50 protein-coding genes, 1 tRNA gene and 1 pseudogene (1 of these 52 only partly in view) are annotated in these 57,453 nt (G+C 70.3%); 32 read left to right on the top strand and 20 right to left on the bottom strand.

Annotation, left to right across the window (positions count from 1 at the left end; genetic code table 11):
- Together PV364_RS24100 and PV364_RS24095 are read right to left on the bottom strand one after the other, a co-directional pair.
- Positions 1–489 carry the 5' portion of an MFS transporter gene (locus tag PV364_RS24100; RefSeq protein WP_319662483.1) on the bottom strand. Its footprint begins 1,170 nt before the window's first position, so the window shows 489 of its 1,659 coding nt (coding positions 1–489); it begins with the start codon at positions 487–489; its stop codon lies beyond the left edge, outside the window.
- A 131-nt stretch (positions 490–620) separates the two neighbouring features.
- Positions 621–1,061: a MarR family winged helix-turn-helix transcriptional regulator gene (locus PV364_RS24095; protein WP_319662329.1), complete on the bottom strand. Its 441-nt coding sequence runs from the start codon at positions 1,059–1,061 to the stop codon at positions 621–623.
- Positions 1,062–1,206: 145 nt separating this feature from the next.
- Here PV364_RS24095 and PV364_RS24090 point away from each other — a divergent pair, with 145 nt between their 5' ends.
- From PV364_RS24090 to PV364_RS24060, 7 genes are all read left to right on the top strand, one after another.
- Entirely contained in the window at positions 1,207–2,715 is a 1,509-nt protein-coding gene (locus PV364_RS24090; RefSeq protein WP_319662328.1) for an FGGY-family carbohydrate kinase, read from the top strand.
- 428 nt (positions 2,716–3,143) lie between these two features.
- A complete protein-coding gene (locus PV364_RS24085; RefSeq protein ID WP_319662327.1) occupies positions 3,144–4,874 on the top strand; it encodes a diacylglycerol kinase family protein in 1,731 nt (576 codons plus the stop codon).
- A 58-nt stretch (positions 4,875–4,932) separates the two neighbouring features.
- A complete protein-coding gene (locus PV364_RS24080) occupies positions 4,933–5,886 on the top strand; it encodes a YihY/virulence factor BrkB family protein (RefSeq protein ID WP_319662326.1) in 954 nt (317 codons plus the stop codon).
- Between the two features lie 34 nt (positions 5,887–5,920).
- Positions 5,921–6,694 carry a phosphatase PAP2 family protein gene (locus PV364_RS24075; protein ID WP_319662325.1) on the top strand — a complete coding sequence of 258 codons (774 nt, stop codon included), beginning with the start codon at positions 5,921–5,923 and terminating at the stop codon, positions 6,692–6,694.
- A 160-nt stretch (positions 6,695–6,854) separates the two neighbouring features.
- Positions 6,855–7,730 carry an SDR family oxidoreductase gene (locus PV364_RS24070; protein WP_319662324.1) on the top strand — a complete coding sequence of 292 codons (876 nt, stop codon included), beginning with the start codon at positions 6,855–6,857 and terminating at the stop codon, positions 7,728–7,730.
- Between the two features lie 85 nt (positions 7,731–7,815).
- Positions 7,816–9,309 (top strand): MFS transporter, encoded by a 1,494-nt coding sequence (locus tag PV364_RS24065; protein WP_319662323.1) that lies wholly within the window; start codon positions 7,816–7,818, stop codon positions 9,307–9,309.
- Positions 9,306–9,911 carry a TetR family transcriptional regulator gene (locus tag PV364_RS24060; RefSeq protein ID WP_319662322.1) on the top strand — a complete coding sequence of 202 codons (606 nt, stop codon included), beginning with the start codon at positions 9,306–9,308 and terminating at the stop codon, positions 9,909–9,911. Before PV364_RS24065 ends, PV364_RS24060 begins: the two co-directional genes overlap by 4 nt.
- Before the next feature lie 72 nt (positions 9,912–9,983).
- Here the strand turns inward: PV364_RS24060 and PV364_RS24055 are convergent, their stop codons facing one another.
- The gene (locus PV364_RS24055; RefSeq protein WP_319662321.1) at positions 9,984–10,550 is read right to left on the bottom strand and encodes a patatin-like phospholipase family protein; all 567 of its coding nucleotides are present in this window, start codon (positions 10,548–10,550) and stop codon (positions 9,984–9,986) included.
- Here PV364_RS24055 and PV364_RS24050 point away from each other — a divergent pair.
- Together PV364_RS24050 and PV364_RS24045 are read left to right on the top strand one after the other, a co-directional pair.
- The gene (locus tag PV364_RS24050) at positions 10,495–10,698 is read left to right on the top strand and encodes a hypothetical protein (protein ID WP_319662497.1); all 204 of its coding nucleotides are present in this window, start codon (positions 10,495–10,497) and stop codon (positions 10,696–10,698) included. The two genes, PV364_RS24055 and PV364_RS24050, sit on opposite strands and share 56 nt — an antisense overlap.
- Before the next feature lie 125 nt (positions 10,699–10,823).
- Positions 10,824–11,723 (top strand): NAD(P)-dependent oxidoreductase, encoded by a 900-nt coding sequence (locus tag PV364_RS24045; protein WP_319662320.1) that lies wholly within the window; start codon positions 10,824–10,826, stop codon positions 11,721–11,723.
- 24 nt (positions 11,724–11,747) lie between these two features.
- Here the strand turns inward: PV364_RS24045 and PV364_RS24040 are convergent, their stop codons facing one another.
- The 3 genes from PV364_RS24040 to PV364_RS24030 all read right to left on the bottom strand — a co-directional run bounded on the left by PV364_RS24040 (position 11,748) and on the right by PV364_RS24030 (position 14,087).
- Positions 11,748–12,407 carry a GntR family transcriptional regulator gene (locus tag PV364_RS24040; RefSeq protein ID WP_319662319.1) on the bottom strand — a complete coding sequence of 220 codons (660 nt, stop codon included), beginning with the start codon at positions 12,405–12,407 and terminating at the stop codon, positions 11,748–11,750.
- A gap of 127 nt (positions 12,408–12,534) precedes the next feature.
- On the bottom strand, positions 12,535–12,855 hold the full coding sequence (locus PV364_RS41310) for a DUF309 domain-containing protein (protein WP_415924599.1): 321 nt from the start codon (positions 12,853–12,855) through the stop codon (positions 12,535–12,537).
- 350 nt (positions 12,856–13,205) lie between these two features.
- Positions 13,206–14,087, bottom strand: a complete 882-nt coding sequence (locus PV364_RS24030) for a TIGR03620 family F420-dependent LLM class oxidoreductase (protein WP_319662317.1) — start codon at positions 14,085–14,087, stop codon at positions 13,206–13,208.
- Between the two features lie 271 nt (positions 14,088–14,358).
- Here PV364_RS24030 and PV364_RS24025 point away from each other — a divergent pair, with 271 nt between their 5' ends.
- From PV364_RS24025 to PV364_RS24015, 3 genes are all read left to right on the top strand, one after another.
- Positions 14,359–14,607 carry a hypothetical protein gene (locus PV364_RS24025; RefSeq protein WP_415924596.1) on the top strand — a complete coding sequence of 83 codons (249 nt, stop codon included), beginning with the start codon at positions 14,359–14,361 and terminating at the stop codon, positions 14,605–14,607.
- Positions 14,608–14,704: 97 nt separating this feature from the next.
- The gene (locus tag PV364_RS24020) at positions 14,705–15,610 is read left to right on the top strand and encodes an NAD-dependent protein deacetylase (protein WP_319662316.1); all 906 of its coding nucleotides are present in this window, start codon (positions 14,705–14,707) and stop codon (positions 15,608–15,610) included.
- A 188-nt stretch (positions 15,611–15,798) separates the two neighbouring features.
- Positions 15,799–16,281, top strand: coding sequence for a hypothetical protein (locus tag PV364_RS24015; protein WP_319662315.1), 483 nt, complete (start codon positions 15,799–15,801; stop codon positions 16,279–16,281).
- Positions 16,282–16,295: 14 nt separating this feature from the next.
- Here PV364_RS24015 and PV364_RS24010 read toward each other — a convergent pair whose 3' ends face one another.
- A complete protein-coding gene (locus tag PV364_RS24010; protein ID WP_319662314.1) occupies positions 16,296–17,285 on the bottom strand; it encodes a winged helix-turn-helix domain-containing protein in 990 nt (329 codons plus the stop codon).
- Positions 17,286–17,344: 59 nt separating this feature from the next.
- Between PV364_RS24010 and PV364_RS24005 the strand changes: the two genes are divergently transcribed.
- Complete coding sequence (locus PV364_RS24005) at positions 17,345–18,616, top strand: MFS transporter (protein ID WP_319662313.1); 1,272 nt, start codon at positions 17,345–17,347, stop codon at positions 18,614–18,616.
- A gap of 499 nt (positions 18,617–19,115) precedes the next feature.
- Complete coding sequence (locus PV364_RS24000) at positions 19,116–19,985, top strand: D-alanyl-D-alanine carboxypeptidase family protein (RefSeq protein WP_319662482.1); 870 nt, start codon at positions 19,116–19,118, stop codon at positions 19,983–19,985.
- Between the two features lie 196 nt (positions 19,986–20,181).
- Here PV364_RS24000 and PV364_RS23995 read toward each other — a convergent pair whose 3' ends face one another.
- From PV364_RS23995 to PV364_RS23965, 7 genes are all read right to left on the bottom strand, one after another.
- Positions 20,182–21,930 carry a beta-galactosidase family protein gene (locus PV364_RS23995; RefSeq protein ID WP_319662312.1) on the bottom strand — a complete coding sequence of 583 codons (1,749 nt, stop codon included), beginning with the start codon at positions 21,928–21,930 and terminating at the stop codon, positions 20,182–20,184.
- Between the two features lie 190 nt (positions 21,931–22,120).
- Positions 22,121–23,113, bottom strand: a complete 993-nt coding sequence (locus tag PV364_RS23990) for a LacI family DNA-binding transcriptional regulator (protein ID WP_319662481.1) — start codon at positions 23,111–23,113, stop codon at positions 22,121–22,123.
- A 217-nt stretch (positions 23,114–23,330) separates the two neighbouring features.
- Entirely contained in the window at positions 23,331–24,674 is a 1,344-nt protein-coding gene (locus PV364_RS23985; protein ID WP_319662311.1) for a sugar ABC transporter substrate-binding protein, read from the bottom strand.
- Between the two features lie 113 nt (positions 24,675–24,787).
- Positions 24,788–25,726 (bottom strand): carbohydrate ABC transporter permease, encoded by a 939-nt coding sequence (locus PV364_RS23980; protein ID WP_319662310.1) that lies wholly within the window; start codon positions 25,724–25,726, stop codon positions 24,788–24,790.
- A gap of 2 nt (positions 25,727–25,728) precedes the next feature.
- Positions 25,729–26,646, bottom strand: a complete 918-nt coding sequence (locus tag PV364_RS23975) for a sugar ABC transporter permease (RefSeq protein WP_319662309.1) — start codon at positions 26,644–26,646, stop codon at positions 25,729–25,731.
- Between the two features lie 657 nt (positions 26,647–27,303).
- Positions 27,304–28,536 (bottom strand): SGNH/GDSL hydrolase family protein, encoded by a 1,233-nt coding sequence (locus PV364_RS23970; RefSeq protein ID WP_319662308.1) that lies wholly within the window; start codon positions 28,534–28,536, stop codon positions 27,304–27,306.
- A gap of 31 nt (positions 28,537–28,567) precedes the next feature.
- Positions 28,568–31,180 carry a hypothetical protein gene (locus PV364_RS23965; protein WP_319662307.1) on the bottom strand — a complete coding sequence of 871 codons (2,613 nt, stop codon included), beginning with the start codon at positions 31,178–31,180 and terminating at the stop codon, positions 28,568–28,570.
- A 388-nt stretch (positions 31,181–31,568) separates the two neighbouring features.
- On the opposite strand from PV364_RS23965, the gene PV364_RS23960 reads away from it, so the two are divergent.
- Both PV364_RS23960 and PV364_RS23955 read left to right on the top strand, forming a co-directional pair.
- Positions 31,569–34,040 (top strand): phospholipase D-like domain-containing protein, encoded by a 2,472-nt coding sequence (locus PV364_RS23960; RefSeq protein WP_319662306.1) that lies wholly within the window; start codon positions 31,569–31,571, stop codon positions 34,038–34,040.
- Between the two features lie 172 nt (positions 34,041–34,212).
- Positions 34,213–34,881: a DUF2238 domain-containing protein gene (locus tag PV364_RS23955; protein WP_319662305.1), complete on the top strand. Its 669-nt coding sequence runs from the start codon at positions 34,213–34,215 to the stop codon at positions 34,879–34,881.
- Positions 34,882–35,176: 295 nt separating this feature from the next.
- Here PV364_RS23955 and PV364_RS23950 read toward each other — a convergent pair whose 3' ends face one another.
- Positions 35,177–36,292 (bottom strand): hypothetical protein, encoded by a 1,116-nt coding sequence (locus PV364_RS23950; protein ID WP_319662304.1) that lies wholly within the window; start codon positions 36,290–36,292, stop codon positions 35,177–35,179.
- A 302-nt stretch (positions 36,293–36,594) separates the two neighbouring features.
- Between PV364_RS23950 and PV364_RS23945 the strand changes: the two genes are divergently transcribed.
- From PV364_RS23945 to PV364_RS23915, 7 genes are all read left to right on the top strand, one after another.
- Complete coding sequence (locus tag PV364_RS23945; protein WP_319662303.1) at positions 36,595–37,461, top strand: oxidoreductase; 867 nt, start codon at positions 36,595–36,597, stop codon at positions 37,459–37,461.
- 491 nt (positions 37,462–37,952) lie between these two features.
- The gene (locus tag PV364_RS23940) at positions 37,953–38,621 is read left to right on the top strand and encodes a hemerythrin domain-containing protein (protein WP_319662302.1); all 669 of its coding nucleotides are present in this window, start codon (positions 37,953–37,955) and stop codon (positions 38,619–38,621) included.
- Positions 38,622–38,752: 131 nt separating this feature from the next.
- A complete protein-coding gene (locus PV364_RS23935; protein WP_319662301.1) occupies positions 38,753–39,538 on the top strand; it encodes a GNAT family N-acetyltransferase in 786 nt (261 codons plus the stop codon).
- Between the two features lie 116 nt (positions 39,539–39,654).
- Positions 39,655–40,365, top strand: a complete 711-nt coding sequence (locus PV364_RS23930) for a class I SAM-dependent methyltransferase (protein ID WP_319662300.1) — start codon at positions 39,655–39,657, stop codon at positions 40,363–40,365.
- Positions 40,366–40,507: 142 nt separating this feature from the next.
- Positions 40,508–40,954, top strand: a complete 447-nt coding sequence (locus tag PV364_RS23925) for a hypothetical protein (RefSeq protein WP_319662299.1) — start codon at positions 40,508–40,510, stop codon at positions 40,952–40,954.
- A gap of 34 nt (positions 40,955–40,988) precedes the next feature.
- On the top strand, positions 40,989–41,552 hold the full coding sequence (locus tag PV364_RS23920) for a hypothetical protein (RefSeq protein ID WP_319662298.1): 564 nt from the start codon (positions 40,989–40,991) through the stop codon (positions 41,550–41,552).
- A gap of 187 nt (positions 41,553–41,739) precedes the next feature.
- Positions 41,740–42,195, top strand: coding sequence for a peptidoglycan-binding domain-containing protein (locus tag PV364_RS23915; protein ID WP_319662297.1), 456 nt, complete (start codon positions 41,740–41,742; stop codon positions 42,193–42,195).
- A gap of 402 nt (positions 42,196–42,597) precedes the next feature.
- Here the strand turns inward: PV364_RS23915 and PV364_RS23910 are convergent, their stop codons facing one another.
- Positions 42,598–43,203 (bottom strand): PadR family transcriptional regulator, encoded by a 606-nt coding sequence (locus PV364_RS23910; RefSeq protein WP_319662296.1) that lies wholly within the window; start codon positions 43,201–43,203, stop codon positions 42,598–42,600.
- A gap of 64 nt (positions 43,204–43,267) precedes the next feature.
- On the opposite strand from PV364_RS23910, the gene PV364_RS23905 reads away from it, so the two are divergent.
- Together PV364_RS23905 and PV364_RS23900 are read left to right on the top strand one after the other, a co-directional pair.
- Positions 43,268–43,786 (top strand): NAD(P)/FAD-dependent oxidoreductase, encoded by a 519-nt coding sequence (locus PV364_RS23905; protein ID WP_319662295.1) that lies wholly within the window; start codon positions 43,268–43,270, stop codon positions 43,784–43,786.
- On the top strand, positions 43,783–44,481 hold the full coding sequence (locus tag PV364_RS23900) for an FAD-dependent oxidoreductase (RefSeq protein ID WP_319662294.1): 699 nt from the start codon (positions 43,783–43,785) through the stop codon (positions 44,479–44,481). Before PV364_RS23905 ends, PV364_RS23900 begins: the two co-directional genes overlap by 4 nt.
- Positions 44,482–45,103: 622 nt before the next feature.
- Here PV364_RS23900 and PV364_RS23895 read toward each other — a convergent pair.
- Positions 45,104–45,181: transfer RNA gene (locus PV364_RS23895), tRNA-Met, on the bottom strand.
- A 192-nt stretch (positions 45,182–45,373) separates the two neighbouring features.
- Positions 45,374–46,264 carry a hypothetical protein gene (locus PV364_RS23890; RefSeq protein WP_319662293.1) on the bottom strand — a complete coding sequence of 297 codons (891 nt, stop codon included), beginning with the start codon at positions 46,262–46,264 and terminating at the stop codon, positions 45,374–45,376.
- Positions 46,265–47,011: 747 nt separating this feature from the next.
- Between PV364_RS23890 and PV364_RS23885 the strand changes: the two genes are divergently transcribed.
- On the top strand, positions 47,012–48,118 hold the full coding sequence (locus tag PV364_RS23885) for a hypothetical protein (RefSeq protein WP_319662292.1): 1,107 nt from the start codon (positions 47,012–47,014) through the stop codon (positions 48,116–48,118).
- 380 nt (positions 48,119–48,498) lie between these two features.
- The gene (locus tag PV364_RS23880; protein WP_319662291.1) at positions 48,499–48,753 is read left to right on the top strand and encodes a hypothetical protein; all 255 of its coding nucleotides are present in this window, start codon (positions 48,499–48,501) and stop codon (positions 48,751–48,753) included.
- 262 nt (positions 48,754–49,015) lie between these two features.
- Here the strand turns inward: PV364_RS23880 and PV364_RS23875 are convergent.
- Positions 49,016–49,861 (bottom strand): annotated as a pseudogene (locus PV364_RS23875) (IS5/IS1182 family transposase).
- A gap of 216 nt (positions 49,862–50,077) precedes the next feature.
- Between PV364_RS23875 and PV364_RS23870 the strand changes: the two are divergent.
- Both PV364_RS23870 and PV364_RS23865 read left to right on the top strand, forming a co-directional pair.
- On the top strand, positions 50,078–51,100 hold the full coding sequence (locus PV364_RS23870) for a helix-turn-helix domain-containing protein (protein WP_319662290.1): 1,023 nt from the start codon (positions 50,078–50,080) through the stop codon (positions 51,098–51,100).
- Positions 51,101–51,369: 269 nt separating this feature from the next.
- Positions 51,370–51,723 (top strand): hypothetical protein, encoded by a 354-nt coding sequence (locus PV364_RS23865; protein WP_319662289.1) that lies wholly within the window; start codon positions 51,370–51,372, stop codon positions 51,721–51,723.
- Positions 51,724–52,343: 620 nt separating this feature from the next.
- On the opposite strand, the gene PV364_RS23860 is transcribed toward PV364_RS23865, so the two are convergent.
- On the bottom strand, positions 52,344–53,411 hold the full coding sequence (locus tag PV364_RS23860) for a LacI family DNA-binding transcriptional regulator (RefSeq protein WP_319662288.1): 1,068 nt from the start codon (positions 53,409–53,411) through the stop codon (positions 52,344–52,346).
- Positions 53,412–53,877: 466 nt separating this feature from the next.
- Between PV364_RS23860 and PV364_RS23855 the strand changes: the two genes are divergently transcribed.
- The 3 genes from PV364_RS23855 (at position 53,878) to PV364_RS23845 (ending at position 57,339) form a co-directional block, all read left to right on the top strand.
- Positions 53,878–55,206 carry an ABC transporter substrate-binding protein gene (locus PV364_RS23855; protein ID WP_319662287.1) on the top strand — a complete coding sequence of 443 codons (1,329 nt, stop codon included), beginning with the start codon at positions 53,878–53,880 and terminating at the stop codon, positions 55,204–55,206.
- A gap of 198 nt (positions 55,207–55,404) precedes the next feature.
- Entirely contained in the window at positions 55,405–56,409 is a 1,005-nt protein-coding gene (locus PV364_RS23850) for a sugar ABC transporter permease (protein WP_319662286.1), read from the top strand.
- A gap of 15 nt (positions 56,410–56,424) precedes the next feature.
- A complete protein-coding gene (locus tag PV364_RS23845; protein ID WP_319662285.1) occupies positions 56,425–57,339 on the top strand; it encodes a carbohydrate ABC transporter permease in 915 nt (304 codons plus the stop codon).
- The last annotated feature ends 114 nt before the right edge of the window (positions 57,340–57,453 follow it).

Genomic DNA, 57,453 nt, shown 5'->3' with positions numbered 1-57,453 from the left:
GACGGGCACGTTCACCCAGAACACCGCCCGCCAGTCCCAGGCCGACAGCAGTCCTCCGGCGACCAGGCCGATGAACATCCCGGCCAGGCCCGCGACCTGGTTGATCCCCAGGGCGAAGCCGCGCTGCTCCTTGGGGAAGGCGTCGGTCAGGATCGCGACGGAGTTCGCCGTCAGCATCGAGCCGCCGACGGCCTGCACCACGCGCCAGGCGATCAGCCACATCGCTCCGTGGCCCCCGTCGAAGGGGTCGAAGGACAGCAGGATCGAGGCGAAGGAGAAGACCGCGAATCCGCAGTTGTAGATCCGGACCCGGCCGTACATGTCTCCCAGACGGCCCACCGTGACCACCAGCACGGCCTGGACCAGCCGGTAGCCCATGATCATCCACAACAGGTAGGCGATGTTGCCCGGAGCCAGCGGGTCCAGGTGCACGCCGCGGAAGACGGCCGGCAGCGCGATCAGCACGATCGAGCCGTCCAGCGCGGACATGAAGACGGCTGCCGTCGTGTTCGCCAGCGCCGTCCACTTGTACCGGTCGCCGGCCGCCCGGCGGGCGGTGTGCGCTTCGGGAGGGTCGGGTATCAACGGGCTTTCCTCCGGGTTCGGTTCTCCGTCCGGCATCAGATGTTCCGGGCCAGCCGCTCCAGCAGCGGGGCCGCCGCGGCGAGCTGCTCCAGTTCCGCCGCGGTGAACGCGCCGCCGGTCAGGGCGCGGGCGAGGAGTTCGGTCCGCGCGTTGCGCTTGTCCTTCAGCGCCTGAAGGCCGGCGCCGGTCACCGTCAGCACCACGCGCCTGCCGTCTTCTGGATCCGGGCGGCGCTCGACCAGGCCGCGGACCCGCAGGGCGCTGAGCGTCGCTCCCATGGCCTGTGCGGTGATCTGGACTTCCCGGGCCAGTGCGGAGGAGGTGGTGGGGCCCGAGCGTTCGAGATGCGACAGCGCGGTCCGCTCCGGCATCGTGAGCCCGCCTTCGACGGGCACTTGACGCACCCGTCGCAAGAGCACGCTGAGGCTCGCCAGCAGGGCCGAGGCGACCGTGGCGGGGTCCAGATCATCGTTCATATGCTAAGGCTACTTTATCAACCTGCCTTAGGGAATTCGCCCCACCGTCCGCACGGTGATGCGGTGGCGGCGCTCGCCGGCACCGAGGCCAGTCCCGGCAGACACGGGGAGTCGGCACCCGGGCCCGGTCGCCCTACCGTGGGGTGTGACCTTTCTCGGTGTCGACATCGGCACATCCAGCAGCAAGGGCGTCCTGGTCGACGCCTCCGGCGAGGTGATCGCGACCGCGGTGCGCACGCACACCGTCTCCCGCCCGCGACCGGGACACGTCGAGATGGATCCCGAGGTGTGGTGGCGGGAATTCCGCGGCATCACGCGTGAACTCCTGCCCGCCGGTGGGCGGGTGGAGGCGGTCGGAGTCAGCGGCATGGGCCCGTGCGTCTGCCTGGCCGATTCCTCGAACCGGCCGCTGCGGCCGGCCATCCTCTACGGTGTGGACACGCGGGCCGTGGCCCAGATCGCCCGGCTCGACGAAGAGCTCGGCCGCGCGGCCGTCCTCGACCGGTGCGGAAGCGTGCTGTCCACCCAGGCGGTGGGGCCGAAGGTGGCCTGGGTGGCCGAACACGAGCCGGAGGTCTTCACCGCCGCCCGGCGGTTGTTCATGCCGGCCTCCCTTCTCGCCCACCGGCTCACCGGTGCCTATGTGCTCGACCACCACTCGGCCAGCCAGTCCGTCCCGTTCTACGACGCCCGGGCGCAGGACTGGTACCGCCCGTGGGTGCGCGCGGTGTGGCCGCACGCGGAACTGCCCGAGCTGTGCTGGCCCGGTGACCAGGCCGGAACGGTGACGGCCGAGGCGGCCGCGGCGACCGGGCTCGCGCAGGGCACGCCGGTGCTCGCCGGGACCGTCGATGCCTGGACCGAGGCCGTCAGCGTCGACGCGACCCGGCCGGGCGACCTGATGCTCATGTACGGCACGACGATGTTCCTGATCGCCACCGTCGCCGGACACCTGCGCGTACCCGAGTTGTGGAGCACGGCCGGCGCCTTCCCCGGCACCCGCTCACTGGCCGGCGGCATGGCCACCTCCGGAGCGGTGACCGAGTGGATGCGGGGCCTGTTCGGCTCGCCCGGCCGCGACGTGCTGCTGGCGGAGGCCGCAGAGAGCGGCGTCGGTGCCCGCGGCCTCGCGATGCTCCCGTACTTCGCCGGCGAGCGCACCCCGATCGCCGACCCGGACGCCCGCGGGGTGATCGCGGGTCTCACCGTCGAGCACACCCGCGGCGACCTCTACCGGGCCGCGCTGGAGGCCACAGCGCACGGTGTGCGCCACAACATCGAGGCCATGCGGCAGGCGGGTGCAGGCGTCGAGAGGGTCGTCGCCGTCGGCGGGGGCACGCGGGGCGGGTTGTGGACGCAGATCGTCTCCGACGTCACCGGACTGCCCCAGGACATCCCCACCGTCACGGTCGGCGCGAGCTACGGGGCTGCCCGGCTCGCCGCCCGGCTGACCGATGACGCGGCAACCGCGACGTGGAACCCCGTACGTGAGCGATGTGTACCGGACGCGGCCGCGGGAGCGGCGTACGACAGGCTGCACCGCCTGTACCGGGACCTGTATCCGGCGACACACGACACGGTCCACGCCCTGGCGCGGCTCCAGCGCGAGGGCTGGGGACACTCGGCTCCGAACGGGCCCGGGACCGGGGGGTGATGGCCGTCCGGGGCAGCCGGCCGGACTGCCGCGGGCGAGTGGACGGGCGGTGACCGGGGCACCTGCGCTTGTTCACGGTTTGTGCGCCGCGCCGTGCGCCTACGAGCCCACACCGCTCGACAAGGGCACCTGGACGCAACCTTCGGCACCGAGGAGAAGTCGTTCCGACCTGGAGCGCCCGCGGGTCCGGGCGTTCAGGTCGCGCTGACGATGCACGGCTGCGCCCGCACCGAGCACGGTTCCGGCGTGCCGTCGACGGGGGAGCCCTGCCTCCGCACACCGAGCCGGGCTGACGGCGCGCTGCCTCACCACCTTCGCCTGCGGCATCGCCGGCGCCGCCCTGCGCAACTCGGGCGCCGGCGGCAGTGGCCTCGCAGCCCGGGGGCAGGGACCGCCATTACCTGACGAGTGCGGGTAAGACGCCCTCCATGAGGACTGATAGCGGTACGGCCATGATCCGGCCGCGGTGGTTCCTGCTGCTGCCCCTGCAGTGGGCGCTGCTCGTGGGCCTGGGCGCGCTGGTCACCGGACCGTGGGCGGCCGGTCGGCCGCTGTCGGTGGAGGACGGGGTGAACCGGGCTCTGGCCGCACACCGCACCGAGGTGGGCGACGCCGCCTCGCAGGCAGTGTCGACGATCGCCGGTACGCAGGGCGTGATCGCGGTGGCCTGCGTCTGTGTGGTGGCGCTGCTCGTGCTCCCGCGGCGCCCGTGGTGGAGCGAGGCGCTCTTCCTCGGGGGAGCGGTGGCCGCGCAGTCGGCGGTCTTCGTCCTGGTCACCGTGTGTGTGAACCGGTCCCGTCCGGATGTTGTGCATCTGGAGCACGCCCCGCCGACCTCGAGTTTTCCCTCCGGGCACGTGGGCGCCGCGCTCGCTCTCTACGGGGGGCTCGCATTGCTCGCGGCGACCGTTCTGCGCGGTCCGTGGAGGCTGCCGTCGGCCGCGGCGCTGCTGATCGTCCCGGCCACTGCCGCGGTCTCCCGGCTGTACGCGGGGATGCACCACCCCAGTGACGTCATCGGCGGTCTCCTCAACGGAGCCTGCACCCTGTTCGTCATGACCCGGGCCGTGCCGCCTGCCCGCGGGTTCACCCTCCGGCCGCCCGACTCCCGTCTCCGCGCCGCCGCGGCCGCCGACGCGGGCCCGGGCGGCCGCCGGGTCGTCGTCGTACGGCATCCGTACGCCTGCCCTGACGAGCTGGCCGCGAAGGTCCGCTCCGTCCTGAGCCGCCACGGCTACACCGACCAGCACTGGACGTCAACCACCGCGGAGCGCCCCGACGGTGGGCTGGAGGCTCTGGCCGCGGTGCCCGGGACCGCGCTGGTCGTGGTCTGCGGAGGCGACGGCACCGTACGTGCCTGCGCGGGCCCTTTGGTCGGCACCGGCACCGCGATGGCGGTCGTGCCCTGCGGCACCGGTAACCTGCTGGCCCGCAACCTCCGCCTGCCCACCGATGCGGCCGCCGCGCTCGAGCAGGCGCTGGCCGGGGAGCCCGCCGGCATCGACGTCGGTCGGGTGGACGGCGACGGTCTGCCCGCCACCTGCTTCACCGTCATGGCGGGTGCTGGCCTCGACGCCGCCATGGTGCGCGACGCGTCCGACCGCCTCAAGGCGCGCCTGGGCTGGAGCGCCTATGTCCTCTCGGGGATGGGTCACCTGGCCGACCCGCGGATGCGCCTGACGCTCCGTCTGGACGGCGGCCCGGTGCTGCGTCGCCGGGCGCGGATGGTCCTCATCGGCAATGTGGGCACCCTCCAGGGCGGGCTGCCGCTGCTGCCCCGGGCGCGCCCCGACAGCGGATTCCTGGACCTGGTGCTGCTCAACCCCCGTGGCCCGGTCGGATGGGTGGCTGCCGCGGGATATCTCGGAGCGCGCATGCTGCCCCACCGCCGTGCCGAGCGCCGCGGTACCGGCACCACGACCCGACCGCTGGTGGCCCACGGGGCACTGGAGTACTACCGGGCCCGGCGGATCGACATCGCCTTCGCCACTCCCCAGGCACGCGAACTCGACGGCGACGTCGTCGCCGACGGCACCCGGCTGACCATCCAGGTGCAACCGGCGGCACTGCGCGTCCATCTCCCCGCCACCCGTCCCGCCGCCCCCGTGCCTGCCGACGCCCGCACACCCGGCGATCGCGCCCTCACCTCCGGCAGTTGAACTGCTCCCACCGCCACCGCCACCGCCACCGCCACCGCCACCGCCACCAAGGAGAACGATGGGTACAGCCACCCGCGTCCCGCAACGAGCCGACGTGCGGGGCGACGAACTGTCCGGCGACGAGGCATGGGCCGCACTGCGCCGTTACGGCGGCTGGCCCCTGATGCGCGACTCCTTCGTGCGGTTCCGCTACGCCGACGGATTCAGCCACTCCCGGGCGCTGGCCCTGCAGACGGTCCTGTCGATCGTCCCCCTGGCCATCGCCATGATCGGCCTGTCCGGTGTCCTGCACACCGACGACATCGGCCGAGTCGCCGAAATCACCATCCGCCGGATCGCCGGCGGCCCCAGCCAGGACGTGATCGACGACGCCCTGCGGCAAAGCCACCAGCACACCGACAGCGGCGGCCAGGCGGCTCTGTGGCTCGGGCTGTTGTTCTCCGTCGTCAACGTCACCACCGGGCTGTGCCAGGTCGAACGCGGGGCCAACCGCATCTACGGCGTGGAACGCGACCGCCCCTTCCTCCGCAAGTACAGCCGCGGGCTGGTGATGGCCGTGCTGGCCGGGGCGCCGCTGGGCCTCAGCTTCGTCCTCACCGTGCTGGGCGCCGACCTGACCCGTGCTCTCGCCGAGGTCTACCACCTGGGCACCGCCACCACCCACGCCTGGGACGTGCTGCGCTGGCCGCTGGGCATCGTCCTCGCGATGCTCGCCACCAGCGCGATCTTCCGCCGCTCACCGCGCCGTGCCCAACCCGGCTACACCTGGCTCGCGTTCGGGGCGACGGTCTACCTGCTGCTGTGGAGCGCGTCGACCTGGGCCCTGAGCCTGTACGTCGGCGCGAGCGGATCCTTCACCAGCATGTACGGGCCGCTGAGTGCCTTCGTGGCCCTGTTGTTGTGGTCCTATCTCACGTCGGTCGCGCTCTTCCTCGGGCTGGCGTTCGCCGCGCAACTGGAGGCGATGCGAGCCGGCGTGGCGCCACCAGCCGGCGACGACCCCGGTGTGTGACGGCCCACCCGAGACAGCGAAGGAGTCCGCGCCCATGACGACACCGCACTTCACCCGCCACTTCGGACCCGACGCCCGATTCGGCGCCCGGCTGGCGGCCGCCACGGCCGTCACCGCCATCACGGCGGTGCCCTTCGCTCTCGCCGTGCTGCTCGTGGAATCCCGATGGCCGCCACTGCGCCGCCTGGACCAGGGCACCGCCGGCCACCTGCACCGTACGGCCTTGGACCATCCCGGCCTGGTACAGGCCCTGCGGTTCCTCACCGACGTCGTCTGGAACCCGGTGACCCTGCGCACGCTCGTCGCCGCGCTGGCGGTGTGGCTGCTGACCCGCCGGGCCTGGCGGCTCGCGGTCTGGGCCGCGGTCACCGCCGTCGCCGGCGGACTGACCGGGCTGCTCGCCAAGAACACCGTGGAACGCACCCGCCCCCACCTGCCGGACCCGGTCGCCCACGCTCCCGGCTTCTCCTTCCCCTCGGGCCACGCCATGACGGCCACCACCTCCTGCGCCGTGCTGCTGCTGGCTCTGCTTCCCGTGGTGCCAAGGGCCTGGCGCCCGCTGCCGTGGACCCTGGCCGGAATCACGGTCGTCGGCGTCGGCTGGACCCGGGTCGCCCTGGGCGTGCACTGGGTCAGCGACGTGGTGGGCGGCTGGCTGCTGGGCCTGGTCGTCGTCACCGCGACCACACTCACCTTCCAGGCCTGGCGCGCCGATGTCGGACGCCCCTTCACCACGCCCGCGCAGGGGCTGGAGCCGGAACTCACCCGGTCCCGCCCCGAACCGCCGTCCGACACCTGGCGGCCTTGAACGTCCGGGCCCGGCGGCATGGGCGACGCGCGCCCGCGCCCCCGGCGCGCCCCCGCTCCTGCCTCTGTGCGCTCCTGTGGCCGGAGCGGACCGCCTGCCACGATCGACGCGGGCGGCCGGGCTCCCGGCCGTATCGGTGACCGTGGGCGACGGGGGACGCATGACGCGACGATGGCTGGTGACGGGGTGTTCCTCGGGATTGGGGCGGGCGCTGGCGGGTGCTGTCGCCGCGGCCGGTGACCTGGTGGTGGTGACGGCCCGCGATCCCTCGTCCGTGCAGGACCTGGCGGCCCGGTTCCCGGACCGGGTGACGACGGCGGCCCTGGACGTGTGCGATCCAGGGCAGTGCCAGGCGGCGGTGGCCCATGCCGTCGCACGCTTCGGCGGACTCGACGTGTTGGTGAACAACGCCGGGGCGGGCCTGTTCGGTGCCGTGGAGGAGGTGGCCGACGACGAACTGCGCGCGCAGTTGGAGGTCCTGGCCGTGGCGCCGTGGCGCCTGGTCCGGTTGGCGCTCCCGCTGATGCGGGGCCAGGGCTCCGGTCACATCGTCAACGTGTCCTCGCTGGCCGGCCGCATGGGCTTTCCCGGCCTGTCCGCGTACGTGGCGGGCAAGTACGCGCTGGAGGGGATGAGTCAGGCGCTCGCGGCGGAGGTCGCCCCGTTCGGGATCCGGGTGAGCGTGGTGCAGCCCGGCCAGTTCGCGACGGGCTACGGAACCGCCCTGGCCGAGACCGCCACCCGTATCCCCGCCTACGCGCAGGGCACGGGGGAGGTGCGCGCGGGTCTGCGGGGCATGGAGGACAACCCCGCCCTCAGCCGCCCCGAGCTGTTCGCCGCCCATGTCCTGCGCCTGGTCGCGGCGGACGCGGCACCGGTGCGGGTGCCGATCGGGGCGGACGCCTACGCGATCGCGGGTGCGATCGAGGAGTCGGCGCGCGACGAACTCGCGGCCGCCCGTGCCTTCGTCGAGGGCGCCGGGGCGCCGGATTCGACGGCGCCGGCAGCAGCCGCGGTGCCCGCGCCGGTCACGTAGCAGGGCACGGCCGTGTTGGTGAATCAGAATTCACCCGCTACGGTGAATTCTGATTCACCGACTGTACGGCTCGTCTGGAGACGTGATGGCCCAGCCCGCCCCGATACCCGACACGACCAGTACCGGGCGCGTCCCGGACGGTCTGCGCAAGCGTATGACCGTGCCGGTGCTGGCCTTCGGCGGCATCCTCATGGCCGTCATGCAGACCGTGGTCGTCCCCCTGCTGCCGGACCTGCCCCGGCTCACCGGCTCCTCGGCGGGTGCCGTCTCCTGGATGGTGACGGCCACCCTCCTGTCCGGCGCCGTGCTCACCCCGGTGCTCGGCCGCGCCGGTGACCTGTACGGCAAGCGCCGGGTTCTGGCGGGGGCCCTGGCCCTGATGACCCTCGGCTCGGTGATGTGCGCCCTGTCGTCGCAGATCGGGATCCTGATCGCGGCCCGGGCACTGCAGGGTGCCGCGGCCGCCGTGGTGCCGCTGTCGATCAGCGTGCTGCGTGACGAACTGCCGCCCGAGCGGCGGGGTTCGGCGGTCGCGATGATGAGCTCCACGGTCGGCATCGGCGCCGCCCTCGGCCTGCCGCTCGCCGCGCTGGTCGTGCAGTACGCGGACTGGCACACCATGTTCTGGCTGACCAGCGCCCTCGGCGCGCTGGGTGTGGCCGGCGTCTGGTGGGCGATCGCCGATTCGCCGGACCGAGGGAGCGGCCGGTTCGACGTCGTCGGGGCACTGGGGCTGGCGGCGGGGCTGATCTGCCTGCTGCTCGGCGTGTCCCAGGGCGGGCAGTGGGGGTGGGTCAGCGGCCGCATCGTCGGACTGTTCGTCGCTGCGGTGATCGTCCTCGCGCTGTGGTGGCTCCAGCAGCTGCGCAGCGCGCATCCGCTGGTCGACCTGCGCCTGGCGTCCCGCCCCCGGGTCGGGCTCTCACACGTGGCGGCGATGCTCACCGGCTTCGCCTTCTACGCCAACTCCCTCGTCACCGCGCAACTGGTCCAGGCACCCGAGGCGACCGGGTACGGCCTCGGCCTGACCGTCTTCGAGACCGGCCTGTGCCTGCTGCCCGCGGGCCTGACCATGCTGCTGCTGTCACCGGTCTCGGCCCGGATCTCCGCCGCCCGCGGTCCGCGGATCACGCTGGCCCTCGGCGCTGCCGTCATCGCCCTCGGCTACGTGATCCGCGTCGTGGACAGCCGCGACCTGTGGGTGATCCTGGTCGGGGCGACGGTGATCTCCAGCGGCACCACGCTGGCCTACTCGGCGCTGCCCACCCTGATCCTGCGAGCCGTGCCGGCCGAGCAGAGCGCCTCCGCCAACGGCGTCAACGTGCTGATGCGCACCATCGGTCAGGCCGCGTCGAGCGCGGCGGTGGCCGCCGTACTCGTCCACCACACCAGCCCGGTCGCGGGCATACCCGTGCCGACCCTCCCCGGCTACCAGCTCGCTTTCACCCTGGCAGGCGTCGTCGCGGTCGCCGCCATCGGCGCCGCGCTGTCCATCCCCGGCGACCGTGCGGAGCGCCGAGCCGGGCGGGGCTCCGGGCAGGTGGCGCCGACCCGGACCCAGACCATGGAGGACGCGTGAGCGCCGGCGCTTCCGACGGCGCTGCCTCCCACGGCGCCGGCCCTGGCGGGCGCCGGGACGCGGAGGCGACCAAGGCCGCGATCCTGCGGGCCGTGCGCCACTTCCTCGCCCGGCAGGCGCACGCCGACATCACCTTGAAGGCGGTGGCCGAACGGGCGGGCGTCAGCCCCCCGCTGGTCCTGAAGTACTTCGGCAGCAAGGAGGCGCTGTTCGCCCGGGTGCTGTCCTTCGAGAGCGACGCGGAAGCACTGCTGGACGCGCCGCTCGACCGGCTGGGCCACCACATGGTCCGCCATGTACTGGAGACCCAGCGCCACCACGGCACCGACCCCGTCCTGCGGATCGTCTTCGCGTCCCTGCAGAGCGACTCCGGGGACGTCCTGCGCGCCAACTTCCACGCCCAGGTGACCGAGCGGCTCACCCGCCGGCTGCCCGGCCCCGATGCCGGGCTGCGCGCGGAGCTCGCCCTGGGCGCGCTGCTCGGGTTCGGCGTCATGTACGGCATCGCGCGGGGTCCGGTCATGCGGGAGTCCGGCACCGACGACCTCGTCGCGCGGTACGGGCCCCTGGTGCAGGCTCAGCTGACACCCGGCGCCGGGTGACCACCGGGCGGCAGGCGGGGTGGCTCCAGGTGCGGGCCGGTGACCGGCCCGCCACCCTCGCGAAGCGTCGACTCAGCCCACTGCCGGCGGCTTGTCGCAGCAGCCCGCCAGTGCGTCCAGCGCCGCCTGCCGGCCGGTGTCGACCGCCATGCGCAGCGGATCCGGGCGGCGCTCCGTCTGGCCGATCGCCGTGCTGCCGAGGGGCGGGCGGATCTGCAGGGTCGTGGGATGCGAGGCCAGGATCCGTTCCTCCTCCCCTCTGACCGCCTCACGCTGCAGCCACGGCGTGAGGGCTCCTGGTGCGCGCCGGGCGAACCAGCGCGACATCACGAGGCGTTGGACGGCGGACGGAGCGGACGCGGTCTCGTCCGCACGCCGCGTACGGAGTGCCACGCTGTGGGTGGCCCGCTGCGCCACGGCGGTCCGTACGGGCACCGCCTCGCTCACACCGGCGTCGACGAAGGATCGGCCGTTGATCTCGATGGGTTCGCCTGCGAGGAGCGGCATGGCGGCCGACGCAAGGAGCGCGGCCTGCAAGCCGGCCTGGTCGTGGATCTGCCCGTGCAGATCGGTGGGCCGGCCCGTGAGGGTGTCAGATGAGGCGGACCGGATCGTTCTCCGCGGCCGACTGCACCTCACCGTGGACGGAGCGGCCTTTCTGGACGCGGGTGCCGCATCGATCCTGTTCGACCTTTCTGACCCGCCACCGCCCCAGGGCGCCGATGCCACATGGGTGGGGGTCCGCGTCGCGCGGCACAGCGTCAGCCTGTACCCGTACCACCTGTGACGCCACTGTTCGCAGGCCCGGACGAGGCCGTCGTGCCTGGGCCCGGCGCCGGGTGGTCGGGACGGCGTTGGAGGCGGGACCGACCTCGTGGGAGTGGTGGCGTTCGACCGATATAGCATCCGCCTGTGTCGACAGTCTGCCTTCTCGGTGTGGGGCGCATGGGTGAACCCATGTGCGGCAATCTCGTCCGCGCGGGACACGAGGTGCGGGCCTTCGACGTCCGGCCCGAACGCCGGGAGGCGGTCGTGTCCCGCGGGGCCCGGTGGCCCGGTTCAGCCCTGGCCGCGGCGACCGGGGCGGAGGTGCTGCTCACCGTGCTGCCAGGGCCGGCCGAGGTGGCCGAGGCGATCGAGGACAGTGTGCTGGAGGCGCTGGCGCCAGGGGCCGTCTGGATCGACATGAGCAGCAACACGCCGACAGCGGCGGCTCCTTGCCGGGACCGGGCCACCGCCCGCGGAGTCGGCGTCCTCGAGGCCCCCATCGGTGGCTCTCCCGCGGATGCCGCCGCGGGACGGCTGCGGTTGTTCGCCGGAGGTGACGCCGTTCTCCTGGAGCGTCATCGCCCGCTCCTGTCCGCGGTCGCCGACCGCATCACCCACCTCGGGGGATTCGGCGCCGGCTACACCGCCAAACTGCTGGTGAACCTCCTGTGGTTCGGCCAGGCGGCAGCCACAGCCGAGGCGCTGCTGCTGGGTGATCGCGCGGGTATCGATCTGGGCGTGCTCACCGCGGTCCTGGCCGAGAGCCCGGCCTCGACCGCGTTCATCCGGCGGGATCTGCCCGCCCTTCTCGGCGGCGACTACCTCGCCAGTTTCGGCCTGGACCACATCCGTGACCAACTCGCCGCGGTGACGGCCCTGGCGGCGCACTTCGGTACGCCGTACGCCATAGCCGACACCGTTCGCCGCCTCCATGAGGAGGCACTCGAACACTACGGTCCCGCCGACGGTGAACTGCTCGCGGTGGCCCTGCTCGAGGAGAAGGCCGGGAGGCTGCTCCGCCACCCGGCACAGCCCCCGGCGTGACCTCCCACCGCCGGGGCGACAGTCCTACGACCTCGGGGGGAAGCGCGTTCTGGCGTCCTGGGTGTGGGCGCGCATGACCTGCTCGGCACGTGTGTCATCGCGTGCGGCGATAGCCGCGACCAGTTCGCGGTGCTCCACCCACGCCTGGCGGACGATGGGCGTGTAGGAGCGGCGGACCCTGTGCTCGACGCGGGACGCCAACTCCGCGAGCACGGCGTTCCCCGCCAGTTCCATGACGCAGGCGTGGAACGTGGCGTTCGCCGCCACCACCGCGTCCACGTCGTCGGCGGCGACCGCGGCCTCGCCCGTCGCGCACAGCTCGTCGAGCCGCTGCAGTCCCTGGGCCGACGGGCCGACCGCGGCCAGCCGCGCTCCTTCGGTCTCCAACAGCGTGCGGACGACGAAGAGCTGGTCGGTCTCCTCCCCGGTCGGCTCGTGGACGAAGGCACCCTGCGCGGGACGGAGGTCCACCCATCCCTCGGCGTCGAGCCGTTGCAACGCCTCGTGCACGGGCTGCCGGGAGACCCCGAGACGGGTCGCGAGCTCACTCTCCACCAGGTGCGTGCCGGGCGGCAGTGACCGTGAGCCGATCAGGTGCAGCAACGTCTCGTACACCCGCTCGCGCAACGGTCCCGGGCGCTCCAGCCTGGGCAGGGACCCCTGCGGCAGCCCTTTGAACAGCATCTCGGCCTCCACTGGCCTCTCCGACGGCCTCAGCGCGTGGACCCTCATCCGGCGCTGGGCAGAGTATCGACCCACGGACGACGGGTGAGAAGTGGATCCGGATCGCTTTCCGAGCCCGGCGCTCGTCTCATCGCCGGTGCAACGGAGGTGGCGGCAGTATGCCGTCCCGCCCGCCGGTCCGTGCTCGCGCCCAGGTCACCAGCGCGGCGGCGTCGACACCGTACGGGGAGGCGCCGGCGTACGGGTCGAGGCCGTCGGCCGCTCGGGACAGCAGAGCCGAGGCGCCCTTGGCGTTGCCCCGCGCGGCGTGCGTCAGGCCGACCGCGAGCTGGGCGAGTGCGCGCCACAAGGCCCGCTCGTCGTCCGGCGAGGCCTTCCACCTGTCCTCCAGTACCTCGTGGGCATGGAACGGCATTCCGGCGTCGAGCAGCCGTTGCGCTTCCCGCAGGGTTTCCTCCGGGGAGCGGATGACTCCCTCGGGCTGCCTGGTGACCCCTTCGGCGCCGTAGGGCAGGGGCCTGCCCAGGCCGTCCCTCGGCCGGGCGTTGCGCGCCCGGCCGGCGCTGTCACGGTCCCGCGCGCGTCCGCCTGTTTCGTCGCCGAGTGCCACTGTCTCCTCGGCGAGTCGCACCCCGCAGTGCTCGCAGACAGCGCTGCCCGGCCGCTCCCGGACGCGGCCGCACGCCGGACACACCAGATGCAGCATGCAGGCCGGCTCGCCACCCTGGTGCCAAGGCTCATCGCTCATGACCTCATTGTCGCCCCGCGCGCTCGGGGAACGCCGTCCCCGTGCTCAGGTCAGCGGGTGAGCCCGGAGGTGAGGGCGGCGAGGCGGCGCCACTGGGGGAGCGGCGGCTCGGAGTCGCCGCTTGCGGTGATGACCTGGAGGGCCAGGTGGTCGGCGCCTGCGGCGAGGAACTGACGCAGGCGGTGGTGGATGGTGTCGTCGGTGCCCCGGACGACGAGGGCGTCGACGAGGCGGTCGCTTCCGTCGTCGGCGAGGTCGTCGTCGGTGTAGCCCAGTCGCTTGAGGTTGGCGGCGTAGTTGGGGAGTGCGAGGTAGTAGCCGAGGAAGCCGCGAGCGGTCGCGCGGGCCGTTGCCGGATCGTCGTCCAGGACGACGGTGACCTCGGGCGCCAGGAGGGGCTCGGGTCCCAGGATGCCGCGGGCCTGTTCGAGGTACTCGGGCGTGACGAGGTAGGGGTGGGCGCCGGCGGCCCGGTCGCGGGAGAGTCCCAGCATCTTCGGGCCGAGCGCCGCCAGGACGCGGCGGTCGGCCGGGACGGGCGGGGCGGCCGCGTCGAGGGCGTCGAGGTACTCCACCATCGTGGAGTAGGGGCGCCGGTAGTCGCGGGCCAGTGCGGCGTGGCTCGCGCCCAGACCGAGGAGGAACCGGCCGGGGTGGCTCCGTTCGAGGTCGGCGCGTTGCGCCGCGACGCTGTGGGCGTCCTCGAACCAGATGTTGAGGATTCCGGTGGCCAGCACGACGTGGTCCGTCGATGCGGCCAGGTGGGCGGCGTGGCGCACGCTGCTACTGCCGCCGAGCCAGATGGCGCCGAATCCCAGGTTCTCGACGTCGGCGGCCGCCCGGCGGATCCGGTCCTGCTGCGCCGGGTCCTCGGAGCGCAGTTCGTGGCTGAAGATCCCGAAGGGCCCGAGAGCGGCCTTGAGTCCGTCCACGGGCGGGCCGCCGGCGGGGCGGGACCCTCCCGGGGCATCGGTAGGACGTGCGGTTTCCTGGCCCATGGCCGGTACTTCCTCGTCGCATAGGGGGTGATGGAACGGAGGAGCTTGCGGGGCATGCCCGGAGGGCCGATCGGGTCGGGCGTGCGACCTGTACAACAAGTCTCACACGATCGACTCGGGTCTCTGAAAGAGGTTGGGGGGATCTTGGTTTCCTGGTTCATGACCAGCGTCGACTCCTCCAGCGCATGGACAGGGCGGCAGCCCGGTGGGGGACAAGACCTCGGGCACCAAGGGCTTCCATCACCCGGTCGTGGGGGACCTCACCCTCTTCTACGAGACGCTGCGGGTGGCCGACGACCCCGCACAGGCCCTCGTGGTCCACACCGCCGAGCCCGGCAGCGCCTCCGCGGAATCGCTGCGACTCCTCCTGGACCGGACGGCCGACGAGCCGGCCGAGGACACGGCCTCCGGGAACCGGGCCGGCCACGTGGCCCCTCCCCGGCCGCGGGGCTGACCCGTACGGTCGTGGTTACCCCCCGGGGCAGCCACAGGGGGGCCCGCGCCCGGCAGGGGGAAACGTGCACCGGCGGTGCGTTCCGTACCCTGGCGGCATGCGCATGCGCCCTACTTTGAGCTGGACCCCGACCGAGGACCTACCGCCCGGCACCACGGACCTGGAACCGGTCGCCGAGGCGCTGAGCACCGGGGGCGTGCTGGTCCTCAGCGGGGCGGGTATTTCCACGGAGTCGGGCATCCCCGACTACCGGGGCGAGGGCGGCAGCCTGAGCCGGCACACCCCGATGACCTACCAGGACTTCACCGCCGACGCCCAGGCCCGGCGCCGGTACTGGGCGCGCAGTCACCTGGGCTGGCGGACCTTCGGCCGGGCCCTGCCCAACGCCGGGCACCGCGCCGTGGCCGCGTTCGGACGGCACGGCCTGCTCGCCGGCGCGATCACGCAGAATGTCGACGGCCTCCACCAGGCCGCCGGCAGCGAAGCGGTCGTGGAACTCCACGGGAGCCTGGCCAGGGTCGTCTGTCTCTCCTGCGGCGCCCTCAGCCCGCGCCGCGAGCTCGCGCGGCGGCTGGAGGAGGCCAATCCGGGCTTCGAACCGGTGGCCGCGGGCATCAACCCGGACGGCGACGCCGACCTCACCGACCACCAGGTACGGGACTTTCACGTGGTGCCGTGCACGGTCTGCGGCGGCGTGCTCAAACCCGACGTGGTGTTCTTCGGCGAGGCCGTTCCGCCGGGGCGGGTCGAGCACTGCCGTGCGCTGGTGACCGAGGCGGCCTCGCTCCTGGTCCTGGGCTCCTCGCTGACGGTGATGTCCGGGCTCCGGTTCGTCCGGCAGGCGGCCGAGGCCGGAAAGCCGGTGCTGATCGTCAACCGGGACGCGACCCGCGGCGACCGGTACGCCCGCACCCGCGTCGCGCTCCCGCTGGGCACAGCGCTCACCACGGTGGCCGGCCGCCTGGACATCCCCGTCGACGGGCAGCCCGCTCAGGCGGGCTGACCGGTGGAGACGCCCGGGCGCCGGCCACGCCCCGCTGATGGTGCCGGCCCTCTCAGGCGCGCATGCCGAACCGCCGCGGCGATCGCACGGGTGTTCCCCATCGCTGCCGGGATGACCGGGGACCACCGAGCGCGGAAGGCCAGGGCATTCCGGCCGCACGGGAGTTGTGGCGGAGCTACGATGCGCGGATGGCTGAGCAGCTGTACGACCGCTCGAGCCGCGGGTGCGCGGTCGGGCATCTGGATTCCGGGCTGCGGACCGCGATCCTTGCCGAGGCCGAGGGCGAACTGCTCGGTGACGTCACGGCAACCGCCGTCTGCTGCGTGGAGACCCGCAGCGTGCCCCGGCGCCGAACCGGCGTCGGGCGACTGCTCGGGGGAAGGCCCCTGCCCGAGACACTGACGGCGGCCGTGGTGCTGCCCCGGCATCTGCTGGTCGCGGTTGCCGTCGGGCACACCGGCAGTGTCACGGCACACTCCGCACGCCTGGACGGGATCACGGTCACCGACGTCGATCCGCGCTGGGCGCACGACACCGGAGTGTCGGTGTTCGCCCGCTGGTCGCACCAGTCCGAGGCCGGGTCGCTGCACCTCGCCCTCGGCGGCGACCCCGATGGGGAGTCGTTCAGGGAGAGCCTGCGGCGCGCCGTCGAGGCGGCGAAGAGCGGCTGAGTCACGGACCGACGTCATGGGTCCTGGTGCCGGCCGGCGAGCAGGTCGCCGGTCGTGGTGCGGTGGTAGACGACGCGTCTGCCGATCCTCGTCCCGGTGACGAGGTCCGCGTCGCGCAGCACGGTCAGGTGGCCTCCCACGGTGCCGAGCGACAGGCCGAGTTGGGCGGCGAGTTCGCTGGTGGTGGCGGGGCGTCTCAGTTCGTGGAGGATGGCGGCGCGTCCGGTACCGATCAGGCGCGCCAGCGCCTGGCCGGGTTCGGGGCGCGGGTCGGTGGCGGCGCTGCCGCGGGCCGGGTAGACCAGGGCGTAGGAGGCCGGTGGCGCCTCGCACAGCCACGTGCCCGCGGAGATGGCAGCGATCGGTATGAACTGCATGCCGTCCTCGCCGACGAAGCGGTCCGGGGAGGGCCGGTCGCTGAAGCGGATGGCGTCGGTGCCGACCCAGGCACTGCGGCGGCTCATCTGCTCCAGGGCGCGGGGCCAGCCGTAGGCGGCGAGCAGCCCGGCCCGGTAGGTGACGTCCCGTTCCAGCAGTGCCCGGCGGCGGGGCCAGTCGGGCGCGACATGAGCGGTCCAGGTGGAGCGGAACAGGTCCGCGGTCCTGGCGGCCCAGTTGCGTCCGCTCAGCCACTGGTCCAACGCGTGCTGCTCCCAGCTGTGCGCCACCGACTCCTCCAGCTCGGCCCGCACTTGGGCGTCGGGCATGGTCGCCACATGGGCGAGCTCGTCGTCCAGGACGGTGCGCATGCCGCCGGTGGGCGGGAGCACGACGTGGGCGGGCATCCACTTGGTCGAGCCCAGCAGCCTGACCAGCCCCTTGGCGAAGGGGTCGGCGTCGAGAGCGGCAAGGAACGCGCCGCGATGACGGGCGTGCCAGGGGGCCAGCCAGGGGTCGGCGTACGGGGCGGCCAGCACCATCATGGACGCGAGCGTCTCGGCGAGCGGCGACAGCGCGAACCGGGACCGCGACAGGGCCAGGGAACTCATCCGTAGCAGGGTCATCTTTCGCCTCCTGCCGAAACGATAGTGCCCGGGCCGGCTCCTTCCGCAGACTGCGGTGCGTGCTCTCACCCCTCCTGCTGAACAAGGGCTTCCGCTGGTTCTTCACCGCGCAGTCGGTGTCCCTGCTCGGAAGCGCGATGGCCCCGGTCGCGCTGGCCTTCGCCGTCCTGGACGCCTCGGGAAGCCCCGGCGACCTGGGCGTGGTCCTCACCGTCTACATGGTGCCGCTGCTCGTGTTCCTGGTGGTGGGCGGAGCCACGGCCGACCGCCTTCCGCGCCGTACCCTGCTGGTGGCCGCGAACCTGGGCTCGGCCCTCACCCAGGGCGGTGTGGCCGCCCTGCTGCTGACCGGCCGCTACGCCCTGGTCCCGGTGGCCGCGCTGGGATTCGCGAACGGCGTCCTCGCCGCCTTCACCACGCCGGCCCTGCGCGGCATCCTGCCCCAACTCGTCCCGGGCGACGGGCTCCGTCAGGCGAACGCGCTGCTGGGATCAGTACGCAACGCCACCAAGATCCTCGGGCCGAGCCTGTCGGGCGTGCTGGTGGCGGCCACGGGCGGAGGCCCGGCCATCGCCTTCGACGCGCTGACCTACCTGCTCGCCGCCGCCTGCCTCACCCGCCTGGCTCCCCTCGACGGTCCGTCCGGCAGCCGCCGTTCCGCGAGTCTGCTCACCGACATCCGCGAGGGCTGGGACGCCTACCGCCGGATCCGCTGGGTCTGGACGGTGTCGCTCGCCTTCTGCGTGGTCAACCTGGTGCAGGTCGGCACCTGGCAGATCCTGGGTCCCGAGCTCACCCGACAGGCCGACGGCGAAGCGGCCTGGGGCTTCGTGCTCAGCGCCCGCGGCGCGGGCCTGCTCGTGATGAGCGCCCTGATGTACCGGCTGACCGTCCGGCACCTGCTCCGGCTGGGCCAGCTCGTGAGCGTACTGGGTGCACTGCCCCTCCTGGCACTGGGTGCGCATCTGCACGCGCCCTGGTTGATCGCCGCCGCCTTCACCGCCGGCCTGGGCTCCTCCGTCGCGTCCGTCGGATGGGACACCTCGCTGCAGGAGCACGTCCCGCCGCACGCGTTGTCGCGCGTGTCGTCCTTCGACGACCTGCTGTCCTACATCGCCATCCCGCTCGGGCAGTTGAGCGTGGCGCCGCTCGCCGACCGCTTCGGAGGGTTCCAGGTGGCCGCGGTCGCGGGCGTGGTCTACGCCGCGGCGGTCCTGGCTCCCCTGGCCTCCGCCGCGGTACGCAGCCTGCCCCACGGCCTCGGAGCCCAGGCAACCGTGGCCGCCGATGCCGCCGCCCCGACGACGCCTCCCGAGCCCGTCGGCCGGTAGCCGGCTGCTCCGGCGGCGCGAAGGAGGTGTGTCCCCACCGCCGGGCGGCACCGTCGGCGGGAAGGTCCCGGGTGAGTGGCGGAGCGTCAGCGGTTCAGCTCGTCAGCGGCGTGGTCCGATCGGACCGCTGGCGCATGAAACTGCTTCCGTCCTCCCGGCGGAAAGGCTTTATGGCTGCCGCATGTGTGACACGCCCCGAAGGCGCCGTGCGAGGTGGACGCTCCGTCGTCTGCCGGGAGGCAACTGCCCACCGGATGTGAGGTGTCGGGTGGCGACGGGGGGTTCGGCAGTGGGCCGGGGAGTCCATCGGCCGCAAATCCCCTGTAACGGGATGATTCGGTATTTCCACCTGCGCACATCATGAAAGAACTGAGAAATTTCTCACGATGAGATGGGCATCCTTTTACCCGCCTCAGGAGTCTCTAGGGGGATGGCCTCGTCATGCCATCAACCCATAGGAGCATTTGAGGTATACGCTTTGAAAAACGGCATAAAGAACATGTCCCGCGTCTCCGCGGTGACGATCACTGCGGGAGCAGTGATGTCGGCCGGAGCGCTCGTCGCCCCGGCTCACGCCGCGACGATCGCGACGCCCACGATCACCGCCAAGGGCGGCTTCGTGATGAACAACGGGACCGGCAAGACCCTCTACTCGAAGGCCGCCGACACCCGTCGTTCCACCGGTTCCACCACCAAGATCATGACGGCTCGTGTCGTGCTCGCCCAGCCGCATCTGAACCTTGACACCAAGGTGACGATCCAGAAGGCGTACAGCGACTACATCGTCTCCAAGGGCGCTTCGTCGGCCCACCTGATCGTCGGTGACAAGGTGACCGTCCGTCAGCTGCTGTACGCGTTGATGCTCCCGTCCGGCTGCGACGCGGCGTACGCCCTCGCCGACAAGTACGGCACGGGCACCTCGCGGGCCGCACGGGTCAAGTCGTTCATCGGCAAGATGAACTCGACGGCCAAGAGCCTGGGTCTGAAGAACACCCACTTCGACTCGTTCGACGGCATCGGGAACGGGGCGAACTACTCCACCCCCCGCGACCTGACCAAGCTCGCCAGCAACGCGATGAAGTACGCGACCTTCCGCACCGTCGTGAAGACCAAGTCGACGAAGCAGAAGGTCACCACGAAGACCGGCGGCTACCGCTACATGTCGTGGGCGAACACCAACACGCTGCTGGGCAGCTACTCCGGAACCATCGGGATCAAGACCGGTTCCGGTTCGGTCGCCAAGTACTGCCTGGTCTTTGCGGCCACCCGCAACGGCAAGACGGTCATCGGCACCGTTCTCGCGGCCCCCTCGGCGACCAGCCGTGCGTCGGACGCGACGAAGCTGATGAACTACGGCTTCAAGAAGTAGTCACATCGGCATGACGAAGGGTCTGCCCGCGATGCCGTCGTGATCGATCGTGGTCGCGACCGGCGGCGGCGGGGACGTCCCACAGCTGAGGGGCACGACCGGGACATCCCGGTCGTGCCCCTCGGTCATGTGCTGCCCGCGTCCACAGGGGACGGATGCCCGTCCCCGGGAGCAACCGGACTCTCCGGTGTCCCCGCTACTCCTCCAGCGGGCCGAGGTCCGGGGTGTCGCACAGGTCGACGGCGGTCCGGGCGGTGGCGTGCAGTTCCAGGACCACCAGCTCGTTGGTGCCGGGACGCAGTACGGGTGCCGGGACGTAGAGGCGGCGCTGGGGGCCGCGGGACCAGTAGCGGCCCAGCGCGAAGCCGTTGACCCAGGCGTTGCCCTTGGTCCAGCCGGTCAGGTCGAGGAAGGTGTCCGCGGCGGCCTCCAGCTCGAAGGTGCCGCGGTGGAACGCGGGCCCCACGGGCTGCGGTGCGGCGGTGGCGAAGGCGAGTCCGGACAGGTCGTCCAGCGGCAGGGGCCTGCTGCGCCAGCCGGTCAGCACGCTGCCGTTCGCCGTGACGGTGCCGGTCAGGCCCTTGCGGTCGTGGATGCCCTGGCCGTAGTTGACCCGGCCCTGGTTCTCGACCAGCACCGTCAGGGTCGCGCCTCCGGCCGGGACGGTGAGGGCCAGGGCGCTCTCGTGCTGCTCCCTCTCCAGGGTCCCGGCGGGGGCACCGTCGAGGAAGACCTGGGCGCGGTCCTTGATCCCGTCGAAGTGCAGCAGGGTGGGGCCGGGTTCGGCGAGCTCGGTCTCGTACAGGACGAAGCCGAAGTCCTGGCCCAGCTCCTCCATGGTCAGCGGGCGGGGGCCGGCCACCGCCTCGCCCAGCCGGTCGGCGGAGCCGAGCAGGGGCGCGGTCCCGGTGAGCCGGACGCCGAGGAGGTTGAGCTTCTTCGACGGCTCGGGCAGGGGGCCGTCGGGGACGGCGGTGTGCCGGGCGAGGACGTCGCGGAAGGCGAGGTACTTGGGGGTGATGTCGCCGGCCTCGTCCAGGGGCGCGTCGTAGTCGTAGGAGGTGATCGTCGGCCGGTAGGTGTGCTTGTCGTTGGCGCCGTTGGTGAAGCCGAAGTTCGTGCCGCCGTGGAACATGTACAGGTTCACGCTGGCGCCGGCGGTGAGCAGGTCGTCGAGGTCGGCGGCGGCGCCGGCGGCGTCGCGGACGACGTGCACGCCACCCCAGCGGTCGAACCAGCCGTTCCAGAACTCGGTGCACATCAGGGGGCCTTCGGGCTGGTGCTCGCGCAGCGCCGCCAGGTTCTGCGCGGGCCGGCTGCCGAAGTTGACCGTGCTCAGGACGCCCGGGACGCTGCCGCGGGCGAGATCGGCCGGCTGGTCGCAGGTGAACAGCGGGACGTCGACACCCCCTTGGCGCAGCTTCGCCTCGAGATGCGTCAGGTAGACGGGGTCCTCGCCGTAGGCGCCGTACTCGTTCTCGACCTGCACGGCCAGGACGGGGCCGCCGTTGGTGGCGAGGTGGGGCGTGACGAGCGGCAGCAGCCGGTCGAGGAAGGCGTCCACGGCCTCCAGGTAGCGCGGGTCGGCGGTGCGCAGACGGATGTCGGGCGTGGCGAGCAGCCAGGAGGGCAGGCCGCCGCCCTCCCACTCGGCGCAGATGTACGGTCCGGGGCGCAGCAGGACGTGCAGCCCCTCGGCCTGGGCGAGCGCCAGGAAGGCGGGCAGGTCCAGGCCGCCGTCGGCGTGGAACTCGTCCGGCCGGGGCTGGTGGAGGTTCCACGGCACGTAGGTGTCGATGGTGTTCAGCCCGAGCAGGCGCGCCTTGCGCAGCCGGTCCCGCCACTGTTCGGGGTGGACACGGAAGTAGTGCAGGCCACCGGAGATGATGCGGAACGGCTCGCCGTCGAGGCGGAATTCGTTCCCTTCGGTCCGCAGTAGGGGCATGGCGGGGGCTCCTCCAGTGGAGTCGGGATCATGTGCGTGCGGTGCGGTCACGGGGTGTTCGCGGGCGGGTCCGCGAGGGAGGCCGGGGTGGGATGTTTGCGTTGCCATCGCGCAGCGCGGGAGCGATGGCGAGGTTCTGTGGGTTCACAGGTTCACGAGTTCACAGGTTCTGGAGATGACACGGTCGCGGTCAGCCGTCGGCGGGGGGCGGGGCGGTACTGCCGCGGACCACGAGCCTGGTGGGCACCAACGTGGTGCCCTGCTCCGCGACGTCGTCCCGGATCTGGCGCAGCACGCCCTCGACGCAGCGCCTGCCGACCTCGGCGAAGTCCTGGTGGATCGTCGTCAGGGGCGGCATGAAGGAGGCGGCCTCCGGGATGTCGTCGAACCCGACCACGCTCACGTCCTCCGGCACTCGCCTGCCGCGCTCGTTGAGGGCGCGCAGCACACCGAGGGCCATCTGGTCGTTGGCGACGAAGACCGCGGTGCAGTCGGGATCCGCCGCGATCCGCAGCCCGGCCTCGTAGCCGGACTCCGCCGACCAGTCACCGCGCAGCAGTCGCGGCACGTCACGGCCGGCGGATTCCAGGGCCTCCCGCCAGGCGCCGACCCGGCGTTCGGACGCGAATGACTCCTTGGGGCCCGCGACGTGCCACACCGTGCCGTGGCCGAGGTCCAGCAGATGCTCGACGGCCGCCCGCGCGCCACTGGCCTGGTCGGTGTCGACGACGCAGTACTGGTCGCCGGCGTCGGAGTCGACGACGACCACAGGGGCCGTCGGCGGCAGCGCCACGGTCATCGCGTCCAGGAGGTGAACCTCCATGATCATGACGATGCCGTCCACCGCGAGTTCGCCGAGCCGCGTGAAGGCACCGCGCACGCCGTCCTGCGTGGGCGCGGTGACCGGCAGCAGGGTGGTCGCGTACCCCTCGCGCGCGGCGGAGGACGCGACGGCCTCCAGGGTGCGCATGTTGCCCGTGCTGGACAGGCTGAAGAGAATGACGCCTATGGTGCGGAACTCACCGCTCTTCAGAGCCCGCGCCGCGCTGTTGGGGCGGTAGCCGAGCTGCTTCATCGCGGAGAGCACCTGCTGCCGGGTCTCCTCGAGGACGCCGGGAAAACCGTTGGAGACCCGGGAGACGGTCTGCGCGGAGACGCCCGCCAGCTTGGCGACGTCGGCCATCGACGCGCCGCGCCGTCGCCGCTGCGCGCCGGCCACCGAGTTCTGTCCGGTCCCGTCCACGTCCGTCGTACACCTCGTCACACGTCACAGCCGCTGGTTGGTCTGCAGTCTATGGGGGCGGAACGCCGGGATCGGCGGTCCGCGGGCCCCCAGGGGGGCCGGCGCCGGCGTCCCGCGTCGCGGAACGGCCGGGCCGGCCAGGGGATGTGCCGGTCCGTCAGTTGCCGACGGTGAAGCCCTGGTCCTTGCCGTACTTCACCGAGGCGTCCTGCCAGGAGGCGAGGGCGTCGGGCAGCGGCGTGGAGGACACGTAGGCCTTGCCGACGGTGTCGTTGAAGATCGAGTTCGCGTAGACCTGGTAGGGCAGGTAGGACCAGCCGGGCACCACGTTCTTGGCCGACTCGGAGAAGACCTGGTTCGCCTTCTGACCGCCGAAGTAGGGGAACTCGGTGTTCAGGAAGGTGTCGGAGTTCAGGTCCGCGGTCGTGGCCGGGAAGGCTCCGCCCTTGATGCGGGCCTGGACACCCGCGTCCTTGTCCGCGTACTTCACGAAGGCGTAGGCGAGGGCCTTGTCCTTGCTCGCCTCCATCACCGCCAGCGAGCTGCCGCCGTTCTCCGCGCTGGCGGTCTGCCCGGCCTGCCACTGCGGCAGCGGGGCGGCACGCCAGTCACCCGAGGCGGAGGGAACGCCGGAGGAGAAGTTGGCGGGCATCCACGCACCGGTGTTGAGGGTCGCGATGGTGCCGTCCGCCAGCCCCTTGTACCACTGGTCGCTCCAGGAGCTGATCGGGGCGAGCAGCTTCTCCGAGATGAGCTTCTGCCAGACGGCGGTGAACTCCTTCGTGCCGGCGTCGGTGAAGTTCACCTTCACGTTGGTGCCGTCCACGGTGTACGGGTGACCGCCGGCCTGCCAGATCAGGCTGGTGACGAAGCCCGCGTCGCCGGTGTCGTTGGTGATGTACGCCTTGGGGTCGGCCTTGTGCAGCGCGCGGGCCGCGGTGAGGTACTCGTCCCAGGTGGTGGGCACCTTGATCTTGTACTTGTCGAGGACCTTCTTGTTGTAGAACATCGCCATCGGCCCGGAGTCCATGGGCAGCGCGTACACACCGTCGTTGATGGAGACGGCGTTCCACGGGCCGGGGGAGTACGCCTTGGACAGGTCCTTGGCGCCGTACGGGCTGAGGTCGGTGACGGACTTGCCGAGCGCGAACTGGCTCAGCGCGTAGTACTCGATCTGCGCCACGTCGGGGGCGCCCGAGCCGGCCTGGACCGCGTTCTGCAGCGCGGTGTACTGGTCGTTGCCGGTACCGGCGTTGACCAGCTTCACCTTGACCTTCGGGTACTTGGCCTGGAAGTCGCTGACCACCTGCTTCAGCGTCGGCTCCCATGCCCACACCGTCAGGGTGCCGCCCTTGTTGAGCGCCGCCTCGACGCTGCCGGCGTCGGCGGCCTTGGCCCCGGATCCGGAGTCGTCGGAGGAACCGCAGGCGGTCAGGGACAGGGCCGCCGCGCAGAGCACCGCGACCGCCTGCGCCGTGCGCCGAAGTGGCTTGTTCGTCATCGCATCTCACTTCGTTGTGGTGATGAACTGCGGCGTCGTCCGCCGGCCCACCGCAGGGGTGTGCCGGGGAGAGGCCCGCAGGGTGGACACGGCGCCTGCGCGGCGCCGGGTGATCATTCCTTGACGCTGCCGGCGGCGAGTCCGGACTGCCAGTAGCGCTGGAGGAAGAGGAAGGCCGCGATCAGCGGGACGATGGTCAGCAGCGACCCGGTGATCACGAGATTGAAGACCGGCTGCCCACCCGCGGTGGCGGCCTGGGCGTTCCAGGCGTTGAGCCCCAGGGTGAGGGGGTACCAATCGGGGTCCTTGATCATGATCAGCGGCAGGAAGTAGTTGTTCCACGTCGCGACCACGGTGAAGAGCAGGACGGTGACGATGCCCGGGGCGAGCAGGGGCAGGCTGATCCTGAAGAAGGTGCGGATCTCGCCCGAGCCGTCCACCCGGGCCGCCTCCAGCAGCTCGCCCGGGATCGCCTCGGAGGCGAAGACCCACATCAGGTAGAGGCCGAAGGGCGAGATCAGCGAGGGGACGATGACCGCCCACGGTGTGTTGGTCAGACCCATCTTGCTGAACATCAGGAACGTCGGCACGGCCAGCGCGGCACCCGGCACGGCGACCGCGCCGATCACCACCGCGAACACCGCCCGCTTGCCCGGGAAGTCGAACTTCGCCAGGCCGTAGCCGCCCAGCACGGCGAGGAAGGTCGCCCCGCCCGCGCCCACCGCAACGTACAGCAGGGTGTTCAGCAACCACCGCACGAAGATGTGGTCGTTGTAGGTGAGGGTCTGCTGGATGTTGTCCCACAGCGCGAAGTCGCCGCTGAACCACAGCCCGAAGGAGTCGAGCAGGTTCTTCTGCGTCTTCGTGGCGCTGATCAGCAGCCAGGCCAGCGGGATCAGGGCGTACACCGCGACGAGCGCGGTCAGCACGGTGAGCAGGACGTTGCGCCGGGGCCGGTCGGAGGAGCGCCGCCGGCTCGCGCCGCGCGCGGACGTCGCGGAACCGGAGTGCTGCCGTACGGGCGCGAGGGTGCTGGTGCTGGACTGGGCCATCGTCACGCCTCCTTCCGCATGCCGCGCAGCTGCACGACGTAGGCGACGATCATCGTGACCACTCCCATGACGATCGCGACCGTCGCGGCGTAGTTGTGCTGCTGGCCGGAGAAGGACAGCGAGTAGGTGTAGAGGTTCGGCGTGAAGTACGTCGTGATGGCGTTGGGCGCCAGGGACTTGAGGATGCTCGGCTCGTTGAACAGCTGGAAGCTGCCGATGACCGAGAAGATCGTCGCGATGACCAGCGCGCCGCGGATCGCGGGGATCTTGATGGCCGTGACGATCCGCAGCTGGGTCGCGCCGTCGATCTCGGCGGCCTCGTAGAGGGAGTGCGGGATCACCCGCAGGGCCGAGTAGAAGATCAGCATGTTGTAGCCGACGAACTCCCAGGTCACGATGTTGCCGATGCTCGCCAGCACGAGGCTGGGCGAGAGCGGGTTCGGCAGGGAGGTCCCGAACGTGTCGTTGATGTTGGCGACCAGGCCGAAGCGGTCGCCGTACATGAAGCCCCACATCAAGGTGGCCACGACGGCCGGGACCGCGTAGGGCAGGAAGATCGTGATGCGGAAGAAGTTCCGCCCGTGGAGCCGGCCGCTGTCCAGCGCCAGGGCGACGAACAGGGCGATGCCCAGCATGATCGGCACCTGGACGGCGAGGAACAGGGCGACGCGCCCCAGCCCGGACCAGAACTGGCTGTCCTGGAAGGCCTGCGTGTAGTTGTCGAGGCCGACGAACGAGGTGCCGCCGATGAGCCGGTCACGGAAGAGGCTCAGATAGATCGAGTAGCCGATCGGCGCGAGGAAGACCAGCGCAAAGAAGATCATGAATGGCGCCACGAAGCCCCATCCCAGCCAGCGTCGGCCCCTGGGTCCCCGGGGGGCCGCCCTGCCGGTACCGGACGGCGGCGATATGGCTGCCATGTTCCCATCCCTCACGTCGTCGTGCGGGGCCCCGCGTATGGACGGAGCCCCGGATGGTTGCGCAAACATCATCGGCCGCTCGGTCGCACGTTTACGCAAACATTTGGATGAGGGGATGTTGGCACCGGCTGTCGCGAGGCGTCAAGAGGTGTTCGGCGGTTATTCTCCGGCGCGTGGTGACGAACCCGTCCGCGCAGGCCGGCGCGGGGCCGGCCGCACGGATGCCGGTGTGAGGGCCGACGGGCCCGGGTCTTCCCGCAGTTCGCAGGGCACCGAGGCGTCGTGGCCGGGCCCCCGGGCTCCCGGCCGCGCGGTGCGCGATAGCATCGCCGGGTTGCCGTCCGGCCGGGGCGGCGACAGCGACGCGTGACACACCGGCCGGGCATCACGGCGCACCGTGCGACGACGGGGGCGGGAGCACTCCCGGCGACGCTCGTGTGCCGGCTCCCAGCGGCGTGCACGCCCGGTGGCCCATCGTGCCCTGGAGCTCGACCGTCCCGGCTCGGCGCACCGCGTCACCGCGGACGCACCCGGGCCTGGGGTCCGGCCCCCGATCGCCGGCCCGGGCAGTCGGCTCCTGTCCTTACTCCTTACTCCTCACTCCTTGCGACTGCCCCTGCAGGACGGTGACGTCGTGTCGCGGTGAAGTGCGCGCGGCTAGTGCAGGAGGTCGAGGTCGACGGCATCGGCCATCGCCTGCATGCCGGCCTCGTTGGGGTGGAGGTGGTCGCCGGAGTCATAGGCGGGGTCGAGCGTGGAGGGGTCGGAGGGGTCGGCGAGGGCCTTGTCGAAGTCGATGACGCCGTCGAAGGCACCGCCGGTGCGGATCCACTGGTTGGCCGCCTGCCGGATCGACTCGGCGGAGTCGCTGTAGTAGGTGTTGCCCCTGTCGGGGGGCATGGTGCCGCCGATGATCCGGACGCCCGCGGCGTGGGCCTGGCCGATCAGGTCGCGGTAGCCGTTGATGAGGTCCTGAGCGGTGAGCGGGCTGCCGCCGGGCCCGGCGTTGTTGCCGATGTCGTTGATGCCCTCCATCAGGATCACGTCCCGCACTCCGGGCTGGCCGAGCGCGTCGTGGGCGAAGCGTTGGGTGGCGCTGATGCCCTGCCAGATGTTGGGGACGTCGGTCAGGACGCGGTTGCCGCCGAGGCCGGCGTTCACCACGCCCATCGGCCGGGTGCCGGCCAGCCGCCTGGCCAGGTCGTCGGGCCAGCGGTGGTACACCCCCGGCGGGGTGTTGTAGCCGTCGGTGATGGAGTCGCCGAAGGCGACGACGGTGCCGCGGGCGTCGGGGGAGATGACGTCCAGCCCGGAGAGGTAGTACCAGGAAGTGGTGGCCGCGATGTAGTTGCCGTCCGCCGTGTCCGCGGTGTGGTCGCCCGCCGTGGACAGGTAGGTGGTGTCGAACGCGTCGGAGTGCCAGGTGGCGGAACTCGTGGCGTTCGGGAGGTAGATGCTGACCAGGATGCTGTGGTCGGCGGACACGGCCATGGGCACCGGGTCGCTGACGGCCTCGGATCCGGCGGCGATGGTCAGCGAGGTGCGGTGGGCGAAGGTGACCGAGTGCTGGGTGCCGGGGACGGCGGTGGCACGGTCCGCCTGCGCGGCCACGTTCGTGGCCTGGACGGTGAGCGGAGTGGTGCCGCGCAGGTTGGACAGGTGGATACGCAGTCCGTGCCCGTTGACGCTGGAGTGGACGACCATCCGGATGGTGCGGTTGGCGAAGTTCGGGCCGCCGACGGTCATGCTGGGCGACCAGGCCGACACCTGCCGGCCGGAGGGCGCTCGACTGCCCGCGACGGGTGCGGCCGGCGCGGCGACCATCAGGACGATCATGGCTGCGGCCACCGTCGCCGGCACCGGCATGGTTCTTGCCTTGAGGAGGAACATTGTCTGCCCTTCTTCGAACGACGACGACCGGTCAGCTCAGGGTGAAGCCGTCGACCAGGAGGTAGGCGCCGCTGACCTTGGTGAGTGTGAGCGTGTGCGGGCCGCCGGTCAGGCCCGACACCGTGTACACGCTCTGCCGGGCGTGCCGCTGCGGGCTGTTCGCGCTGACCGTCCCCTTCGGGGCCCCGTCGAGGGTGATGCCGATGTCGCCCTCGTCGGAGTTGGTCTCGGTGAGGAAGGTGATGCCGGTGCCGGTGAAGGAGATCGTCGCGGTGGCACCGTCCTGCTGGGCGTAGTGCACGCCGTCGTCGAGGTCCCCGTCGCCGCGGGACCCGCTGGAGGACCATGTGCCGGTGTACGACACCCGCAGGTCGTCGTCGTCGACCGTCGCCCCGGGCAGGGTGCCGGGCCCCGCCGCCTTGACGATCGCCTGCGCCGCCGCCGGCCAGGTGCCGTCGGTCACGACGGTGGCCTGCTGGAACGTGATGTCCGTGCCGCTGTTGTTGTAGGAGGCGGTGTCGCTGTAGTTGTCGTGGATCGCGTTGTCATGGATGCTCGGCGTCCACAGGTTCGTCCAGAGCGACCCGTTGCTGAAGCGCACCACGTTGTCGTGGGTGTTCCACTGCGAGCTGCCCTCGTCGTGGTAGATCATGTTGCATCCGTCGATGCACTCCGACAGCACGTTCCCGTCGAACTCCGAAGGCGATGAAAGGCCACCGAGGGTGTAGATCGGACCGCCGTCGAACAGTGCGCCCATCACGCTGTGCACATGGTTGCCGACGATGTGCTGGCCGCCGGCGTAGGTGGTGCCGTGGGCGCACGGGGTGGGCAGGCCCTGCTTGGCCTGGAGGGAGCAGTCCGAGGCCCAGCCCCAGCCCCAGCCGATGGAGATGCCGGAGTAGGGCGTGTAGCCGACGTCGTTGTGCGACAAGGTGGTGCCGCGGCTGTACCCGACCCAGATGCCGACCGCGTCGGCGTACTCCTGGCCGGGGAACTGCACGACGCTCCGGGAGACGGTGTTGCCGCTGGTCATCAGCGCCGGATCGGTCTGGTAGTAGTCGTCGACCTCGCCGATGGCGACGCCGATTCCGGCCGTGTCGGTGACGGTGCTCGCGTTCACGGCGGAGTCCTGGGTCTGGTCGGCCAGGTCGATGCCGCTGGTGCCGGTGTGCGTGACGGTGTCGCCCTCGAAGGTGATCCGCTGTCCGCGGTGCACCTGAACGGCGGCCGGGATACGGGCCGGGGTGCGTGTGGTCGGGTCCCAGACGACACCGGCCTGGTTGTCCACGTAGCCCTCGGCGGTGGGGGCGGTCCAGGCGGTGCCGGAGAAGGTGATGCCCGAGAAGGTGACATCGTGCACCGGTGCGATCGCGTCCGGGATCACCGTGAAGCCGTCCACCAGCAGGTAGGACCCGCCGGTCTTGACCACGCGCAGGGTGTGGGTGCCCTTGGGCAGCCCGGTGACCGAGACCATGGCCTGCTGGGCGAGCCGCACCGGCCCGTTTCCGGAGACCGTGGACGTCTTCTTGCCGTCGATGTAGACGTCCGCGCTGCCTTCGTCGTCGTTGGTCTCCGAGAGCATCTGGATCCCGGTGCCGTTGAAGGTGTAGCTGACGGCGTCGCCGTCGTTGGAGGTGTAGTGCACGTCCGCGTTCATGTCACCGAGGGGCCGGCCGTTGGAGTAGGCCCATGAGCCGGTGTAGACCGCGCGCCAGTCGGTGTCGTTCAGCGGCGCGAGGTGGCCGGGAGTGCCCGACAGGTCCACCAGTTGTGATGCCACGGGCAGTTCGACGTCGGCCGTGGCCGGATTCTCGCCCGGCCGTGGCACGTAGTAGAGGTTGCCGGCGTTCTGGTCGATGTAGAACTGGCCGGGGGTGCCCAGGAGTTGGTAGGCGTTCTCCAGCCAGGTGATGCCGTCGAGCGTGGGCAGCCCGGCACCGTTGAAGGGGAAGCCCGGGTCGGGCACCGAGGTGTGGTTGTTGCTCCAGCAGGCGGGATCCACGGTCAGGTCCGAACCGCCGGACGCCGACGCCCCGATGGAGGCGAGCGGACAGCGCATCTGCTTCCAGCCGCTGTTGCGCACGACCTCGACCCGGGCGGGGTCGGTCCAGGTGGTGTACGACGCGTCGGCGGTGGTGAAGCCGATGGAGGTGGGGGTGAACCCGGACGGGTCGCGTGGGCCCCGGTCGCGTTCGGCGCGCACCCCGTTGACGAACAGTTCGCGGGCGGCCGTGCCCGCGGGCACCTTGGCGCGGTAGATGTTCCTGCCCGCGTCGACCTTGCTGAACCCGGTGACCTTGACGGCGCCGGTGAGCACCGGGGTCTGTCCGGCGGCCGCCCGGTACACCACCGGGTGGCCGGGCCGTCCGGAGTCCTGGGGCCCGAGTCGGAAAGGGCCGGTGAGCCGGTAGGTGCCGCCCCGCAGTTCGACGACGACGTCCCCCGTGGCACCGGGAACCAGCGGCCTGGCCCGGTCCCGCGCGGTGTCCAGCGTGCACGGACTGAGCGCCGTGCAGGCGGTCCCGTGCCCGTCGGGCGCGACGTGCAGCACATCGGTGTGCGAAGCGGCCTCGACCGGACCGGCGCCGGACACACCGAAGGCGGCGGCGACGGCCACAAGACATGCAACAACAGCCCTGCGCATGACAGTTCTCCAGACGGCGGGCGACAGAGGTGGGCCAGACGTCCCATGAATGTACGGGACAACCCCCCTGCTTCCTAGATCTCGTCCGTCTTTTCCGTGAGGAGATCGGACCTTTGGCCGGCTCGCTCGGGCGAGGCCCTACCGGGCTCCGTCGACACCCACCATCAGCCGGGCAGCCGCCCGCGACGTCAAGGGACGGGGGACCGGCCCGCGGGTCCGGTGCATGCGCAAGTCCGGCGACGGACCGCAGGGCGCGGCCGAGGCGCGGGCGGGCCGCGTCGTCGCGCCCCCGGCGGCGGAGATCATGAGTGGCCGGGAACCGCTGTGACCGGGCAAGTGGCGCGTTAGAGTTCGCCGTTCCGTCACTTCGGCAACACCTGGATGTCACATGCTCAGACGCGTACGCGGCGCCGCGACCGCGCTGCTTCCCGCCGTGCTGGGGCTTTCCCTGTTCACTCCGGCTCCGGCATCCGCCGAGGTCGTCACGGCGGGGAACCTCACCGCGTACTTCAACTACCCCACGCCCAACGGGGCGTACGACACCACCATCTCCGACGGCGCCGCCGGCCTCATTGACCTCGCCGACTCGGGCACCATCCGGATGGGGATGTTCTGGCTCAACTCCGCGACCATCCAGGACAAGCTGATCGCCGCACAGGCGCGTGGCATCACCGTGAAGGTCGTCGTGGAGGGCAGTGTCTCCGGGGCCCTGAGCAACTTCGCCTCCCGGCTCACCGGGAACAGCACACTGACGGTGTGCGACCACAGCTGCCTCGGCAACGGCCCAGGGAACGAGTCGGCGATCGATCACGACAAGTACATGGTGCTGGACTCGCTGTCCGACGGCCGCAAGAACGTCGTCTGGCAGACCTCGCAGAACATGGCCGGCGGACAGGACGGCGAGGTCAACAACGCGATCGTGGTGTCCGACGACGCCACCTTGGCCGACCGCTACCGCGCGCACCAGGCCGACCAGATCAAGCACGCCGGCGACTCGCTCCACACCAAGTACACCTACGCGACCGGGAATCCCGCCGCGTCCGTGGAGGCGTTCTTCTTTCCCCGCGACACCGCGTCCGACGCCGCGCACTACGGGAACTCCGACATCCTGGCCTCCTTCATCGACCAGGTGGACTGCAGCCGCGAGGGACGCATCCGGATCTCCTCCGCCGAGCTCGACCAGCGTGCCACCCGCCCGGCGATCTACGCGTCCCTGGAACGCAAGAAGGCCGACGGCTGCGCGATCGACACGAACAGCCGTGACTTCAGCGACGGCGGGGACAACCGCGGCATCAACGAGCTCACCGGGCTCGACATCCCCGCGTACGGGGCGCGGCCCGGCGGCTGCCGGTACAAGCCCGCCGCCGGGGCGTCGTGCAACCGCGGAACCGTCCACTCCAAGTACCTGCTGACCGAGTGGAAGACGGCGGACGGCACGCAGGTCCAGCACGTGTACACCGGCTCGCACAACTGGACCCAGGGCTCCCTGGCCCGCAACGACGAGACGCTGCTGCGCATCGACGACCCGGCGATCTACCAGGCGTACGTCGCCAACTTCACCAGTGTGCGGGCCGGTCTCGTCGACATCGACACCGCCAAGTACGGCCGTACCGCCCAGCACTACTCGCGGGTCAACGTGACCGCCGACGGCGACCAGCACTACAGCGCCGTCGCCTCGGGTGGCACCTCCGGCACCACCTACACCGCCGTGGTGTACGAGAGCGGCGACCGGCACGACGCCTCGGACCCCGAACTGGGCACCGACGTGTACATCCGTATGTACAAGGACGGCGTGCCGCTGTGGGACGAGAAGAAGCTCAGCAACAGCGGGACGGCGGGCAACGCCACGTGGTCGCACCAGAAGCCCGACGTGGGCGTGGACGACAACGGCAACACGGTCGTGGTGTGGACGGTCGACGACGACGGCAACAAGTACGGCGACATCGCCGTCCGCAAGGTGACGCCGGCCGGTACGGTGACCACCCTGCCCCGCCCGCACGCCTCCGGTGACGGGGACCAGCTCCGTCCGACGGTCGCGGTGTCCGGCGACGGCAGTTATGCCGTGGCCTGGGAGAGCAGCGCCGACGGCGCGACGCTCAACCAGGTATTCGCCGGCAGCTGGGACGCCGCGGGCACTCAGCGCTACCGCGACGTGCAGGTCAGCACGATCAACGCCGGAGCGGCAGGCTCCAACCGGCGGCCCGATGTGGCGATCGACGCGTCGGGCAACGCCGCGATCGTCTGGGAGGAGGACGCCGACGGCAACGGCGGGCTCAACATCGGCCTCGCCGAACTCACCCCGACCGGGACGTTCGAGCTGACCCGCCGGGTGGCCAACACCCTCACCGACGGCCAGCAGACCAAGCCCGCCGTGGCGCTGACCGCCGACGGACGACCGGTCGCCGCGTGGACCGACGAGTACACCACCGGGACCGGCACGCCGGTCCGTCCGCAGCGCGTGTACCACCGGATCTGGTCCGCCACGGGCACGGCGCTCGCCGCCGAGCAGCGCACCACCCCCGACGGCACCGCCAGTGGCCCCTACGTCGACGCCGACCGGCCCATCGGCGCGCAGGCCGACGCCGATGTGGCCGCGGCCGACGACGGCACCTTCGTGGTGGCGTGGAAGGAGACGTTCGTCGACGGCTTCGACGACGTGTGGGCGCGCGGCTTCAACGCGGACGGCACGACCACCGGCCGGCTCGCCGCCACCCGTATGAACGTGGTCACCGGAGGAGGCCAGGGCGGCCCGGCCGTGGCGGTCGCGCCCAGTGGCCGGCTCGCCCTGACGTACTCCGACGACTACGACCAGAACCTGCACAACGAGCTGCGGCTGCGCGACGCGTTCCGCAACGCGTAGCCCGTACTGCGTGGCCCTGCCCCGCCGCCTGCGCCGTGCCGCCGGGCGTCCCCGCCGAGGGGCGCCCGGCGCGCGACGGGGCAGTCGCGCCCTGTCCGGAGCGCGCGTCGGCTTGATGCGGTTGAGTAGCCGTACTCATGCGCTCCCGTACCGGTACTGCGACGCTGGGCGCATGACAGACGTCACCGCCCCCGTCCGGCGCGCCCGACCGGTCCTGCCGGTCGCCGCCTTCACGTTCGCGCTCGCCGTACTGGTGGTCTCCGGAATTCATCCTCGTGAACGCGGCACCTGGGTACTGGAAACCTTCTGGATCATGATCGGACTGCCGCTGGTGGTCGCCACGCGGCGCCGGTTCCCGCTGACCGGACTGCTGTGCGTCCTGCTGGCCCTGCACGCCCTGGTCCTGTCCGTGGGCGGTCACTACACCTACGCCCAGGTGCCGTTGGGGGACTGGCTGCGCGACAGTCTGGGCCTGTCGCGCAACCCGTACGACCGGATCGGGCACCTGATGCAGGGTTTCGTGCCGGCCGTGCTGGTCCGCGAGATCCTCGCCCGAACCTCCCCGCTGCGCGGCAGCCGGTGGCTCGCGCCGCTCACCGTGTGCGCCTGTCTGGCGTTCAGCGCGTTCTTCGAACTACTGGAATGGTGGGCCTCGCTGATCGGCGGCGACGCCGCGGACTCGTTCCTCGCCACCCAGGGGGACGTCTGGGACACCCAGTGGGACATGTTCTGTGCCCTCGTCGGCGCTGTCCTGTCGCTGCTGCTGCTCAGCAGGGTGCACGACCGTCAGTTGGACGCTCTCGCGCCGCGCGAGGCCAGGGCACCGGTTGCTGAAGCGTGAACGGCGGTGGAGTAAGCGGCACGCCGTCCCCCACGTTTCGTGATCCGTCACGCCGGGTCGCCCGGCCCGAGATCGTGGGCCGACGCCGTCGCCGTGCCCCGGGCCCTGCGGAACAGGCCGGTCTCCGTGCGGAGTCGCACTCGGCCCGCGGGCCTGGGGGCGCGCCGGCGGCGGTCGACGGCCACTCCACTCTCCCGCCCTCCGGCCCAGCAGCGAGCGTCGCCGACCGCCGGGTCGGTGGGGTCGGGGAAGGTGACGGGCCCCACCGCATCCCGACCTCCGGGGATTGCCGCCGTCAGGCCGTTTCGGCGTAGCGCTCTCCCGCGTACGCCCGGATGACCGGGACCACCGCATCCGGGCCTCCGGGCAGGCGGTCCAGCCGGACCAGGGCGTAGGCCTGGTGGCCGTCGAGCAGGTAGCTGTGCGGGAGGTCCAGAGCGGTGCCGGGCAGCGGCCACACCACGAGCCAGGGCCGCGTGTCCTTGCTGCCCGGGTACAGGGGGCCGACCGACACGGCCGCGATCTGTGCCCAGCGGAAGTACTGCTCGTCCTCCGTGACTTGGCGCATGCCGATACCGGAGGGACCGATCCGCAGGCGCAACGGCCGGAGCCATCGGAAGAGGGACCGGCCCGCGAGGGGCAAGCAGGCAACGGCGCCGAACAGCGCACAGATCGCGACGAGGGACCCGAGACCCGAGGTGAGGCTGCTGATCAACTGCCAGAAGGAGTAGGCGAGGACCACGGCCGCCGCGGCCCACACCAGCGTCCAGGTGCCGGCCTGACGCGCGTCGACGAAGACCTGTTCGCCGCCCGGCACGCTCCGCTCCGGTCCCGACACGGTCACCGGGATCGGCGGGCGCACCGAGCGCGGCGCCGTCTCGAAGCGGGCGCCCGCGTACTCGGCGAGTGCGGTGGTCAGTTCGGCGACGCTCTGGTCCAGGTCCCTGCAGTGCACGAGGGTGTAGCGGGTCCGGTCGTCGCCCCAGCTGATGTCGGCCTTGCGGGGGAGCGTCACCCCCGGCGCGGTCCACAGGGCCAGCCGAACCTTCGGCGGCGCGATGTGCTCGTCGACGTTCTCGCCGGCGTTGGAGACGTGCCAGAGGGAGACGGCGTCGATCTGCTCCCAGGCGAGCTCGGCGTCGTGCAGCGTGATGCCGAACCCGTCGATCCGCAGCCGGAAGGGCCGCTTCGCCTTCCGCAGGTCGTGCAACCCTCGCAGGGCCGCGACCACGGACATGAACAGGACGAACAACGCGGCCATCCAACTGTCGCCGGCGTCGTTGCCCGATGTCACCCGGCCGTTCGGCGCGATGGCGGCCAGCCACACCAAGGCGCCTGCCATCAGGATCGTCCCCACGACGAAGAACTGTCGGCCGCGCCGTCTCAGCGTCCGCTCAACTGTGAATTCCATTGCCCGTCCCCTCGCTTGCCATCCCGCCCGGCACCCATGGTGCGGCCCGGCACGCCCCGTTTCCGGCTCCGCCGACCCGGTGGTTGCCCAACCGTGACGTCCGCGAGACAACACCGCCCAGCCGTCGCTCCGGCGGCCCCGGCCGTTCACCCCGGCGCCGCCGCCAGGTGGTGTGACCTGCGGTGCCGGCGTCATGGCACGGGGCTCTCGAATGCCGGAGTCGGGGGTCACAGGCAGAGCCTGCACCTGCGACAGGTAGTCGATGTTGGACGGCGCTGGGCGCCGCGACAACGATTGACGCGGTGAACACCCCTTCGAAAGGCATGGGAATGACGAACGACACGCACGGCCGCGTCTGGCTGATCACGGGCTGCTCGACCGGATTCGGCCGGGAGATCGCGCTGGCGGCGCTGGCCGCCGGCGACCGGGTCATGGCCACCGCGCGCCGTCCGGAAGCGCTCGCCGACCTCGAGCAGGCCGGCGGCGACCGGGTCGGATCGGTGGCGCTCGACGTGACGGATCCGGCATCTGTCCAGGCCGCGGTGAAGGCGACACAGGCCGTCTTCGGCCGCATCGACGTCCTGGTGAACAACGCCGGGTTCACCATGCTCGGCGCCGTCGAGGAAACCTCGATGGACCAGTTGCGATCGCTGATGGAGGTCAACTTCTTCGGTATGGCGGAGGTCACCAAGGCGGTGGTCCCCATGATGCGCGAGCAGGGCAGCGGGACGATCGTGCAGATGAGCTCCCAGGGTGGCCGGATGACCCACCCGGGGCTGGGCGGCTACGACGCGTCGAAGCACGCGGTTGAGGCCCTCAGCGAGTCGTTGTCGAGTGAGCTGGCGCCTCTGGGCATTCGGGTACTGATCGTGGAACCCGGCATGTTCCGCACCAAGATCACCAAGAATATGGTCCTGGCTCCCGAGAACCCGGCATACGCGGCGACTTCGGGTGGCCTCCGCCAGATGGTCGCCGGAGTGGAGGGCAATGAACCGGGTGACCCCGCGAAGGCCGCGGCGGCCATTCTCGAGGTGCTCGACGCCGAGCACCCGCCCCTCCGTCTCGTACTCGGCGGTGATGCGGTGGACGCCATGCGCGAGCACCACCAGGCCCTGCTGTCCGACATGGTCACCTGGGACGCACTGAGCCGCTCGACAGACTTTTCGTGACCAGGCGCGGGCACTGACCGCAGCGGGCCGCGTTGTCCCTCACGCGGAACAGCTCGCGGGATGCAGCCCGCTGCATCGGCGGAGATGTACTACGCGGTCGCGGAAGCGGCCGTGATCGGAGTCGCCGAGGCCCCATGGAAGGAAGGCCACGGCCGTCGTGGTGGGGAGGACCGGCGTGCCCGCGGCCTTCTCCACCTTCCGTCCGCACTTTTTTCGCCCCTCGCGCGGCCGGGCGGCAGGTGCCTGAGCGGTGGAGGGGCGGAGAGGCGATGGTGCGCACCGAGCCCGCCCCCCCCATCCCAGAAGCGTGCAGGCATCGCGCGCAATCGCGCCCTGTCGTGCGGCTCGGAGGAGGTCCGCACCCCGTCCCGATCTCCTCGACGCCGAGCGCTGTCATCCCCTGAAGTCCGGCATCCGGTTGCGGTCGACCTGGGCGTGTCCCCCGGCGCCATGCAGGCCGACCGGACGACGCCGACACCCGAAGGAAGACAATGACCAACCCCCACGGCCGTGCCGACATCCGCGACATGCTCGTCGTCCATGAGGCCTTCCGCAGGGCCTACGGCAAGATGCCCGGCCTCGTCCTGGCCGTGTCCCCTGGCGACACTGCCAGGGCGGCCGACGTGGCAGACCACATCGAGTTGATCAAGGAGTTCTTGCATCTGCATCACAAGGGCGAGGACGAACTGCTGTGGCCGAAGCTCATGGCGCGGGCGACGCAGGACGTGGCCCCGAAACTGGCGCTCATGGAAGAGCAACACACTCGGATCGACGCACTGATCGCCACATGCTCCGCCGGCCTTGCGCGGTGGAGAAGGAATGCCGCCGCATCCGACCGCGACCAGCTCGCCGCGGCGCTGCGGGCGCTCGGTGAGGCACTGACAGCGCACCTTGCCGTCGAGGAGGCGGAGGTGCTGCCCATGGTCGACCGGTACGTCACCGCGGCCGAGTGGCACGAGCTGGGAGACCACGCCATCAACGGCCTTCCCAAGAAGAAGCTGCCCATCGTGTTCGGCATGCTGGCTTCTCTTGCCGAACCTGCGGTCGTCACGCTGATGCTGGCCGGCGCTCCCCTCGTGCCGCGCATCATCATGCCCCTGCTGGGACCGCGGGCCTTCGCGTCGCACGCCAGGAAGATCTATGGGGCCGGCGGTTTCTGAATCGCGGGTAGGCGTGGCCGAGAAAGTGACCACGTGAGCGCGTGCACGACGTCGACGATGCGGGACAGCACCCAGGTCTCGGATATCGGACAGCTCGGCACTTTACGGAGCCCGCCCCTTATCATCATAAAATGACGCAAATGGATCGTGATTTCGCGGCGGATGCCGCGACAACGGCTTTCCACGGCACCATGTCCCAGTTGGCGGCGCACATACCGGGAGCGTATGCGAGGCAGGCGCCCGACGGTACGCGATCGGTTTTCACGACTCTTCCCGTCGCCACACTCAATGCCGTGTATGTCGACTATGAGCGGGATGTGGGTGTTGCGGAGGCTTTCGCCAAGGAACTGTCGGCAGAGGGATTGCCGTGGTCCGTCCGGTTCCGTGGGGAGGTCGACGAGGAACTGATGGAACTCGCCCGCGGTTTCGGTGACGTGTCGACCGCCGCGCTTCCCCTGCTTCTGTGGGATGCCGAAGTGGCCACACTTCCCGACGTCGTCCCGGAGGGCACCGCGGTCCGCACGGTGTCGGGGGAGGAGAGCGAGCTCATGGCGGGTGTGCTGGTCGCCGCGTTCGGGATGCCACGGGACATCGCCGGCGCGCTCTCCCTGCCGGCGCTGCTGGACGCCCCCAATGCGACCGGGTTCGTACTCGACCGGCAAGGTGAGGCCGTGGCCACCGGACTCAATGTGCTCGTAGGTGACCACGTGGGGTTGTTCAATGGAGCGGTCTCGCCCGAGCACCGGCGCAATGGCTACTACCGTGCCCTCGTCGCGGCACGCCTGCGGCACGCCGTCGCATCGGGAGCCCGCCACGCCTTCACCCAGACCTCGCCCATGTCCCGTCCCTTGTACGAATCGCTGGGCTTTCGTCCCGCGGAGACCTGGACGTACCTGATCCCCGCGCAGGGCGCGTAGCCGCCGTCGCCCTGCCCCAGTCGTACGAGGCGGCCCTACGCCGATTCGAGGAAGTCGTGCCGCCGCGGGGCTGCGGCCACGTCGGCGCGCCGGCTCAACGGCTCTATCCTGGCGGGGTGTTCTCACCCGAGGGACCTTCGTTGCGTGACCTGGCCGTGCAGGCACTGTCGTCCGTCGAGCGTGGCTACGACCTGCTCGCCCCGAGGTTCGACCACACGCCGTTCCGTACCTCGGACCGCATCCTCGACGCGACGGCCGCGGCGCTGCGCCCGTACGGGCCTTTCGGTGACGGGTTGGACGTGTGTTGCGGAACGGGAGCGGGTCTGCGCGTTCTGCAGCCGCTGTGCGGGGGCCGGGTCGCGGGCGTGGACTTCAGCGCCGGCATGCTCGCGCAGGCGCGCCGTGCTCACCCGGACGCGGAGTGGATACGTGCCGACGCGCGCACCGCGGTCTTCGGCGCGGAGTTCGACCTGGCCGTCAGCTTCGGTGCCTTCGGGCATTTCCTGGCCTCCGAGCGGCCGGCCCTGTTCGCCGGGGTGCACCAGGCTCTTCGGCCCGGCGGGCTGTTTGCCTTCCCGGTCTTCGCACCGCCCCGGATCGCCTCCCGCGGCTACTGGGTGCCCGCCGGGTTCGACGCGGCGATGCGGGTCCGGAACGCGGTCTGGCGGCCGCGATTCGTCATGTACTACCGCACATTCCCGCTTCGCGCGGTGCGCGCCGAACTGTCCGCGGCCGGTTTCGCCGTGCGGACCGCCGCGGTGCCCGAGTTCGGACGCCGCCCGGACGGCGCCCCTCATTGTCGTCTGGTCCTGGCCCGCAAGGCGTGACGACCGGCCCCGGATCGAGGTGGACGGGGCGGGACTGCGCCGATGCCCCTGACGCTGGCGCGGGCGGAACCGTTTCGCCGGGTGCTGTGTCCTCCTTCACAAGTGGTTCCACGCCGGGGTGCCGGCTGGGAGGGGGAGGGCCATGGGGAAGATCCGCGAGGGGGCACGGTGGGGGACATGGGCTGTCGGCGGCGTCATCGGCCTGGCGGTGCTGTACCTCATAGGGGTGTTCGCGTTCGGTGGCGCGGCGTGGGTCACCGCTCCGTTCCGGGGGGCGGAGGAGCAGCGGGACAACACCGTCGGTTCGGGTGAGTTCCGTCAGACGACGTACGAGGAGTTCTTCGATCTGTGCGCGGCGGTGCAGGACGCCGAGGGGACGATCCAGGTGCTCCAGGAGGAACGCAAGACCGCTTCTGAGACCCGCGCGACGCAGATCGACCAGTCGATCACCGCGCTGAGGGCCACCCGGATCGAGTCGGTGAACACCTACAACTCCAAGGCCGCCCAGGAGCACCGGGCACCGTTCCGCGACAAGGATCTGCCGTACCGGCTGGATGTCGCCGCAAAGCGCACGACGTGCGCCAACTGATCCGCGTCTCGTCCCGGGAAGAGGGCAGCACCGCATGAAGAAGTCCGCACGCATCATTCTGGCCGCACTCGTCGCGCTCGTCGTGGGTCTGGCGCTGACGTCCTGCACCGAGTCCAGCCAGGACAAGGAGAACCAGGCCAAGCAGGACAACTATGACCACCTGGTGGCCGAGCAACCGGCGGGCCGGATGGAGTACTCGCCGACCCGTGAGGCGATCAACCAGTGGATCAAGACGTGGGGGAAGCGGGGGAAGCTTTCCTATGTCTACATTCAGAACGCCAAGGGCGAGTACGGGTACTTCATCATGAAGGGCCTGCCGGTGCCGCGGTGCAAGATGCTCACTCCGACGGAGAGGGTGGAGTCCCGCTCCGACGGCGTCGCGGTCCTCGCGCAGCCGGGAATGGACGGCACGTACACGTCGGGTTCCACGTGCAATGCCTACTACGGCTTCGACGCGACGACGGGCGCGTACATGGAGTTCACGGTCGGCACGAACCAGTCGTTCTTCCTGTTCGACAAGCCGATGACGATGCCGGAGTACGCCAGCGCCAAGCAGTTGGGGCCGTCCTCGGTGAAGGACGTCGCCCAGCAGTCCTGAGCGGCCGGGGGACGGGCCGGCGCCGCCGGAGGTGTCCCGCCCGGTCGCGCAGTGACGCTGTGGGACCGTTGGCCTCGAAACCTGCCGCTCGGGCATCAAGTCACGCCAAATGCAGGTGAGGTGGTGCCCTGGGCTTCGGTTCGCGTAATAGCGTGCCGCGTCGATCGCTTGAGCGTGCACCCCTTGTGTGGAGTCTGATGACCTCGACCAGACTGGGCCGATACGATTCGCCTTACCTGCGGCGGCGTTGGTGCTGGCCGCCGGCGGTGTCGTCGCTGTCGGCCCTACGACCGCTGCCGCGGTCTCGGTGCCGATCTGCACCAGTAATGTGGAAGCCACGGGCGTGAGCGGGCTGTGGCTCGAAGTGCCCGGCACGTCGTCCGGAAGCTCGAAGTGTTTTCTCGAGCAGGGCGACAACAGCGAAGCGGTCCGCGCGCTGCAGTACTCGATGAATCGCTGCTACGGAAAGAGCCTGTCGCTCGACGGGGAATTCGGCCCGGCGACCAGGACCGCGCTGCTGTCGGTCCAGGAGACCATCGGCGCCGCGCAGGACGGCGGATACGGCACCGAGACGCGCGGCAAGATGCTGCACGCGGGTACCGTCAACGGCCGCCAGAAGTGGTCGCACGACGGCTGGAGCTGATCGACGGCGCCCGGGTCGAAACGTCACGACCCGGCGGCGCGAGGGTGTGAGGGGCGTGCCGGGCCGGTTCGGTGCCGGCGCCCCCTCACGGCCGGCGCACCACCCGGACGGGCCCCTGCGGAAACGCCACGGTCATGCCGTCCACGCCGGCCCGTACTGCGTCGGCGATGAGTCCGACCGCTTCAGGTGGCGGGGCTATCGCCCCTGACGCCAACCGCTCTGCGGCGCGCCGAAGGCCCTCACTCCCACGGGGAGCGGGGGCCTTCTGCCTTTCCCGCGCGCCTGGTGGTGTGGAATCGCCGATCAGGTGGAGCCGGTACCCTCCTGCGCGGTGACGGCCTGCCGCGGCTGCGGCCGCCGCGCACGGGTGTGCCGGTCCGCCGGTGACGGCCGGCAGGCCGGTCATCCGTCTTCGCCCGCGTGTGCGAGCAGTTCCTCGGGTGACCAGGCCAGGCGCCCGTCGGCGAAATCGGCCAGCACGCCCCGGACCCAGGCCAGTTCGGCCGCCGTCATCGCCCGCATGTATCCGAGCTCCAGCGTCGCGATGCGTGGCAGCCCGCTGTCCGCCTCCCGGGCGAGGTCCGCGTCGTGCTGGGCGAGGGCGGCCTCCAGCGCCTCGGCGCGGCGGCCGAGCGCGTCCCGCAGCGCCTCCGGCGTGAGCATCATGAGCAGCGACAGGGCGGCGGGGAACTCGGGGAACTCCTGCTTCGGCGTGGAGAGCATCTCGTCGAGCCAGCGGTGTGCTGTCCGGCTGCCCGCGTCGGTGACCTCGTAGACGGTGCGCTCGGGGTACTGGGCGTCCCGGCCGGTCTCGCGGACGGCGATCAGTCCGGCGGTGAGCAGGCGGTCCATGGTCCGGTAGAGCCCGGCCCGCTGGCCGACGTTGACGACCTGGTCCTTGCCCCATTCCTTCAGCAGGCGCTGGACGCCGTAGGGGTGCAGCGGCTTGTAGTGCAGCAGGGCCAGGACGGTCAGGGCCAAGGGGGAGCTGCGGGGCGCGGTACTCATGACCCGATGCTACCCACCGTCGAACTAGTTGACGCGCAACTAGTTACAGTGAGACTATTCCGCCATGACGAACTCGACTGGCACGACGAACGGCAAGGTTCGCTCCGCACTGGTCATCGGCGGCGGCATCGCCGGTCCGGTCACCGCGATGGCGCTGCAGCGGGCGGGCATCGAGGCGACGGTCTTCGAGGCGTACGACGGCCCGGCCGACGAGGTCGGCGGCGGCATGGGACTGGCGCCGAACGGATTCCAGGCGTTCGACGCGATCGGCGTGGGTGATGCGATCCGCGCGGTCAGCACCGAGATGAACGGCATCGTGCTGCAGAGCTGGAACGGCAAGAGGCTGGCCGAGTTCGGCACGCTGCCCGGTATCGATCCGACACGCTTCGTGATCCGCGCGGAGCTGTTTCGCACCTTGCGTGAGGCGGCCGGGGAGCGGGGCGTGACCACCGTCTACGGCAGGCGCATCGTCGACGCGAGCGAGGACGCCGACGGTGTCACCGCACACTTCGAGAACGGCAGCACGGCGACCGCGGACGTGCTGATCGGCGCGGACGGGTTGCGTTCCACGGTGCGCGGGTGATCGAGCCGACGGCGGGCGTGCCGCAGTTCGCGGGCACGGCCGGGTTCGGCGCGATGGTCGCCGACGCCGGTGTCTCGCCCACCGACGGCATGATGCACATGGCCTTCGGCAAGCGGTGCTTCTTCGCCTGGCAGGTTTTCGCCGACGGCACGGGCCTGTGGTTCATCAACCTGCCGGTGACGCGGCCGCTCTCGGTCAACGAGCAGCGCGAGCGCGGCGGCGCGTACTGGCTGGCACACCTGGCGAAGGTCTGCGAGGGCGATGCCACGCCCGCCGAGGCGATGCTGGCGGCCACCGACCCCAAGGCGATGCTCTTCGCCGGCAGCACCGAGAGCATGCCGCGCTCGGTGCGCTGGAGCCGCGGCCGGATGGTCCTGACGGGGGACGCGGCCCATGCGCCCTCCTCCAGCTCCGGCCAGGGCGCCTCACTCGCCGCGGAGAGCGCCGTCGAACTCGCCCGCTGCCTGCGCGACCTGCCATTGCCTCAGGCGCTGACCCGCTACGAGGATCTGCGCAGGCCCCGGGTGGAGCGGATCATCAAGGAGACCGCCCGTACCAACGCCCGCAAGGCGGCGGGCCCGGTCGCGCGGGTCATCCGCGACGCGCTGCTGCCGGCGATGTTCAAGCTGATGAAGCCCGAGAAGAACGCCTGGCAGTTCCGGTACCCGATCGAATTCGACGCCCCGGTGGCGTGACAGCCGGACACAGGATCGATCCGCCCGCCGAGCGCGGTCCACGACGTACCTGCCAGGCACGACGTGGCCGCCGCCGGCGGCGACCTGCCCGTGACCGCCCGGCGCTGCTCGTCCTTCGCCTCGTGGAGGCCGACGTCGGCGGTTTCACCGGTGGACCGGTGGGCGGCTGAGTATCGGCCTCGATGAGAGGATCTCGAGTCGCGTCTCGGCGGCCTCGGAGACGTCAGTTGATCCTTTGGCGTCTGACCCTCCGGGCGACGCCATGAGTCCGCGCAGTTCCTGTTCGAGGACCCATTCCAGGCCCAAAATCCGGCGTCCGAGGGAACGGGACCTCACCGACGTTCCGGCCCGTACCCGTGGAGCGAAGAGTCTCCGCGGGGGGCCTGCGTGAGCTCAGGCACTTGTGGTTCGGGCCATGGCGAAGGTGCCAGGTGCCACCACCGACGGAACCCTGCTGCAGGTACGGGTCCTTGTCGACGCCTTTACTCCGCCTCTGGCAGGCTCTCCGTGATCCTGGCGCTGACGAGGCGAGGAACCCCGTCCTCGGAGCCTGCGTCGGCTCAAGCGGCCTGCACACGACTCCGGCCCCTGCTCGACGTGCCGTCGGGCCGGGGCCGGATCTTGGTAGCGGGGGCGGGATTTGAACCACGCGACCTCTGGGTTATGAGCCCAGCGAGCTACCGAGCTGCTCCACCCCGCGTCGGTGCACTCAGCTTACGCTCCTCGGGCGGGCTGCGCTGGGATTTACCGCGAAGGTTCCTAGCTGTACCGCGTTTCTGCCGACATTGCCCTCTCCTGCGCTCGGGCCGGGTGCCCGCGTCGGGCTACCGCGGACGATCGCGTCATTCCCCAGGGTAAGTTCAGGCCATTCCCCAGGTCCTGGCCTGAGAGGCTAGGTAGCGCCGGGCAGTCCGAGAGCAACCCAGAGTGCTGAGGAGAGCTCTTCCGCGAACAGAGCCGATCCGGTGAGCGTCTGCCGGACTGCTTCCTCATCGGGCGTCAGCCCGGCAGCGGCCGACCACGAGAGTGCGCCTGCCACGGCAGGTTCGATGGGGAAGTGCTCCAGGGGTATCTCGTAGCCTTTCGCCATGTCGCGGTTCAGGAGGCCGTTCCAGCTGTTGCCGTCCGGTGTGAGGGCCTCGATGAACCCCACATCGCTGTCGAGGAAGGACACCATGACCGCCGGCGTCCCCGTTCTCTGCACGAGGGTTGACAGGCTGCGCCGTCCGGCGCCGGCGAAGTCCATCACCTGCCAGCCCTCCGCCATCGCCTCCGTGCCGTCGATGCCCGTGAACCCGGCTTCCCGCATGAGCTGCTGCAGTTCCCCTGGGGACCGGGTCGCCAATGATCCGCCTGAGTTTCCCATGGTCAGCAAGCTAGTGGATGCCTCTGACAAGCCGGCCCGTGCCGCCCAAAAGCCGGAAGGGGAAGCCGGGACGACGGATTCCGGTGGCCCTTGTCGGTCGAGTCCTTTGTGGTGCTCGTTGGGACGGCAACCGGGCCCGTTCACCATCACCTCGTGGCTGGTGTCGACGAGCCGGTCCAGGGGCGACTCGGCGGTGACGGGGTTGGCCTGTCGGTGTCGAGCCTGACCACCCTCACCCCGACGACTCGTTTCCCAGAGTCCGCCCCCAGGGCCGAACGTGGACAGGCCGCGCTCTGGGACCGGCCGGTCGCCATGATCGAGGGCGATCACCTGCAGATGATCATTGATCCCGATCAGACAGCACAGATGATCAACAAGCTCATGCAGGAATGGGCGTCCTTGCTGGGCCTGGAACATGACGGGCTTCCCTCGGGGCCGGGCCGGCTCGAAGGCCCGCGAGACCTGAAGGGCGCCGGAGCCGTTCGTCGGGGTGGGCGGCTTACAGGGTGGGCGGCCGGGACTGGAGCATCTGGCTGGTTGCCTCACGCGGACCTGCTCCAGCCGTATACGGAAACCGCGGTTCGCCGCCCCGATGATTCGATGCTCGGTGGGGAACGGCCAGTCTGTGGCTTGCCGAACAGCCGCGCCCGGAGAGTGCCGCCGAAGTGGTGCCCCAAGCGCAATGGCTGATGCTCCGGCCGTTGCTCGTGGATGTCGTCCAGCTCGGGATCCTCATGCCCAACAGCGCGCCGAGCCCAGCATCTTTCGTGGCAGTATCCCGCCCGGCCCGGTCCGCACCACACCGGGCACGGGCGCATGCCGACGATGGACCCGAGCTCCTCGCCCACACGTTCCGCCTCCGTGGCGCCACTCATGACCCACGAGCCGGTCGGCCGATCGAGCCGTACCTCGACCACTCCGCCCCGCAGCTGTGTGAAAAGCCCTGGTCGCACTAGCCGGCGTCACCGCGTCCGAACCGGGGGGCCGTACCCACAACTCTTGACGATCGCCCGTGCGGAGCGCGCACCGCGGATGAAGCGATGTACCGAGAGCAGGACGCGCACTCCGTCACCCTGTGGCCGGCGGGGCTCACCAGACGTACAAACATCGCCTGCGCACATCTTCCTGACCGCTACCTGACATCGCGTGACTACCGTCCCGCGCATGCGTACACCTCCTCATCGCCTATGCGGTCACCCGTACAGCACCCGTAGAAACCTCCGCTACGCGGTCGGCGCGACCGTCGCGGTGTCGGCAGCCGTCGTCGCACTGGTTACGCCGACCGCGGCTGCCGATGCCGCACCGCGCAACCTGTCCTCCACCGTTGGCGGCGCTGCCCGACAGGACACCACCACCCACGTGGGCGCCACGACCGCACGAGAGCGCGCTCGGATCAGCGTGTACTGGACCCCCGAGCGCATGAAGCTGGCAGGGGCCATGGTCCCCGAGATCACCCCCGTGCCCGAGGACGACAACACGCCGGACGACTCGCGGCCGCTTCCCGCGAACACGCCGGACTCCGGGAGCGTGTGGACACACGGCGGGGCGGTGGACAGGAACGTCGGTCGCCTGTTCTTCACCTTCGACGACGGCTACGACGGGAGCTGCACCGCGACGGTCGTCGCCGGCGCCAATCGCAGTACCGTCATCACGGCGGCGCACTGCCTGAGAAGCGTCGGGTCTCCTTCCGCCGACGACACCTGGAACCACAACTTCTACTTCGTGCCCGGCTATCGCAACGGAACGAAACCGCTCGGCGGCTTCACCGTCAGGACCATGGCCACCTCATCCCGCTGGAACGCCGATCCGGACACCACGGAATCGTCGGACGTCGCAGCCGCCGGCTACGACGCGGGATTCCTCGTGGCGAACCCCACTGCCGAAGGGAATCCGATCGCAGACATCACCGGAAGCCAGCACATCGGGTTCGGCCGGCCCGTCCAGGACGAGTTCGTCCACACCTTCGGGTACCCGAACTACGGACTCAACGTCCCCAGTGACACATACGTCGGGTCCCGCATGATCCACTGCGCAGGCCCGAGCCACCCCGGCCCCGTGGTCCCCCTGCTGTGGGGTGAGACCTGCGACATGTCCTCCGGCTCGAGCGGCGGGCCCCACCTGGCCCACTTCGACACCCGCACCGGCACCGGCACCGTCGTCGGCATCACCACCACCGACCAGGAACTCGCGGGCGGGCAGACCCCCACGCTCTACGCCACACGCCTCGGTGACAGCGCGCACCGCCTCTACAACTGGGCACAGTCGCGCTAAGACCCGCCCCTGAAACGGAGGTTCCTCGCGCGCCGCCGCAACCCACGCAGTGGGCGGGCCCCAGAAGCCTGCCGCCACCGCAGCCGAACGGCGCCGCGCCGCCCGCAAGGCCGAGCGGCACGCCATCGGCAGATCGCATCCTGTCTGAACACGAGCCGTTGGCGCCCCTTTGCGTGGATGACTTCGCTGAGGCAACGTCACGCAGCGGCTGGTCCCGTCCCAGGCGCTGCGAACGGGCCGACGCGCCCAAAGTTTGCCCCCGCATCGCCCTGCTCTGGGCGGTCTTCGTGTGATCGCTGTGTCCGGTTGGACGGTGCATGAGGAGGCGAAGGCGGGAAACGATATGCGTACGCTTGTAAACGTGCACTGTGGAGGCTGGTATGACCGAGAGCAAGCGTCCTTGGGGGCGCTCAGCGGACGGGCCCTGGTGGCGGTTTGTTCCCAGAAATCGGTGGACGGGCGTCCTGGGCCTCGTCGCTGGAATCCTGTTGGTGGTCCAGATGATGATCGTGCTGGTGGATCGTTCTTCCGCCGGGCAAACTGTTTTCGGTGTCTTCCTCGGCCTGGTGGGGATTGCTCTCATCGTTTCCGGTGTGGATGGCCTCCGGGTGTTGAACCGGCACGAATCCCGCTGACCCTGAAGTGTGAGAGTAAACGCCGGCGGCTCGGAGGGTGTCAACGGCTTCGGCCAGTCCCGGTCGCGGGGTGACACCGGTCTTGAGCAGATCTGGTGCCTGAATGCCCAGGAGTGCCGGAATCGCCGGGTGGAGATGGACCGATGCCCTTCGGACGACAGCTCGAAGTCCGCGCCGGCCTGAAGCGTGAGGCGGGCGGCTCGTCCGGACGGGGCTGTCGTCCCGGGCGAGAGCGGCTTCAAGGCCGCTGCGGATCACAGGCCTATTCTGTCGGATGCCTGTTGGTGAGCGGCCGGCTTTCGGACAGGTGAAGAAGACCCATCTGTCGGGAGGTGATGAGGCAACTAGCGAGCTTGAGGAACGCTTCGTGGATGTCAGCTCTGTGTTCCCACCGGATGCGAAGGCCTCGGAAGCCGTGGAGCCAAGCAAAGGTCCAGTCGACCACCTACGGGTGGGACCATCCTGTGCCGTGGCGGCCCCGCGGCGGGCGATCGCGGGCATGATTCCGCGAGCGACGGACCTGGTAGCGATAGAAGTCGTGGTCGTATCGCCGGTCGGTGCACATCGAGTCCGGCATGCGACAGGGCTGGCCCGGCCACGGACCGGCAAGACCGCGTCGAGCAGGGGCAGCAGCCGAGTGACGTCGCTGCGGTTGCCGCCGGTCAGCAGGACCACGAGCGCGGTGCGGTGTTCGTCGGCGTCAGGTAATACACCGATCCAGCTCGGCCCGGTCGACTGGCGAGGGGCCTGTGAGCATCCCCTTCTGGTGCCCTGACGTGGGAGGAGTCGGCCACACACCGCGATCAGCCCAGCCGGGAAGCCTCGTGCAGCCCGACCAGCAGGACCTCCTGCAGCCGATGCCAGACGCCGGCGTCCCTCAGGTGCTGGTCTGCGCAATGCGGCCCAGTGCCTCCCGGTCGGCCGACAGCTTGCTGTCCGGGGACCGGAAGGCCCCTCGCGCTGCGGCGGCAGCGGCTGCAGCGGTTCCACAACTCATCCGAAACGACCCACGCTGAGCTCCCTCGGTGTATCGAGCACTCAACGCTTGCCCAGAGCAAGGCCATCGGGGCCGATCCACCCCATTGCACCAACCGTTACAATAGGACATATCGCCCGGAGAGAATTGCGCGACAAGGCAATGGAACATCCGTGCCACGAAAATGGGACAGGAGTGTCAATATGGCCGCAGAATCCTTCCCGTGCTCCTGGGGTTCTGTAGAATGACGGAACGGCGAAAAGCGAATTCAGTCGGGCCCTGTCGGTGACTCGGCAAAAAGGGCACACGATACGGCAACGTGCAGCGTTCAACCGGAAAGAGTAAGTCATGCCAAGCGAATTCCCGAAGGTGGGTACGGGTGAAGGGGAGGCCGGTGAATACGGCGTGTCGCACCACTCACATCTGCTTGCATCTGCGCGAATTCCGCCTGGGCCCGCTCCGGAAATGCAGAGGCTGGCTCGTGCCTGGAGTTCCAATATCCTGAATCACGTAACAAATCTTACTCTGTCACCACAGTCGCTGTGGCGCGGATTCCGATTTGACGCGCATGGGCAAAGATTTAACGACGTAGTGCATGCGGAACATCGTTCCGGCGCCGTGAGTGGGACATCCGGCAACGGGGATGAGAGTGACCCGGTGGTCGTCCACTATGTCCTGTCGGGGCAGGTTCAATTCGAGGGCGAGAACAGCAAGATCACCATAAATCCCGGGGAGATGTGTGTTCGCGACTCGCGCAAGCGCTGGCGTTTCTGGTACGACCCCGGAACCGCTTATCGCTGGGTAACTGTACCGCGAAGTCGCGTAAGTCCTCTGCAGTTGAGTGGAGGGCCGCTCGTGGCGACCAGGTCAAATCCAGAAGTCAAGCTTCTGATCGCATACCTTGAAATGGTAAATGATCACGCCTCTTCAGTTATTTCCATGTCGGGGAAAGCGGCAGTCGCAGACGCGACAATAGGGCTTCTGCGAGGAGTGATTTCCGCCAATGCCGCACAGGGGATAACGGATCGGGGAGACGTTCTCGTCATAGCGGCCAAGAAGGTGATCGATGAGAACCTGGAGGAGCGCGATCTGAGTCCCCTGATGGTCGCACAGATTTTGGGTGTCTCGACGAGGACGCTGCATCGGTGCTTCACTGCGGGTGACGACTCCGTAATGAGTTATGTCCGGCGACGGCGCACCGAAGAAGCGCAGAGGGAAATAATCGAATCCAGCGCCACGGTCAGCTTCGGCGAACTTGCAGCAAAATGGCATTTCTCTGACGCAAGTCATTTCACTCGGACCTTCAAGAAAATGTATGGAACCACGCCGACTGCATACTTGGAAAAACTGCGTAGTGCTGCCCATCGATGAGCGGCTTTGACGCGTCAGCGGATCCGTCCCCGCGCCGACCCGCTACGGCGGAAGCCCGGATGCTCGGCACGTCAGGGAGAGGCCCGTGTCGTTGACCTCGACACCGCGGCGCCGCTGGGTCGCGGAGGCCGAGGCCGGCGCGCCGCAGGCGCTCCAGGAAGTCGGCACAGGCGGTGTGCGACTCCGGCGACTCCGGTGTCTTACGCGTCGTGACGCAGGTGTCGGCCGTCGCTTGTTCGTCTCCGCGCACGGACCACGAAGAGTGTCCCGTGCCGTACACGCCGAACGCCGGCCCCTGTGACAGCCTCACGCCAGAGAACGCGGTCGTGCTGTTTATCGATCACCAGATCGGGCTGATGCAACTGATCGACGACATGGCCCTGGAGACGGCCAAGAGCAATGTCATCGGCCTCGCCCGGGCCGCGAAGACCCTCCTCGAACCATTCCGGCCCGGCCGTCCTCCCGGTCCCATAGGCCATGTCGGTGTCCAGGAGGTAGCGCGGCGGATGACCTCGGTCTCGGGGAACAGCGAGGTCAACTCGGGCAGCAGCGCCCCGTTCGGACCCCAGTCGCGGCTGGTGGTGAGGACGACCGGCAGACCCGGCCGTCCGAGTTCCCGCTGATTCGTGTGTAGGCCCCGTCGCTCTGCAAGTTCCGTTTGCGAGGGGCGCGGGAGTGTGCGGCCGGGTCTGCCTGCCGGGCACTCCTGCACTCACCCGCGCCCTCCGGCAATGGTGACAGGGAGGGTGGCGGCGCACCGGACAGCGGTGAATCCGGGGTCGTGGATGACGGCCGGCCAGGCGGGGGGCTCGGGAGTCCTGTCGGCGAGTACTGCTGCTTCGGCGAAGCCCCGCCCTGTCCGTGAGCGATTCGGGCTGCGGCATCCCGGGCGATTCGACGGCTCTGGGATCGGTCGCCGGGAGGCGAGGTCCGTGGCGGCGACAGAAGCCTGTCGATCCTTTGCGCCAACGGGGAGGTGTTGGGCGGACCGTCACGTGCACGCCAGCTTCGAACGGGATCGCCTGATCCAGTGCGCCATCGTCGAACTGCTGCTGCCCAGTCCTCGGCCCCGTCCGCGATGGTCGTTCGAGGTGTTCGGAGCGTGATGGTCTCCGTCGTGGGTGTGGCTGCGTGATGCCGGCGTCATTCCCCGCCGGCGGGGCGACTCGGCATCGGCGGGCGGAGGCCTGTGTCGCGCGGGGTGGTGGTGCGTGGGTTGCCGAGGTGGGCGGTTTGGGCGGGTTTATGTGGTGTGGCGGATGATGAGTTGGGTGGGGAGGGTGACGTGGTGGTTGGGGGTGGTGTGGTTGGGGGTGGTGGTGTGGGTTTGGTTGATGTGGTGGAGGAGGAGGGTGGCCATGGTGTGGCCCATGTGTTGGGTGGGTTGGCGGATGGTGGTGAGGGGCGGGTCGGTGTGGCGGGCGATGGTGGAGTCGTCGAAGCCGATGATGGCGATGTCGTGGGGGATGTGATGGCCGGTGGTGCGGAGGGCGAGGATGGCGCCGGTGGCGGTGACGTCGGAGGCGGCGAAGACGGCGTCGAGGTGAGGGCGGCGGTTGAGTAGTTCGTGCATGGCGGTCTGGCCGCGTTGTTCGGTGAAGTCGCCGTGGGCGATGAGGTGTTCGTCGACGGTGATGCCGGCGTGGTGGAGGGCTGTGCGGTAGCCGGTCAGGCGGGCTTGGGCGGCTTCCATGTCGAGGGGGCCGGTGATGGTGGCGATGGTGCGGCGGCCTTGGTCGATGAGGTGTTGGACGGCGGCGTGGGCTCCGCCTTCGTTGTCGGCGTGGACGTGGGGGAGGGGTTCGTCGGGGGTGCGGCGTCCGGCGAGGACGGTGGGGATGCCGCGTTCGGTGAGGAGGTCGGGGAGGGTGTCGTCGCGGTGGACGGCGACCATGAGGGCCCCGTCGACGCGTTGTGCGGTGAGGTAGCTCGCGAGGCGGTTGCGTTCGTGCTCGTCGCGGGCGAGGACGAGGAGGAGTTGCATGTCGGCGTCGGTGAGGCCGGCGCTGACACCGCGGATGATGGCGGAGAAATAGGGCTCGGAGAACAGCCGGGTTTCGGATTCGGGGATGACCAGGGCGATGGAGTCGGTGCGGCGGGTGACCAGGGAGCGGGCGGCGCGGTTGGGGACGTAGGCGAGTTCGGCGATGGCGCGTTCGACGGCGGCGCGGGCCTGGGGACTGACGTGGGACGAGCCGTTGATGACGCGGGAGACGGTGCCGCGTCCGACGCCGGCCCGGGCGGCGACCGCGTCCAGGGTCGGGCGTCTGGTGCGGGTGGTGGGCCCGGGTGGCTGCGGGGCGGGGGTCATCTTTCACCTTCCGGCGGTGCGCGTGGGCTGCTTCATTGTGGCCCGGGAATCGGGTAGGGGTGTTCCCGGGGGTCCGGTGGCGGCCTGCCGCTGTGGCGCGTCCGTCGTGACCTGCGAGGATTGTGCATCACGCGGTGGTGGCGCAACACGTGGCCGTGACGTGTTGGACACGCTTACGCAACGACGTCGTCTTCAAGTCTTGACATCGGGGCGGGTGAGCAACGAGTCTTCCGGCATGCCGCATGGGAGCGGTCCCACGGTTTGCCGGGGGCGCCCCGCGCGGCTCCGTAGAACCGAAGGCCTTTCCTCCGATTGCGGATCGCACGTGGTGTGACCTGAGCTTTTGCACGGATTTTCGTGTGGGGTGCGGGTGCTGTGCGGCGGTGGGGGGAGGGGTGCGGGCTGTCGAGCGCTGGCGGTCCGTTTCCTGAGGTCCGTTCCCCCACTGGAACAAGGAGTAGTGGAAATGCGCATAACTGGCACCGGCTGCGGTCGCGGCCGCAGTGTGGCGGTGGTGACCGGGTCGGTCCTGGCGGCCTCGGCGCTCGTGCTGACGGGATGCAGCAGCAGTAGCGACGACGGTGGCTCGGATGCTGCCGGCTCCGGCGGCGGGATCACTCTCACCGTGGCTGACTTCGGGCAGTTCGGCTACAAGGAGGCCGGCCTGTTCGACCAGTACCACAAGCTTCACCCGAACATCACGGTGAAGGAAGAAGTCACGGCCAACGAGCAGGACTACTACCCGAAGCTTCTGCAGCAGCTGAACACGGGCAGCGGTCTGGGGGACGTCACGGGTGTCGAGGTCGGCCGGATCAAGGAGGTCGTGGACACCCAGGCGGACAAGTTCGCCGATCTGAGCAAGTCGATCGATGTGAACGACTGGGTGTCGTGGAAGGAGAAGCAGGCCACGACGAAGGACGGCGCGGTCATCGGTGCGGGTACCGACATCGGTCCGATGTCGCTGTGCTACCGCAAGGACCTGTTCGCCCAGGCGGGTCTGCCCTCGGACCGCGAGGCCGTGGCGAAGGCGGTCGCGGGTGGCTGGGAGGACTACCTCAAGCTCGGTGAGCAGTACAAGGCGAAGGCCCCGGCGGGGACGTTCTTCATGGACTCCGCGAGCGCGATGTACAACGCGGTGGTCAGCTCGGACGCCAAGCAGTACTACGACGCGGACGGCAACGCGGTCTACAAGGACAGCGCGGCCGTGCAGCAGGGCTGGAACCTGGCCGCCGAGGCCGCGCAGAAGAAGCTGAGCCAGGGCCTGCCTCAGTTCACCGATGCCTGGACGGCGGCGCTGCGCAAGGGTTCGGTGGCGACGGTGGCGTGCCCGGCGTGGATGGCCAACCAGATCTCGAACAACTCCGGTGACGCCTACAAGGGCAAGTGGGACATCTCCCGTGCGCCGGGCAGCACCGCGGCGAACTGGGGCGGGTCGTTCCTGGCGGTTCCCAAGGGCGGCAAGCACGTCAAGGAGGCCACCGACCTCGTCAAGTGGCTGACGGCGCCGGAGCAGCAGGCGGCGGTGTTCAAGGCGGCCGGTATCTTCCCGTCGAACCAGAAGGCCTACGAGCTCCCGGACGTGAAGAACGCGACGCTGCCGTACTTCAGTGACGCGCCGATCGGGCAGATCTACGCCGAGGAGGCCAAGTCGATCCCCGAGGCGGTGCTCGGCCCGAAGGACGGCGTGATCAAGGACACGATCTCCACGCAGATCAACAACATGGAGCAGCGGGGCACCAAGCCCGACGACGCGTGGAAGGCCGCGACCGACACGATCGACAAGGCGATCGGCTGACCTACCTTCGGTGCGGGCGGCGGTGACGGCCGCCCGCACCGGTCCGGGCACCCGTTCGGGGCCGGGGCGGCGGGGGCCTGCTGTGGCGGGGTCCGTCGCGCCGGCCCGGGGTCGCCCGGGCCGGCGACGGCGCCCGGCGCGAGGATGCGACGCCGGTCCCGTACCCACCCGGTCGAACCCCAGACAAGGACCTCCTCCGTGGCAACAACGACCCCCACCCCGGATGCCTACAGCCCGCCGCCCGGCAACCCCGGACCCGGCTCCGGCGCCGTGTCGGGCAGCCGGCAGGCATGGCGCAGCCGGCTGTGGCGTTTCGACGACGCGGCCTCGCCGTACGCGTACATCGCGCCGTTCTTCCTGATCTTCGGTGCCTTCGGGCTCTACCCCCTGCTGTACACCGGGTGGATCGCCCTGCACCGGGTGGAGATGACGAGTCTGAGCCAGTCCCAGTGGGTGGGCTTCGACAACTTCACCAAGATCCTCCAGGACTCCGAGTTCTGGACGGCGGTCGCCAACACCTTCGTGATCGGTGTGATCTCCACCGTCCCGCAGTTGCTGGTCGCCCTGGGCCTGGCGCACCTGCTCAACTACAAGCTGCGGGCCAGCACGGTGTGGCGAACGGTGATCCTGACCCCGTACGCCACGTCGGTGGCGACCGCGGCGCTGGTGTTCGCGCTGGTCTTCCGGGCCGACGGGGGTCTGCTGAACTGGGTGCTGCACTTCGTCGGGTTCGGCAACACCGACTGGGGCAACGGCGAGTGGACCTCGAAGATCGCCATTTCGGTGATCGTGATCTGGCGGTGGACCGGCTACAACACGCTGATCTATCTCGCGGCGATGCAGGCGGTGCCGGCCGATCTGTTCGAGGCGGCCTCGATCGACGGTGCCTCGCGGTGGCAGCAGTTCCGCAAGGTGACCATTCCCTCGCTGCGCCCGACGATCCTGTTCACGATCGTGATCTCCACGATCGGTTCGATGCAGTTGTTCGGTGAGCCGTTGCTGCTGCAGGGCGGCACGCTCGGGTCCATCGGCGGCAACGAGCACCAGTACGAGACCCTCAGCATCTACTTGTTCAATTACGGCTGGAAGCTGGGGCACTTGGGTCCGGCCGCGGCCGTGGCCTGGGCGATGCTCGTCCTGCTGCTGCTCATTGCTCTGATCAACTGGATCGTCGGCCGGTTCGTGCGCGGACGCGCGGCCTGACGGGAGCGGAATTCGATGACCACGACCAGTCCCCTCAGCACCGCAACCGATCTCCTTCCTGCCGACTCGCCGCAGGGCAGGGGCCGCAGCCGGCTGCGGCTCGGCGCGGGCCAGCAGCTCAAGGCCGGCCCGTTGACCTACGCCGCGCTCGTCGTTGTCGGCCTGGGCTCGATCTTCCCCCTCTACTGGACGCTGGTGGCGGCCTCGCACGACCAGCAGCGAGTGCTGGACACCCCGCCGCCGCTGCTGCCGGGCGGCCGGCTGTGGAGCAACCTGCAGGCGGCCTGGGAGCAGGCGAACCTGGGCAAGGCGATCGTCAACAGCATCGTGGTGTCCGGCTGCATCACGGCTGCCACGCTGTTCTTCTGCACGCTGGCCGGTTACGCGTTCGCCAAGATGCGTTTTCGCGGGCGCGGTGTCCTGATGACCGCGGTGATCGCGACGTTGACGATCCCGCCGCAGCTCAGCGTGGTGCCGCTGTTCATGATGATGTCGGACATCGGCTGGGGCGGGAAGCTGGAGTCGGTGATCTTCCCGACCCTGGTCGGTGCCTTCGGTGTGTTCTTCATGCGCCAGTACCTCATCGAGGCGCTGCCCTACGAACTCGTCGAGGCCGCCAAGGTCGACGGTGCGAACAACCTGCGCATCGTGCGCAGCGTGGTGCTGCCGGTGGCCAGGCCCGCGATGATGGTGCTGGGCATGCTGACCTTCGTGCAGGCGTGGAACGACTTCTTTTGGCCCTTCCTCGCGCTGAACCAGCAAAACCCCACCATCCAGGTGGCCCTCGGCCAGCTCAGCGCCTCCTACACGCCCGACCAGAGCATCGTCATGGCCGGCGCGCTGATCAGCACGCTGCCGCTGCTCCTGGTGTTCGTGATCTTCGGCAAGCAGATCGTCGGGGGCATCATGGCGGGCGCCGTGAAGGGCTGACCCCGCCGGTTCCGCCCGGTGCGCCCCCCGGGGGGCGGGGCCCGGTGCGCACCGGGCCCCGCCGGCCCGGTGGGTGGTGGGCCGGGGCGCCTGCCGCTGCACCCGGCCCACATC

This window comes from Streptomyces sp. MI02-7b (assembly GCF_033793585.1).
In the GTDB taxonomy this organism is placed as follows: Bacteria; Actinomycetota; Actinomycetes; order Streptomycetales; family Streptomycetaceae; genus Actinacidiphila.
This window is presented reverse-complemented; position numbering and strand designations above follow the sequence as displayed.

Coding starts and splice junctions, on each gene's coding strand:
- PV364_RS23870 (WP_319662290.1), top strand. CDS start 50,078: ATGCCAAGCGAATTCCCGAAGGTGGGTACGGGTGAAGGGGAGGCCGGT.
- PV364_RS23975 (WP_319662309.1), bottom strand. CDS start 26,646: ATGGCAGCCATATCGCCGCCGTCCGGTACCGGCAGGGCGGCCCCCCGG.
- PV364_RS23845 (WP_319662285.1), top strand. CDS start 56,425: ATGACCACGACCAGTCCCCTCAGCACCGCAACCGATCTCCTTCCTGCC.
- PV364_RS24040 (WP_319662319.1), bottom strand. CDS start 12,407: ATGCTGTTCAAAGGGCTGCCGCAGGGGTCCCTGCCCAGGCTGGAGCGC.
- PV364_RS24080 (WP_319662326.1), top strand. CDS start 4,933: ATGGGTACAGCCACCCGCGTCCCGCAACGAGCCGACGTGCGGGGCGAC.
- PV364_RS23965 (WP_319662307.1), bottom strand. CDS start 31,180: ATGCGCAGGGCTGTTGTTGCATGTCTTGTGGCCGTCGCCGCCGCCTTC.
- PV364_RS23940 (WP_319662302.1), top strand. CDS start 37,953: ATGACCAACCCCCACGGCCGTGCCGACATCCGCGACATGCTCGTCGTC.
- PV364_RS23985 (WP_319662311.1), bottom strand. CDS start 24,674: ATGACGAACAAGCCACTTCGGCGCACGGCGCAGGCGGTCGCGGTGCTC.
- PV364_RS24095 (WP_319662329.1), bottom strand. CDS start 1,061: ATGAACGATGATCTGGACCCCGCCACGGTCGCCTCGGCCCTGCTGGCG.
- PV364_RS23980 (WP_319662310.1), bottom strand. CDS start 25,726: ATGGCCCAGTCCAGCACCAGCACCCTCGCGCCCGTACGGCAGCACTCC.
- PV364_RS24015 (WP_319662315.1), top strand. CDS start 15,799: ATGGCTGAGCAGCTGTACGACCGCTCGAGCCGCGGGTGCGCGGTCGGG.
- PV364_RS23890 (WP_319662293.1), bottom strand. CDS start 46,264: ATGTTCCAGGCCCAGCAAGGACGCCCATTCCTGCATGAGCTTGTTGAT.
- PV364_RS23905 (WP_319662295.1), top strand. CDS start 43,268: ATGACGAACTCGACTGGCACGACGAACGGCAAGGTTCGCTCCGCACTG.
- PV364_RS24075 (WP_319662325.1), top strand. CDS start 5,921: ATGACGACACCGCACTTCACCCGCCACTTCGGACCCGACGCCCGATTC.
- PV364_RS24010 (WP_319662314.1), bottom strand. CDS start 17,285: ATGACCCTGCTACGGATGAGTTCCCTGGCCCTGTCGCGGTCCCGGTTC.
- PV364_RS24070 (WP_319662324.1), top strand. CDS start 6,855: ATGACGCGACGATGGCTGGTGACGGGGTGTTCCTCGGGATTGGGGCGG.
- PV364_RS23860 (WP_319662288.1), bottom strand. CDS start 53,411: ATGACCCCCGCCCCGCAGCCACCCGGGCCCACCACCCGCACCAGACGC.
- PV364_RS23970 (WP_319662308.1), bottom strand. CDS start 28,536: ATGTTCCTCCTCAAGGCAAGAACCATGCCGGTGCCGGCGACGGTGGCC.
- PV364_RS23955 (WP_319662305.1), top strand. CDS start 34,213: ATGACAGACGTCACCGCCCCCGTCCGGCGCGCCCGACCGGTCCTGCCG.
- PV364_RS23920 (WP_319662298.1), top strand. CDS start 40,989: ATGAAGAAGTCCGCACGCATCATTCTGGCCGCACTCGTCGCGCTCGTC.
- PV364_RS23855 (WP_319662287.1), top strand. CDS start 53,878: ATGCGCATAACTGGCACCGGCTGCGGTCGCGGCCGCAGTGTGGCGGTG.
- PV364_RS23935 (WP_319662301.1), top strand. CDS start 38,753: ATGACGCAAATGGATCGTGATTTCGCGGCGGATGCCGCGACAACGGCT.
- PV364_RS24085 (WP_319662327.1), top strand. CDS start 3,144: ATGAGGACTGATAGCGGTACGGCCATGATCCGGCCGCGGTGGTTCCTG.
- PV364_RS23990 (WP_319662481.1), bottom strand. CDS start 23,113: ATGGCCGACGTCGCCAAGCTGGCGGGCGTCTCCGCGCAGACCGTCTCC.
- PV364_RS23995 (WP_319662312.1), bottom strand. CDS start 21,930: ATGCCCCTACTGCGGACCGAAGGGAACGAATTCCGCCTCGACGGCGAG.
- PV364_RS24000 (WP_319662482.1), top strand. CDS start 19,116: ATGTCCCGCGTCTCCGCGGTGACGATCACTGCGGGAGCAGTGATGTCG.
- PV364_RS23880 (WP_319662291.1), top strand. CDS start 48,499: ATGACCGAGAGCAAGCGTCCTTGGGGGCGCTCAGCGGACGGGCCCTGG.
- PV364_RS23960 (WP_319662306.1), top strand. CDS start 31,569: ATGCTCAGACGCGTACGCGGCGCCGCGACCGCGCTGCTTCCCGCCGTG.
- PV364_RS23885 (WP_319662292.1), top strand. CDS start 47,012: ATGCGTACACCTCCTCATCGCCTATGCGGTCACCCGTACAGCACCCGT.
- PV364_RS23910 (WP_319662296.1), bottom strand. CDS start 43,203: ATGAGTACCGCGCCCCGCAGCTCCCCCTTGGCCCTGACCGTCCTGGCC.
- PV364_RS24020 (WP_319662316.1), top strand. CDS start 14,705: ATGCGCATGCGCCCTACTTTGAGCTGGACCCCGACCGAGGACCTACCG.
- PV364_RS24065 (WP_319662323.1), top strand. CDS start 7,816: ATGGCCCAGCCCGCCCCGATACCCGACACGACCAGTACCGGGCGCGTC.
- PV364_RS23950 (WP_319662304.1), bottom strand. CDS start 36,292: ATGGAATTCACAGTTGAGCGGACGCTGAGACGGCGCGGCCGACAGTTC.
- PV364_RS23925 (WP_319662299.1), top strand. CDS start 40,508: ATGGGGAAGATCCGCGAGGGGGCACGGTGGGGGACATGGGCTGTCGGC.